Source organism: Thermaurantiacus sp., assembly GCF_053487655.1.
Map to the genome: position 1 here is coordinate 1 of NZ_JBRCLD010000049.1, position 48,271 is coordinate 48,271.

Sequence of the window (48,271 nt, forward strand, 5' to 3'; positions counted from 1 at the left end):
TCTCGGCAATGGCTACAGCGCTCCTGACTTCGAACAGGTGACCGACGTCGTCGATGTCTGGTTCGATTCCGGCTGCACCCACGCCTTTGTGACCGAACCCCGGCTCGGCGCCGAACAGGCCGACCTTTACCTTGAAGGCTCGGACCAGCATCGCGGCTGGTTCCAGTCGTCGCTCTTGGAAGCCTGCGGCACCCGTGGCCGCGCGCCCTACAAGGCCGTGCTCACGCACGGCATGACGCTCGATGAGCAGGGGCGGAAGATGTCGAAGTCGCTCGGCAACGTCATCGACCCCCTGAAGGTCATCGGCGAGAATGGCGCCGATGTGCTGAGGCTCTGGTGTGCAACCGTCGACTTCACCGAGGACACGCGCTTCGGCAAGACCGCGCTCCAGACCACTGCCGACAGCTACCGGAAATTCCGCAACACGCTGCGCTATCTCCTGGGCGCGCTGGCCGGTTTCACCGCGGCGGAGCGGGTGACGGTCCCTGACATGCCGCTGCTCGAACGCTGGGTGCATTCCCGCCTCGCTGCGCTCGATGCCGAGTTGCGTGAGCATGTCGAGGCCCATTCCTACAGCCGGATGGTGGCGACGCTCGCGCGCTTCGTGAACGAAGACCTCTCTGCCTTCGCCTTCGATGTGCGAAAAGACAGCCTCTATTGTGATCTGCCGGCAAGTCTGCGCCGCCGCGCCTGGCGCACGACGGTTGCGACGCTCTTCGACTGGCTCGTCACCTGGCTTGCGCCCGTTCTTGTCTTCACCAGCGAGGAAGCCTTCAGCCACCGTTACGGACCGGAGGCGGGCTCGGTGCACTTGCGCACCTATGCAGCCGTCGATCCGGCGTGGCGGGACGAGGCGCTTGAGGCCGACATGGAGCGGCTTCTTGCCCTGCGCGCCACAGCATTCGACACGCTCGAGGCGCTTCGCCGCAACAAGACGATCGGAAGCTTTCTCCAGGCCGAGCTCGACGTTGCCGTCGCCGACCCCGCAGACCTTGCAGCGCTTGCCGGGCTTGATCTTTCCGAGCATCTGCTCGTCGCCGATGTCCGCCTCCGCCAGGACGAAGGTCCGCGCTTTGCTGTCTCCGCCACGCGCACTTCACGTCTGCGCTGCGACCGCTGCTGGCGCCACCTGCGGGATGTCGATGCCAACTCGGGGCTCTGCGCGCGCTGCACTGGAGCCGTTCGATGACACCGGCTCGCGCCTATGCGCTTGCCGCGCTCGTGTTCGGGCTTGACCAGCTGACCAAGTGGTGGATCGTCCACGTCGTGCGGCTCGAGGAGCGGTTCACCATCCCGGTGCTCCCCATTTTCTCGCTCACCTGGGTCGAGAACCGGGGTGTCTCGATGGGCCTCTTGACTGCCGACACGGAAGTCGGCCGCTGGCTGCTCGTCGCGCTTACCGCCACCATTGCCGCTGTGGTCGCGCTCTGGATCCAGCGCGAGAAAAGACCATCCGAGCAGCTTGCATTGGCGCTGGTGCTTGGCGGGGCCCTTGGCAATATCGTCGATCGAGTCCGGCTCGGCTATGTCATCGACTTCGTCCAATTGCACATCGGCCGCTGGTCCTTCTATGTGTTCAACGTCGCCGATGCAGCGATCAGCGTTGGAGTCGTGCTGCTGCTGGCAGCGGCACTTTTTGAGCGCTCGGCCACGAGGAAGGAAAGCCCATGACGATACGCTCGCTTTTCCTCTTTGTTCTGCTCGCCGGCTGCAGTGGGGGAATTGCTGACCGCAAGCGGCCTGACGAATTCGCTGTCGGCCGTCAGGCACCGCTCGTCATTCCGCCGGAATTCTCGCTCGCCCCGCCAGCGCCGGGGGCGCCGCGCCCACTTGCAGCCGACAGCCAGCAGCAGGCGCTTGAAGCCCTGTTCGGGCCGGGCGTCACGCTTCCGCCCAAATCCGCAAGCGAGCTCAGCCTTCTTGAAGGTGCTCGCGCCACATCAGCCACCGACCCGATGATCCGCAACTATGCCGGCGAAATGCGGGGTCCGGCCAACCGGACGCTTGCAGTCGACAAGGGATCGTTCCTGCGCGAGCTCCTCGATGCGCCGTCCTTCACGCGCAATCCCGAGGTCGCTCGCGTGGTCATCCCGGGCGCCTAGGCGCGGCGCGCTTCGAGCTCCTCCCAAAGTCGCGCAGCAACACCTGCAAGCGTTTCGGCGACGGGACCAGTTGCAAGTGGCGTCCCTTGGTCCGAGGCAGCCGTTACTGCCGGATCCAGTGGAAGCGCGGCCACAAGCGGTGCGCCAAGAGCCGCTTCAAGCTTGGGCGCATCAGCCTTGCCGAAGGGATGGAGCAACTTTCCACCTGGCGCATCGATTCGCGCCATGTTGGCGATGGTGCCGAGAACCGGCACATCGAGCTGACGGAACAGCGCTGCGGCGCGACGCGCATCGGCAACGGCGAGCGCTTGCGGCGTGGTGACGAGCACCACGCCTGCGGGCCGCAGCTTCTGGGCGAGCGTGATCTGGATATCGCCGGTGCCCGGCGGCATGTCGACGATGAGCACGTCGAGTTGGCCCCAGTCCGCTCCAGGCCCCATCTGCACCATGGCACCGGATATCATCGGACCGCGCCAGGCAACCGCCCGGTCGGGGTCGGCCATCAGGCCCATGCCAAGAACCTTGAGGCCATGGGCCGCAACCGGGATCAGGCGCCGGTCGCTGGTGGCCGTGGCGCGAGTTCGGATTCCAAGCAGAATATGGGCCGAGGGCCCGTGAATGTCCGCGTCGAGAAGGCCAACTGCGAGGCCGCGCCGGCGCAGCGCCAGGGCGAGATTGGCAGCGACAGTCGATTTGCCGACCCCTCCCTTGCCAGATGCAACAGCAACGACATGGCGAACGCTGGCGAGTCCGTTGGCATCAGCAGTGGGCCCGCTCACGTGCCGTTCGGAGGTCTGGATGATCCGCACCCGCGCAACGCCGGGCACTTGGCGGAGGCGGGTGATGATCTCCGTTTCAAGGGCGCGGGCGGCCGCTGCCGGCAGACCGTCCACGGCGAGGACAGCGCTTGCCGTGCCGTCGTCGGCAAGCTTGATGCCGCTCACGCGGCCGGTATCGAGGATCGAACCGCTGCCGCGCGGGTCGGCGATGCCGGCGAGGGACAGGGCCAGCGGCTCGGTGGCGTGGCGACTTGTCATCTGGGCCTCGCAATCGCAGGAGCGCCCGCCTATATCCCGGCCACTGCGCGCGGCAAGGTCGGGCCTTGAAGGCCTGAAGTCCGCTCCGGCATTGGGAGTCGTGAATGCCCTTTGAGAACAACGAGGAAGGCGGCGACAAGGGCGCCGGGCGCAAGCGCAATCCGTGGGGGAGCGGCGGCGACGGGGGTGCGCGCACGCCTTGGGGCTCTCCTGGCGGGCGATCGGGCGCCGGGCCCCGCGGCGAGGACGGGCCGCCGCGTGGGAGCACCACGCCGGATTTCGATGACTTCATTCGCCGCAGCCAGGAACGGTTGCGCGAAATGGCCGGAGGCGGGCGTCCAGGCACAAGGTTTGGAGGTGGTGGCCGGAGTTCCCTTCCCAACTTGCCCTGGCTCTGGATTGCCGGAGGGCTCCTCCTGCTCGCAGTCGGCTCCACATCGGCCTATCGGATCAACGCCGGTGAGCGCGGGGTCGTCACCCGGCTCGGTCAGTATCACAAGACCAGCAGTCCGGGATTTCATCTGAAGCTGCCGGCGCCCATCGATCATGTCATCAAGGTCCAGTTCGAGAATATCCGCACCACCGAGATCGGATCGCCCCAGGGCACAGCCGAGAATCTCATGATCACTGGCGACCAAAACATCATCGACATTGCCTATGCCGTCAGGTGGCGGCTGTCCAATGCCGAGCAGTTTCTGTTCCAGCTCAAGGATCCGGACACGACCGTCCGGGACGTGACCGAAGCCGCGATGCGGGAGATGATCGGCCGCGCAACGCTCGATAATGCCATTGGCCCGGAACGCGCTGCGATTGCCGAGGAAGTGGCACAGCGCACCCAGGAGATTCTCGACAGCTATCGTTCGGGAATCCGCATCCAGGGTGTTGACATCCGTCAGGCCGACCCTCCGGCTGCGGTTGATGAGGCCTTCAAGGATGTGTCGGCGGCGCAGCAGGATGCGCAGCAGTTCCTGAACCAGGCCCGGGCCTATGCCCAGCAGGTGCAAGCCCAGGCGCAGGGGGCAACGGCGGCCTTTGACAAGGTGTATGAGGAATATCGCCTGGCACCGGAAGTGACGAGGAAGCGGATGTATCTGGAGACGATGGAACAGGTTCTCGGCAAGGTCGACAAGACGATCATCGAGGCGCCCGGAGTCCAGTCCTACCTGCCGCTTTCAGAGCTGCAGCGGCGGGCGCAGGCCAATCGGGCGGGAGCCAGCCAGTGAACCCGCTCCCCCGCGCTTTGATGCTCGGCGGCATCGCCGTACTTGCGCTGCTGTTCCTCCTTGCCAATTCGCTCGTCCGCGTGCCCGAGGACCGGCAGGCGATCGGCATCCAGCTCGGCCGACCCGTATGGACGGTCAATACCTATGAGCCTTTAGAGCGCTTCGGCCAGACCGGGGCCGGCTTGGTATTCAAGCTACCCTTCGTCCAGGAAGTGCGTTTCGTCGACAAGCGCATCCTGCCGCTCGACATTGCCCCCCAGACCGTGCTGTCAACTGACCAGCTGCGGCTGGTCGTAGACGCCTTCGCCCGCTTCCGCGTCGTCGATCCCGTCCGGATGTTCCAGACCGTCCAGACCGAGGAGCGGCTGGCTGACGAGCTCTCCCGCATCCTCACTTCGCGGCTGCGCAATGAGCTTGGCAAGCAGCGGTTTGACGTACTGCTTTCGCCTGAGCGCGGGCAAATGATGGAAACCATCCAGGCCGCAGTCAACCGTTCGGCTGCCGCCTATGGCGCGGAGATTGTCGATGTGCGGATCAAGCGGGCTGATCTTCCGCCCGGAACTCCGCTCGAGGCCGCCTATGAGCGCATGCGCACAGCGCGGCAGGAAGAGGCGCTCACCATCCGCGCTCAGGGGATGCGCGATGCCCAGATCATCCGCGCCGAGGCCGATGCCAATGCGGCGCGAACCTATGCCGAAAGCTTCGGCAAGGATCCGCAGTTCTACGCCTTCTACCGCGCCATGCAGGCCTATCGGTCGACCTTCAATGACGGCAATGCTGCCGTCGTGCTCTCGCCGGACAATGAGTTCCTGCGGGAGTTCACTGGCCGGCCAGGCAACCGCTAGGCATTCAGCATCCGGAAATCCGTTTCGGGAAAAGCCGTCAAGACGCAAGCAACGAAAGGATCGCCCCCATTCGAACTCCCGCTTCCGCAGTGCTTGCCACCGTCACGATGGTCACGGCATCGGTTGCGATGGCCCAGGCGCTCTTCCCTCCCCCTGCGGCAATCGTTGCGCCGGCCGAACCGCCCCAGGGTGCGCCGCGCAGCTTTGCGGACCTGACTGCCAGGCTCCAGCCTGCCGTCGTCAACATCTCGACAACGCAGCGAGTCGAAGTGGGCCGGGCCTTCCCCCGCTTTGGGCCCGGCACCAGCATCGAGGAATTGTTCCGCCGTTTCCAGGAACAGCAGGGCGACCAGGGCGAGCCCGTCACGCGCGAAGCAACCTCGCTTGGGTCTGGCTTCCTGATTTCGCCAGACGGCTATATCGTCACCAATAACCATGTGATTTCCGGGCGTGATGGGCGCAGCCCAGTCGACGCCATCACGGTCACCCTCTCTGACCGGCGCGAATTCAAGGCGCGAGTCATCGGCCGCGACCCGCTTTCCGACCTTGCGCTGCTGAAGGTGGATGGCCGCGATCTGCCCTATGTGCGGTTTGGCAATTCAAGAAGCTTGCGGGTGGGCGACTGGGTGCTCGCAATCGGCAATCCGTTCGGCCTTGGCGGCACAGTGACAGCCGGAATCGTCTCCGCACTCCATCGCAACATCTCGGGTGGCGGCGCCTATGACCGCTACATCCAGACGGATGCCTCGATCAACCAGGGCAATAGTGGCGGGCCCTTGTTCGACCTCTCCGGCAATGTCGTTGGCGTGAACACCGCCATCTTCTCGCCGACGGGTGGCAATGTCGGTGTCGGTTTTGCGATTCCCGCCGAGCTGGCGCAGCCAGTCATCGAGCAGCTCCGCACGGCCGGCCGGGTCCGCCGTGGCTATCTCGGAGTCCAGATCCAGCCGCTCTCCGCCCCCATTGCGGCCTCGCTCGGCCTTCCCAAGGATCGCGGCGAGATCGTGGCCGGAGTGGAGCCAACCGGCCCGGCCCAGAAGGCCGGAATTCGCCAGGGCGACGTGATCATCTCGGTTGCCGGGCAAGAGGTGACGCCCGACAATACCTTGTCCTTCATTGTCGCCAATACGCCCATCGGCACGCGCGTGCCAATCCAGCTTATCCGCAACGGCCAGCGCCAGACCGTCATCGCCACCATTGGCGAGCGGCCGAGCGAGGCCGTGCTCCAGGGCGGCGCGCCTGAGGAACCGGAGGATCGCAGCGGCCGGGGCGAGCCGGGCGCCGAAGCTGCGCGCCAGCAGCTCGGCCTCACGCTCCAGACGCTGACACCGGAGATCCGCCAGCAGCTTCGCTTGCCGGATACGGTCGAGGGCTTGGTGATCGCCCGGGTCAACCCGTCGTCCGACGCTGCCGAGCAGGGTCTCCAGCGCGGTGACATTGTGCTTTCCATCAACCAGCGGCCGGTGCGAACCCCACAGGAGGCCGCGGCCATTGTCGCCGAAGCGCGCAAGGCTGGGCGCGAGACCGTGCTGCTGCTGGTCCAGCGCGGAACCGGGCCCTCCCGTTTCGTCGGCGTGAAGATGCGCTAGAGGGCCCTCGATATCGTCTGGCAAGGGGGCGGCATGGCTGAGAGCATCTTCATCGGGAAAGGCGAGCAGAATCCCCAGGCGCTGCTCTTGAAGCGGGCCAACCGCCACGGCCTCGTCGCAGGCGCGACCGGGACCGGCAAGACCGTCACCCTCCAGGTGATGGCCGAAGGTTTCAGCCGCGCCGGCGTTCCCGTCTTCTTCCCGGACATGAAGGGCGATGTGGCGGGCATGGCGCTTCCCGGCTCGCCGCAAGCGAAGTCGCACGAGGCCTTCGCGCGGCGCGCAGCCGAGCTTGGCCTTCAGGACTATGCCTACGCCGACAATCCGGTCGTGCTGTGGGACCTGTTCGGCGAGCAGGGCCATCCAGTCCGCACCACGGTTTCCGAAATGGGGCCCTTGCTGCTGGCCCGCTTGATGGACCTCAACGAAACGCAGGAAGGCGTGCTCAACATCGCCTTCCGCTATGCCGACGAGAATGGCCTTCTCGTCCTCGACCTCAAAGACCTCCAACAGCTGCTCACCTTCTGCGCCGACAATGCCGACGAGCTTGCCAGCCGCTTCGGCAATGTCTCCCGCCAGACCGTCGGCGCCATCCAGCGCCAGCTTCTGACCCTCGAGTCGCAAGGTGGAGAGCATTTCTTCGGCGAGCCGGCGCTTTCCATTGCAGACATGATGGCAGTCGAGCCGGACGGGCGCGGGCGAATCAATGTGCTCGCAGCCGACCGCCTGATGCAGGCACCACGGCTCTATTCCACCTTCCTCCTGTGGCTGCTTTCAGAATTGTTCGAGGAGCTGCCAGAAGTGGGAGACCCCGACAAGCCGAAGCTCGTTTTCTTCTTCGACGAGGCCCATCTTCTTTTCAACGAGGCACCCAAGGCACTGCTGGAACGCGTCGAGCAGGTGGTACGGCTGATCCGCTCCAAGGGGGTGGGTGTCTATTTCTGTACCCAGAACCCGGTCGACATTCCCGACTCGGTTGCCGGCCAGCTTGGCAACCGGGTCCAGCACGCGTTGCGCGCCTTCACCCCCAAGGACCAGAAGGCAGTCAAGGCGGCGGCTGAGACCTTCCGGCCCAATCCAGCCGTCGATGTGCGGTCTGTCATTACGGAACTGAAGGTGGGCGAGGCGCTTGTGTCGCTGCTTGACGAGAAGGGCGCGCCAACTCCAGTTGAACGCACGCTGATACGCCCGCCCGTTGGCCGGGTTGGCCCGCTAAGCGAGGCCGAGCGCAAGGTTCTCCTTGCGTCCTCGTCTGTTGCTGGCCGTTATGAGGAGGTGGTGGACCGCGAGTCCGCCTACGAGCGGCTGGTCGCGCAAGCCGAGGCACGGGCGGCCGAGGCTGAAGCGGCGAAGGCGGCGAAGGAAGCCGAGCGTGAGGCGCGTGAACGGGCGCGCGCCGAGGCCGCAGCGGAGCGGGAATTTCGCCGCTCCCCCCAGGGCCGAGCCCAGGCCGAGCTGGTCCGGGTTGCAACCTCTGTTGGCCGCAGCATGGCAAACCAGGTCGGGCGAAGCTTGGTGCGGGGTCTGCTTGGTGGCCTGTTCCGCGGCCGGCGCTAGGAGGATGTCTCGCTTCCGTCGCGCTCGATCCGGACTCCGGCCCGCTTGAGCGCAGTCCGCGCTTCCCGCAGCCGTTCCGTCAGGCCGGCGTGGAGCGCAGGCGTGGCTGCGACGAGACCCAGGAGCTCGGGCTCGGGCTTGTTGAAGGCAAAGGGCATGCCCTCCCGGTCCGTGATCCGCCCGCCGGCCGCTTCGAGGATGAGGCTTGCAGCTGCCACATCCCACTCGTTCATCATGCGCGCGTCAATGAGGCCATCGGCTGCACCGCTTGCGACCATCGCGATTCGGAGTGCCATGCTGTTGGGCTTGGGCAGGGCCTCGGCGCTCCACGGCCGCTCCCACAGCCGGGCGGCAAGGAACTGCGGGTCCATGGGCAACCGCATGCCAGCTTCCTCCTGCCGCCCCGAAACCCGGATCGGCGCACCGTTCAGGGTCGCGCCGTCGCGGGTTGCCACATAGACGTCTCCAAGCGCTGGCGCAGCCAGCACTCCGAGCACCACCCTGCTGTCGATTGCGAGTGCGACCGAGACGGCCCAGCCATCGCGCCCGCGGGCGAAGTCGCGCGTGCCATCGATCGGATCCACAACCCAAAGCGCCCGTGCTTCAAGCCGATCGAGCGAGTCCGCCGTTTCTTCCGAAAGCCAGCCATAGCCTGGCCGTGCTCCGAGCAGCCGCTCCTTGAGCAGGCCATCCACTTCAAGATCGGCGGAAGTGACGGGATCGTTGCGGCCCTTCGCCCAGGTGTCGAACCCCCGAGTCGAAAGCCACAGCGCATGCTCGGCCGCATCGCGCGCAGCGCTCTCAGCAAGCACGAGATCTGCCATCAGGTCGAAGCAGAAGGTCTCAGGCACCGGCAACCATCATCTCATCGATCCTGACGGTCGGGCTGTTCGCGGCCCGGCGAAAGAGGAGGTCATCGGCCGGAACCAGGGCCTTGAACATGTCAAGCAAATTGCCGGCAACCGTCATTTCAGTGACGGGTTCCGCAATCGCGCCGTCGCGGATGGCAAAGCCCGCAGCCCCCCGGCTGTAGTCCCCAGTCAATCCGTTCACGCCCATCCCGATAAGCTCAGTCACGAGAAAGCCGAGGCGGATATCGGCCATGAGCTCTGCAACCGTGCAGGTGCCGGCTTCAAGCCAGAGGTTGCTGGTCGCAACCCCGGGCGCGCTGCCAACGCCCCGGCTGGCGTGGCCAGTCGGCGCCCGGCCAAGCTGGCGAGCCGAGGCCGAATCGCACAACGGCGCGCCGAGCACACCATCCTCAACGAGGAGCGTGCGGCGGGTCGGAAGCCCTTCGCCATCGAACGGCCGAGACCGCCGTCCGCGCGGCAGCAGCGGATCATCGACAACATGGATTCGAGGCCTGAACAGCCGCTCGCCTTCGCGTCCACGAAGGAAGCTCGTGCCCCGTGCCCAGGCTGGGCCCGACAATGCCGAAGCAAGGTGGCCAAGCAGGCTTGCAGCAACGCGCCGGTCGAACAGCACCGACATCCTCCCCGTCGGCAGCCGGACCGGATCGAGCCTGGCAACTGCGCGCGCGCCGGCGGACGCACCAATCGCCTGCGGATCGTCAAGGTCAGCAAGGTGCCGTGCCTCGCTCCAGTCCAGGTCCTGCTGCCGCGCCTGTTCCTTGCCGGCGATCGCTACGGCAGAGATCGAAAATGATGAGCTCTTCTGTACGCCAGCGAACCCATGGCTGGTGGCAAAGGCCAGGATCGCCTTGCCCACAGCAGCGGTCGCGCCTTCGCTGCTTGTCACTCCGGCAACGGCGAGTGCCGCACCCTCGGCCGCCTCCGCCATGGCGCGGAGCTGACCTGGATCCACGTCCTCGGCAAGCGGGTCGAAGAGGTCGAGCTCCGGCACGGGCGTTGGGGCGAGGAGATCAGCCGGGGCTAGCCCGGCGTAGGGATCTTCTGGCGCCACCCTTGCCATCGTGACCGCGCGCTCCGCGGCAGCAGCGAGTTGGCCGTGCGAAAGATCGGACGTCGAGACTTGGGCCGAGCGCCGACCCACGAAGACTCGAAGCCCAAGCTCGCCGGTTTCCGAACGCGTTGCATCCTCAAGCGCGCCCATGCGGATGGTAACCGACTGCGAGGCCTCGCCAATGAGGATGACATCGGCTTCCTCGGCGCCGGCAGCGCGGGCCGCGGCAAGCGCTGCCTCTGCTGTTGCCAGCGCCTGGTCCTTTGTCAGCATCAGTGGCCGAGTGTCGGGAAGGGGAGGGTGACAGCGAAGGCGGCCGCCAGCAGCGCACCGGTCTTCACATTGCTGCGAAAGGTGGCAAGCGCGGTCTCGACCTTTTCGGGCGCGAAGACGAGGGTTTGCCAGGCGAGGTGAAGCGCAGCCGGAATCAGGGCGAGGAGGACCAGCGGAGTCGGCCGCAGGAGCCAGAGCGCAACGCTGCACAAGAGGATGGTGGCCGCGTAGAACAGGCCAATGGCTGCCTTGAGGCGCGGTCCAAGCCGCCTGGCACTCGACTTGATTCCGGCGAGCGCATCGTCTTCCCGGTCTTGGGCCGCATAGATGCTGTCGTAGCCGAGCGTCCAGCATATGAGCCCAGCATAGGCAGCGCCAAGTGCGGCCACGGGCGCTGGGTCAGAGCCACAGGCCCAGCCGACGAGAAGGCCCCAATTGAAGGTGAGGCCAAGCCAGGCCTGTGGCCACCAGGTGATCCGCTTCATGAACGGGTAGGCTGCCACAAGACCGAGGGACGCCAGCGCAATTGCCTTTGCGCGCGCGGGGAGCTGCAGCAGAACCAGGAGCCCGACAAGGGAGAGGAGGATGAGGAACAGCCAGGCCGCGCGGACCGAGATTGCGCCGCTTGCAAGGGGCCGCGCTGCCGTTCGCGCGACACGGGCGTCAAGATCGCGATCGACGATATCGTTGTAGACGCATCCCGCCGCCCGCATGGCGATCGCGCCAAGGAGGAACCAGGGAAGAAGCGCTGCCGCCTGCCAGTCCCCGGCGAGCGCGAGCCCGATGGCGCAAGGCCAGAAGAGGAGCCAGATGCCTGCCGGCCGGTCGAACCGCGCCAGCCGGGCATAGAGTCCTGCGCGCTCGGGCAGCCAGTCCACCCAGGTCTTCATGGCATCGGGTGTCATGGGCTTTGCCTAGTGCGCCCCGCCACGCGGAGCAACGCGTCAGGGGGTCTTCAGAACAGCCGGCCAAGGATGAGATAGAGCGCCTGGCCACCTTCTGCAGCGCCTCCAGCGAAGGTGAGCGGGCCGAGCGGCGTGTCGGCAGACACGAACAGGCTTCCTGCCGGGCGCCAGCCAATCCGGCTCCAGCTGTTGAACGCACTTCCGACTTCGACGGATCCTCCAACATAGACGGGAAGATCGACAATCGGGCCCTTCTCGAACAGGCGATGGTAGACGAGCGCCCGGCCGAGGAGGGCATGGCGGCCGAGAAGCTCGTTGACGGCAAGGCCCGAGAGCCGGAACAGCCCCCCCAGGCGGAAATCGCCGAGGATGAGGTTGTCTCCGGCAAGGGTGGTGCCGAACTCGCCGCCGAGCGTGAGCGTGGTACTCCCCCGGCTCAGGGGAACGAATATCCGCCCGCCAAGGCGGGTGTAATCAAGCTGGCCGCCAAGCACCGTCAGATGATCCTCAAGCTGGGCTTCGGCGTAGAGCCCCCGGGTTGGATAATCGATGTCATCGAGCCTGTCGGCAGTGAACTGGATCCGCCAGCCCAAGTCCTCAAGCTTGCCGTCATCGCGCAATTCGATTGGTGGTGCATCGAGATCAAGACCGGAGCGGCTGAGCCCAAACCGCAGCTCACCCCAGCGTTCGACAAGGAGCCCACCCTCCGCCCGGAACCCGAGTTCGCCTGTGCGGACAGTGAGGACCGGAACTCCGGACCGGTAGAGCAGGGTATCGCGGCGCGACCAGAATGGCCCGATTTCAGCAAACACTTGCCCGAACTCGCGATAGAGCGTCGAGCTCATGAGCATGTTCTCGCCGACCCGCAGATCGGTCCGCCATTCGATATCCGTGCTGAGAAGATTGCGATCCGTATAGGCAAGACCGATTCCGAACTCGTTCTGCCGGTCGAAGTCGGTTGCAAAGGAAAGGCCGAACTGGAAGAAATTTTCCTGGCTTGGATCGCCTTTTGCGGTGATGACGATGCCCTCGCCAAGGCCCGGGACTGCGCGGACCTCGTAGCGCACCGACCGGAACGCTCCCAGACCGAACACATGGCGCAGGTCACGCGTCATCCGCTCCGGGTCATGGGTCTGGCCAGCACGGCTCGTCACCAGCTCTTGGATCTGCCGGTCTGGCACGCTTGACTGGTTTTCGAGTCTGACGAAGGTGAGAGTCGGCAGCTTTGCCGGAGCGCGGGCGGCCCTGGCTGCCAGATGCGCTTTCCATTCCGCCTCGCTCAGGCTCAGCGGACGCAATTGGTCAAGGACCGCCAGCGCCGCTGCCCGGCCGCGTGCAATCGCAGGCTCTGCCTTGGTGAAATCGGTCATCGCAATGCCGTCGATATCCGGCCGGATCAACACATCGCGCCTGGAGAGCGACTTGAGCTGGCGGTCAACAGCTGCCCGCCCGAGCAGGAGCTGGAGCTGGTCGAGCACATTGACGAAGGTGACAAGCTCCTCGCGCTTCAGAAGCGGGGAGCCGACATCGACCACGATCACAATGTCAACGCCCATGGCGCGGGCGACATCAACTGGCACATTGTCGACGATGCCGCCATCGACCAGCAGCAGCCCTTCCCGCTCGACAGGCGGCAGGCCCCCAGGCACCGCCATGCTGGCAAAGACGGCCGTTGCAATGTCCCCCCGGTCCAAGACCACGGCTTCGCCGTTGGTAATATCGGCAGCAACCGCCCGGAACGGAATCGGAAGATCGTCGAAGTTGCGCACGCCGCGCGCCGGCGCCAGCGTCTCAGCCAGGGTCAAGTAAAGATCCTGTCCGCGCAGCAGGCCCGGAGGCAGCACCAGGCCCCGGTCGTCAAAGGCAATCCGGAAGTTGACAAGGTTGTCGCGCTCGTCGCGCTTGCGCCGGAACGACAGCCGGTCACGGGGGATCCGGTCAACGAAAAGATTGGCCCAGTCGATCTCGCGGGCAACCTGCTCGAGCTCGGCGGCTGGCCGGCCGGAGGCATAGAGGCTGCCGACAACGGCCCCCATGCTGGTGCCGGCGATGGCATGCACCGGGATCCGGTTCTCCTCCAAGATTTCCAGGACCCCGATGTGGGCGAACCCCTTGGCCCCGCCACCGCCCAGCACAAGGCCAATCCTCGGCGCTTCTGCCGCATGCAGGAGAGACGCAGACAGGAAGGCAAAGCCCAAGAGCAGGCGCCCCCATGTGCGCACCAGGCTCAGGACGGGGAAGGAAGCCACCATGCCGCTGGCGACTGGTTCAATCCCGGCAGCCCGGCTCAGGCAGCGCGATCCAGCGGCACGATCTCGCCGGAAAGATAGAGGGCGCGCGCCTTGGAGCGACTGAGCTTGCCCGACGTGGTGCGGGGAAGGGTCTTCGGCGGAACCAGTTCGACAAGGCATGACATCCCGGTCAGCTGGCGGACCTTCTGCCGGATGGCCTGCTTCAGCCGATCCCGCTCGGCCGGATCCGTTGTCCGGCACTGGACCAGCACAACCGGCGCTTCCTCGCCGCTGGGCAGGGTAACAGCAAAGGCGGCAATGTCGCCGGCCTTGAACCCTTCAAGCTGCTCGATCGCCCATTCGATGTCCTGCGGCCAGTGGTTCTTGCCATTGAGGATGATCATGTCCTTGGCCCGGCCGACGATGAAGAGGTGGCCATCGATGAGATACCCCATGTCGCCGGTGTCGAGCCAGCCGTCGTCGGAAAGACAGGCGCGTGTTGCGTCCTCGTCGCGGAAGTAGCCAACCATCAGGCTCGGGCCCGCCACGAACACGCGTCCGATCTCTCGGTCAGGGAGCACGGCGCCGGATTCATCCCGGATCTCGACCTTGTGCCCGGCGATCGCCGGGCCGCAATCGACAATTGCCCGGTAGCGCGCTGGCCGGTCGGGGTCGGCCACGTCACTGCCAACCCCAGACAGCCGGCGCTCGTCGACAAGGTCGCAGACAATGCCCTGGCCTTCGTGGACAATGGTCACAGCAAGGGTCGCTTCTGCAAGACCATAGCTAGGCGTGAAGGCGGAGGCACGGAAGCCGGCTGCCGCAAACGCATCGACGAAGGCCTGGCAGATATCGGGGCGGATCATGTCGGCCCCGTTTCCAGCGACCCGCCAGCGGGAGAGATCGAATTTGCTTGCAACATCAGTCTGAGTCGAGATCCGCCGGGCGCAAATGTCATAGCCGAAGCTTGGCGAGTAGCTGATTGAAGTGCCCGGGTTCCGGCTGATGAGTGTCAGCCAGGAAAGCGGCCGGCGCGCGAAATCCTCGGTCGAAAGATAGTCGACTGACAATTGCCCGGCGAGCGGAGCAAGGAAACAGCCAACAAGCCCCATGTCATGATACCACGGCAGCCACGAAATGACCCGGTCGCCCGGGCGCATGCGGATGGCCGAGTCCTGGCCGCGCAAGTTGGCGAGCACAGCCCTGTGGGTGACGGCAACGCCGTGCGGAAAGCGTGTCGAGCCGCTGGAATATTGGAGATAGGCAACGGCATCTGGATCCGGGGTCGGCAACGCGGCTTCGCTTGCACGAAGCCTGGCGAAGCTCTCCCACGACATCGCCGGGCACAGCCCGTCTGCGGCTTCGGCGAAGAGGGCAAAGAGGCCATCTGGCCCGACCACAAGCGAAGGCGCAGCGCTTGCCATCTGCTGCCGCAACTGGTCGATGAAACTGTCCCGCCCTCCAAAGGAAGTCGGCATCGGCAGCGGCACTGGCAGGACGGCCGCATAGAGGGCCCCGAAGAAATGGGCCGCAAAATCGGGGCCGGTCTCGGCGAGAAGGGCAACGCGCGCGCCGGGTGCAAGGCCAAGACCCAGGAGCCTTGCCGCCACGGCAAGCGCGTCAGCGCGCATCTCCCGATAGGGATAGGCCCGCTTCAGGCTGGCGCGGGCATCATGGAAATTGAGCCCCGTCTGCCCAGTTGCAGCATAGTCGAGTGCTGCGCACAGGGTCGGGAAATCAGCGCGGTTCTCGGGAATCCCGCTCGCAAGCGGGGTTGGCCCGGGAATCTTCGCAATGTCGTTGGTCATGGACTCCATCGCCTCAAGCAAGCTTGACCGCCCTCTTGGAGCCGGCCTGGGGCCGAACTCCGAGGTCTGAACATGCGGTCGCCACCCTTGCGCTGCGTCATCGTTCAAAACGCGTCACGACTGTGGCAGCAAGGTGGCCATGACGCAATCACATTCCAGACGCCCCAGTTCCGGGCGTGCCAGCGCCCCGCTCGACCAGCCCGGGCTCGAGGCCCTGGCCCTGCGCTATGTCGAGCGCTTCCAGACCACGCGCGCAAGGCTCGTGCGCCATCTGGCCGCCAAGCTCCGCCAGCGCGGCTGGAAGGAGCCCGTGTTGCCTGATCTTGACGCGCTTGCCAACCGGCTTGCCGCATGCGGCTATATCAATGAGGATGCCTTTGCGGACGCCCGCACCCGGGGCATGAAGGCGCGCGGGCTTGGCATGCAGCGGATCCTCGACCAGCTTCGCGCTGACGGCGTGGCCCTGGAGGCTGAGCTGCATGATGCGGGGGAGGCCCTGCAGCTCGCCCGGAAGTTCGCCAAGCGCCGCCGCCTTGGGCCCTTCGGTCCACCTGTCACGGATCCGCGCGTCCGCGCTCGCCAGATGGCCGCCATGCTGCGCGCCGGGCATGCCGCGGAAGTGGCGCGGCGCGTCCTTCTCGGTTCCCCCGAGGACGCAGGGGACGAGCGCCCAGGAAACGCGGACAACGGCTGACTGCTCCTTCCCGCTGCTGAGGTGGCAGAAGCCGCGCCGGCAGCTGCAGCGCTCCTGCCAAGCTTTTCCGCCAACCGTCCGAAGGGGTTTGTGTCTGGCCGTCTGGACTGTGATTTGGCAGCAACCAGCGGCGACCTTGATGTGGGCCCAAGCCTTCCAGCAGCCGCCGGGCAGGGCCCGCCTGCGCATCCCGCAGCGCGATAGCCAGAAGGCAAGGGCGCCTCTCTAAGGGTGCCGGGCAGGCTCGCCGTGCGGGCGGCCGAAATCGGGGGCGTCGGTGTCCTGCCCGGCATCGATAATCGCGCGCCGGATTGCGCGGCTTGCCTCGAACCGGCGGTAGAGGGTCTCGCCATCACCCCAGCGGATAGCGCGTTGCAGGGCGGCAAGATCTTCCGAGAAGCGCGCCAGCATTTCGAGCACGGCATCGCGGTTCATGAGGAACACGTCGCGCCACATGACGGGGTCAGAGGCCGCGATGCGGGTGAAGTCGCGAAAGCCGCCAGCCGAATATTTGATCACCTCGCTCTGGGTCACATCTTCAAGGTCTGAGGCGGTGCCAACGATGGAATAGGCGATAAGATGTGGCAGATGGCTGGTGACGGCGAGCACCAGGTCATGGTGGCGGGCATCCATCGTCTCGACCTTAGAGCCAATCCGGGTCCAGAAGGCAGCAACTTTCGCCACCGCCTCCGGGTCACAGCCATCCGGCGGGGTGAGAATGCACCAGCGCCCGACAAACAGGCTGGCAAAACCTGCTTCCGGGCCGGATTTCTCCGTCCCGGCGACGGGATGCGCTGGCACGAAATGGACGCCAGCGGGAACAAGGTCGGAAAGCTGATCGATGACTGCCTGCTTCGACGAGCCGACGTCGGAAAGCGTCGCCCCCTTGGCGAGGGCAGGGCGGATGCTTGCACCGAGGGCGCGCATCGCCCCAAGCGGCACCGCGAGCACAACAAGGTCGGCACCGTGCGCTGCCTCGGCAGCCGTTTCGGCCATACGATCGACAAGTCCAAGCCTGTTCCCTGTGGCTCTGACCTCCGGGTCCTGATCGAACCCGGCAAGCGCTACGCCTGGCATGTTGTGCCTGACGGCTCGTGCGAGCGACGAGCCAATGAGACCAAGCCCAAGGATTGCGACCTGCGCGAACGGTTGCATCAGGCAGCAAGCCGGTTGAGACAGGCGATGAGGCGACTTGTGTCCTCGTGCGTGCCGACGCTGATCCGGAGCGCATGCGGAAGGCCTTGGCTCGGCAGATGGCGGACAAGGATTCCATTGGCTTCCAACCCTGCCTTGATGGCTGTCGCACTGAGCGGCCCGTGCTCCGGACAGGTCATCAGGACGAAATTGGCCGCGCTCGGCACCGCGCGAAGGCCATGATCCTGAAGCGCATCGATTGCCGCTGCGAGCCGGGCCCGTTCGTTCCGGTTGGCCTCGCGGCATCGGGCCACCCATTCCTGGTCGGCGATGGCAGCTTCGGCTGCAGCGAGTGCAACCGTCGCCGTTGGGAAAGGCGTGCGCACTCGGTTCAGCGCCTCGATAACCGCAGCCGGCCCAGTGCCCCAGCCGACGCGAAGGCCACCAAGCCCATAGATCTTCGAGAACGTCCGCGTGACGACGACATTGGGCGCATGGCGGGCCAGTTCGAGCGCGCCGTCGGGGTCAGGGTCGTCGAGATACTCGGCATAGGCTTGGTCGACCACGAGCAAAACATCGGGCCTGAGGCCGGCATGGAGCCGCGCCACTTCGGCGCGCGCAATCATGGTGCCAGTCGGGTTGTTGGGGTTGGCGAGATAGACAAGGCGGGTGTCAGCGCGAACGGTTGCAAGGATGGCATCGACATCGGCGACATAGTCTTGATCGGGTGCCGCAAGCGGCTCAGCACCCGCCCTTCGCGCTGCAATGGGGTAGACCATAAAGCCATGACGCACATGGACCACGCTGTCGCCGGCAGCGCAGTATATGAGTGGGAGGAGCTGGAGGATCTCGTCCGAGCCAGTGCCAACCACGATCCGCTCCGGGTCAAGGCCATGCAGGAAGGCAAGACGTTGCCGCAGCCGGGTTGCAGCACCGTCGGGATAGCGGTTGACGCCATGGGCATGCGCACGGATGACCTCGATCGCGACCGGCGAGGGCCCCCAGGGATTCTCATTTGCAGAGAGCTTGATCGGCTGAACACCGCTTGCAAGCTTCGCCTCGCCGGGCGTGTAGGGGGCAATGGCTCCGATCCAGGGGTTGGCGCGAGGCGAAGCAAGACCAGTCATCATGCCGCCTTTCCCTGCTAGGTCGTCGATATGCAAGCTTTGCGGGCTTGGGGCGCCCTGCTAGGCGCCAGCCCGTTCCCATGAACCAGCCCTTCCCGCACCGGACGCTGCGCCTTCCTGCCGACCTCCCGCTTGACAGCGGGCGCAAGCTGCTGCGCCCGGTGCTTGCCTATGAAACGCTGGGGACGCTCGCGCCTGACGGCCGCAACGCCATCCTCATCTTTCATGCGTTGACCGGCGACCAATATGTCGCGCGCGACCATCCGCTGACGGGCAGGCCGGGCTGGTGGACGCGGATGGTGGGCGAAGGCCGGCCCATTGATCCTCTGCGCCACTTTATCATCTGCGCCAATGTGATCGGCGGCTGCATGGGAAGCGAGGGGCCTGCGAGCATCAATCCCAAAACTGGCCGGCCCTGGGCCATTGATTTTCCCGTCATCACCATCGCCGACATGGTCCGGGCCCAAGTCGCACTCTTGGATGCCCTTGGGATCGGCCAGCTCCTTGCCGTGGTGGGAGGATCGATGGGAGGGATGCAGGCGCTCCAGTTCGCCTCCGCCAACCCAGGCCGGGCGCGTGCCGTCATTGCCATTGCCACTGCTGCGCGCCACAGCGCCCAGAACATCGCCTTCCACGAAGTCGGCCGGCAGGCGATCATGGCTGACCCTGACTGGTGCGGCGGGCGGTTTCTCGAACACGGGCGGGTGCCTGCTGCCGGTCTCGCTGTTGCCCGGATGGCCGCGCACATCACCTACCTCTCCGAGGCAGGGCTGACCGAGCGGTTCGGCCGCCGGCTCCAGGAGCGGGAGTCGGTCAGCTTCGGCTTTGATGCCGACTTCCAGGTCGAATCCTATCTCCGCCACCAGGGCATGAGCTTTGTGCGCCGGTTCGATGCCAACTCCTATCTCGTCATCACGCGGGCGATGGACTATTTCGATCTCGCCGAGCCGTATGGCGGGTCGCTGGCGGCGGCATTTCGGGGGGCTTCGGCCCGCTTTGCCCTCATCTCCTTCGACAGCGACTGGCTTTACCCAACAAGCGAGTCGAAACGGATTGTCCAGGCGCTGGTGGCAGCTGGCGCCCATGCCAGCTTCGTCGAGCTCTCAAGCCCCCATGGTCACGACAGCTTTCTCCTGGACTCCCCTGAACTCAATCGGCTGGTCGATGGCTTTCTGCGCGCGGTGGAAGCGGCATGACGGGCCTTCCCGTGCGGCTTGCGATTGTCGCCGATCTCATCCCGGAAGGCGCCTCCGTGCTCGATGTCGGCTGCTCTGACGGGCGGCTGCTGCGCCATCTGCGCGACCACAAGGGCGTCGATGGCCGCGGGATCGAGCTTGACCCGGCCCGAGTTTCGAGAGCGCTCGCCCATGGTCTTTCGGTTGTCCAAGGCGATGCCGACAGCGACCTTGCGGACTTTCCCAGCCAGTCGGTTGATTATGCGATCCTCTCCGAGACCCTGCAGGCCATGCGCAACCCGAGAAAGGTGCTCGACGAGCTGCTGCGGATCGGGCGCCGGGCAATCGTCTCCTTTCCCAACTTCGGCCACTGGCGGGTCAGGCTCGATCTGCTCTTCGGCGGGCGAATGCCGGTGACGCCCGGTCTTCCTGAAAGCTGGCACGAGACGGAAAACATCCACCTTTGCACAACGCGCGACTTTCGCGCGCTTGCGAAAGCGCGCGGTGCCGCCATCCTTTCAGAAACCCATCTCGCCGGGACGCGGCCGGTGAAGCTTCACCCAAACCTGCTCGCCGACCACGCCATCCTTCTGCTGGGGCCAGCCAGCAGCCCCTAGGTCAGGCCCTTTCCTGCGCGAGCCGCTCCATCACCTTCTGGTGCAGCCACAGGTTCATCTCCGCCGAGCCATCCAGTGCCCCTGTGTAGCCAAGATCCTGGGCCAGCTCCTTGCGCGCCTCGAGGGAGGAGTCCATGCCAACGAGCTTCATGAGGTCGACAATTGACGTCTTCCAGTTGTTGGGCTGCCCGCGCTTCTCGGCCATATAGGTCAAGACCTTCTCGACATCGATGGGCTCAGGCTCCGGCTCAGCGGGGGCAGCTGGGGCAAGATCTGCTGCTGCCGGCGGCGGAGGTGGCGGTGGCGGCGGCGCAATCTCCTTTGCTTCGGCGCTGCCGAAGATCGCATCCTTCAGTTTCGAGAAGATACCCATGCCTGTTCTCCCTTGTGCGGTGCCTTCATGCCCTAGCCAGGTGACCGCTCTGTTGCAAAGGGCCCTTACCACATTCCAGTTGCCGGAAACGATCAGCGGGAGGCGCATCCCACGCGCCAGCCGGGAGGCCGAACGCCAGGTGGCGATGAGTCCGCACCACCGAGCATTGTCATCAGGCAGCCCGCTCGAATCCGAGCGGCAGCCCGGCATCGGGCACGAAGCCGTAAAGCGGCTCGTCGGGCAGTGCTGCACGAAGGATGGCGCGGGCGCGCGCAAGGCCGTCCAAGTCGATGCCTGTCCTGAGACCCATGGCTTCCAGCATGAAGACAAGATCCTCGGTCACAATATTGCCCGAGGCGCCGGGTGCGAATGGGCAGCCGCCAAGGCCCCCCTGGCTCGAATCGAAGGTGGTCACGCCCACCTCGAGGCCAGCCACCACATTGGCAAGGCCAAGGCCGCGGGTGTTGTGGAGGTGAAGCCCCGTCATCCGCTCTGCGCCGATTGCGCCTTGCACGGCTGTCACCAGGCGACGCACCTGGGCTGGGTTGGCATAGCCAGACGTGTCAGAGAGGCCGACCTCGTCGCAGCCGAGCGCAACAAGCTTTTCGGCAAGTGCGACCACCTTCGACTGTGGCACCGCGCCTTCGAGCGTGCAGCCAAAGGCCGTCGAGACCGCGCCTTCGAACTGCGGCCGCTTGCCCTCTGGCAGTGCGGAGAGAAGGTCGACGATTCGTTGGACTTCCTCGAATACCTGGGCATGGGTGCGGCGGAGATTCTTGCGGCTGTGGGTTTCCGAGGCAGAGAGCGGCAGCGTCAGCTTGTCGGCCCCGGCGGCAAGCGCGGCTTCTGCGCCCTTCGCATTGGGGACGAGCACGGCGACATGGAGCCCGGGGTGCCGAGCCTTGACGCTGCGCACCACCTCGCCCGTGTCGGCGAGCTGTGGCAGCAGCTGGGCGGGCACAAAGCTTCCGACCTCGATCTCGCGCAATCCTGCCGCGACCAGCGCGTCGATCCAGGCGAGCTTGGCGGCAGTCGGCATGATGGGCGCGATCGACTGCAGCCCGTCGCGCGGGCCGACTTCGGAGACCAGCACGTCGATCCCGTCCATGATCCGCAAGGTGCGCCCCTTTCCAATAGCGGGTTGTCCGGACATATTGCGCGCAGAGGCTGCAGGGAGCAAGGATGGGCGGACCGCTCGAAGGAATCCGGGTCGTCGAATTCACCCACATGGTGATGGGGCCAGCGGCAGGGCAGATCCTTGCTGATCTCGGTGCCGAGGTCATCAAGGTCGAGCCGATCGGCGGCGATGCGACTCGCCGGCTGCTTGGCTCGGGTGCGGGCTATTTTCCGATGTATAACCGCGGCAAGCAGTCGATCTGCCTTGACTTGAAGCACCCCTCGGGCCTCGAGGTCGCGCGCCGGCTCGCATCCGTGTCTGACATCCTCATCGAGAACTATCGGCCTGGAGCAATCGAGCGGCTCGGCCTCGGCTGGGAAGCGCTGGCACCCATCAATCCGGGGCTCATCCATGTCTCGGAAAAGGGCTTTCTCGCTGGCCCCTATGAAGAGCGGACCGCGCTTGACGAAGTGGCGCAGATGATGGGAGGCTTGGCCTACATGACGGGGCCACCCGGCCGGCCGCTGCGCGCGGGCGCATCCGTCATTGATGTCACCGGCGGCATGTTCTCAGTCATCGCCGCGCTCGCAGCGCTTCATGAGCGCAACCGCACGGGCCGCGGCCGCAAGGTGACGGCGGCGCTCTTTGAGACGACGGCCTGGCTGGTCGGCCAGCACATGGCGCAGATGGCAGTGACTGGCGCGCCAGCCGCTCCCATGCCAGCGCGTATCTCCGCCTGGGCCATCTACGATGTTTTCGAGACCGCCGATGAGCCGCTGTTCGTGGGCGTGGTAACTGATGCCTTGTGGGAGAAATTCTGCGCCCTCTTTGGCTTGTCTGAACTCTGGGCGAGGGCCGAGTGGCGCACGAACAATGCCCGGGTGCGCGCGCGCGACGAGATCCTGCCGGTCGTGAGAGCGCGGCTGAAGCAGTTTACCCGCGCCGAGCTCGTCGCCCGGCTTGAAGGCTCAGGCCTTCCCTTCGCGCCCATCGGCCGGCCTGAGGAGCTGTTCGATGATCCCCATCTCCTCGCCTCTGGCGGGCTCCAGCCAGTGACCCTCGAGGATGGCACGCTCACTCTCCTGCCGTTGGTCCCAGTCACGCTCGATGAGGCTCGCCCGGCCTCCTCGGGCGCGCTGGCCCGGCCCGGGGAACACACCGATGCGATCCTCACCCGGCTGGGGCTCGAACCTTCCGCACTGCGGGCGATGGGCGCAGTTGCCTGACCGCATACCAAAGCTCGGTGGCGATGACGGATGCCACCCTTCTTCGGCCTCGCAGCTGGCGCATGGGGAGCGCTTGCACATCCCAGTGACCAGTTCCGGTCACCGGGATGCGGTCTCAATGGGTGCGCGACAAGCTGCGCATCGCCCGGTCGAGGCCTTCGAGCGTCAGCGGGAACATTCGGCCGCCCATCAATGCCTTCATCATCTGGATCGACTGGGAGTGCGCCCAGTATTGCTCAGGGATAGGATTGAGCCAGACCGAGGAATGGTAGACACTCGTCAGCCGCTCCATCCAGACGTGCCCCGCCTCCTCGTTCCAATGCTCGACCGAGCCGCCGGGATAGCTGATCTCGTAGGGGCTCATCGAGGCATCGCCGACGAACACCAGCTTATAGTCGTGCGGGTAGGTGTGCATGACGCCAAGAGTCGGGGTCCGCTCTGACCAGCGCCTGCGGTTGTCCTTCCACAGCGCCTCGTAGGGGCAGTTGTGGAAGTAGAAATATTCAAGATGCTTGAACTCCGCCCGGGCAGCCGAGAAAAGCTCCTCGCACAACTTCACATGGGGGTCCATGGAACCGCCGACATCGAGGAACAGCAAGAGCTTGACGGCATTGTGGCGCTCGGGCCGCATGACGATGTCGAGCCAGCCCTGCTTGGCGGTGCCGCGGATGGTGGCATCAAGGTCAAGCTCGTCGGCTGCACCCTCCCGGGCGAATTTGCGCAAGCGCCTGAGCGCGATCTTGATGTTGCGGGTGCCGAGCTCGACGCTTGAGTCCAGGTTCTTGAACTCGCGCCTGTCCCAAACCTTGATGGCGCGCTGGTGGCGGTTTTCCTCCTGGCCGATGCGCACGCCTTCCGGGTTGTAGCCATGGGCGCCGAAGGGTGAGGTGCCGCCAGTGCCAATCCACTTGCTCCCGCCCTGGTGGCGGTCCTTCTGCTCCTCGAGGCGCTTCTTGAGAGTCGCCATGATTTCGTCCCAGGAGCCGAGCGCCTTGATCTTTGCCATCTCCTCTTCGGTAAGGTGGAGTTCGGCGATCTTGCGCAGCCATTCCTCCGGAATCTCGACGACACCCGTGTCGATCACGGTCTCAAGCCCCTTGAACACCTTGCCGAACACTTGATCGAAGCGGTCAAGGAGCCCTTCGTCCTTCACATAGATGCTGCGGGCAAGATAGTAGAATTCTTCAACCCGCATATCGATGACACCGGCCTTGAGGGCCTCGAGCAGGAGGAGATGCTCCTTCAAGGACACCGGGATCCGCGCCGACCGGAGCTCGTCGAGAAAGGCGAGGAACATCAGGCCCGTCGCATGGAAGAGGCTGGCAGCTTCAATGCTGGCGCTGCGCTGGCGCAACTTGGCGCGCAGGTCGAGCCCAGGCTGATGGCAGGAAACCCTTGTGGCAAGCCTCGCATCCGCTTTTCTGTTGCGCTGCAAGCGCTGCTACGCTTGGCCTCTCTCACGCAGTCGCCTCCTCGCAACGCCCTGCCCACCATGCCCTGCCCACCATGCCCACCATGCCCTGCCCACGAACGCCTTCACACCCTGCGATCCCGGCGCCTTTCTCACCATCGCCTGTCACTTTCCAGCGCTCCCCTAGTATCCGGAGCCTTCTACCCAAGCAGCGCACGTGCGGGAAGCCGCAAGAGATGACGGGGAGGATGCATGTTCAGTTGGCCGGAGTTTGCAGGCAAGCGGGTACTGGTGACAGGCGGGAGCCAGGGAATCGGGCTGGCCTGTGCGCGGGCGTTTGCCGCGAGCGGCGCCGAGGTCACAATCACGGGCACGCGTCCCTCGGCCGCCGACTATGCCGAGGATCTTTCCCGCTTCACCTATCGAGAGGCCGATTTCGCCACGCCCGGAAGCGCCTCGGCGCTCATCGAGGCGACCGGCCCCTTGGACGTGCTCGTCAACAACGCTGGCACCGGGCGGGGCGATGAGTATTCGCCACACGGCTTCCGCGCGGTCCTCGAAGTCAATCTCGCAAGTGTCATGGACCTTTGCCTTGCTGCCCATGCCGGTCTCAAGGCGCGCGGTGGTGCCATCGTCAACATGGGCTCGCTCTCGAGCTTTCTCGCGCTTCGGGAGACTCCGGCCTACACAGCGTCAAAGGCCGGACTGCTCGGCCTTACCCGCGCCCTTGCCGACAAATGGGCGCCTGATGGAATTCGCGTGAACATGGTCGCCCCCGGCTTCATCCGCACCCGCATGACCGAAATGCAGAGAAGCGATGCGGACTATGAGAAGCGGCTCTTGAAGGCCGTGCCGCAGCGGCGCTGGGGCGAGCCTGAAGAAGTGGCACAATGTGTCCTTTTCCTCGCCAGCCCACGTGCTCCCTATGTCACTGGCCAGTCGATTGCGATCGATGGCGGCCTGATGCTGCGCTAGCGCGAAGGCGGTGCCTCAGGGTTGGGCTCTGGCGCAATCGGGGGCGGCTTGGCAGCATCGGCCTTTGCGGCCTCGACATCGGCGATGGCGCGCGCAACCGACGGATAGGCCGCATCCGCTGCGTTTTCCCGCTCATCTGCGCCGCTGCTGCAGGCAAGCAGCAAAAGCAGCAGTGCAATGGCCCTCACAGCAAGCTGCCTTCCGGTTCCGGCTGAGGAACGGCCGCGTCGGGGTCCTCGTCCCAGTCTTCGTCCAGAATCGGCGGGTTGCCGTCCCACAGTTCCGCAAGACGCAGCTGGAGCCAGGCTGAGCGGATGGTCGCATAGTCGTCGGCCGCGCCGCGACGGATCTGCTCGCCGCGCTCGATGAGCTCGGCACGTTCATCCACCAGCCGTACCAGGATCTGCATGGTCGACTGCGTGCTGGTGAGGATGGCACCGGCCCCATGGCCCACCGGGTCGATCGCAAACTCGGTCAAAAGCCCAATTCCGTCACGCAGGGTTGAAGGGCCAAAGAGCGGAAGCATCAGGAATGGACCCGACGGGATTCCCCAGACAGCGAGAGTCTGGCCGAAGTCATGGCGCTGCTGGTCAAACCCCATCCGGCTTGCCTCGTCGATCGTTCCAACGCCTCCCAGCACGCTGTTGATGAGAAACCGGTCGAGCGCCCGGAACGCGCTGCGCGGCTTGCCTTGGGCAATGGCATTGACGCCGTGCAAGGGTTCGCCGAGATGGTTGTAGAAATTGTTGATGGCACGCCGCATCGGCGCCGGCACGACAGCACGATAGGCCGCCGCCGGAGGCCGGATGACAAGCCGGTCCACCTCATTGTTGAAGGCATGGATTTTGCGATTGAGCGGTTCCAGCCGGTCTTCGCTGGCGCGCTCGAGGCTTGCACCCCGCAGAAACCGTTCCTCAGCCGTCATGGCACAGCCAGGCAGAAACAGGGCAAGGAGAAGGCAGATACGAAGCTGCACCCGCACGCCCTAGGAAAGGCAGCGCACCACCTCAAGCACTTCCATTGGCCTCGCCGTTGACCAGACTTAAAGGATTCTTTAAATGCCATTGTCCATGGAGCAGCTGCTCGCCCAGTTTGCCGCCTTGTCCGATCCGTCCCGCCTGCGGATCCTGCTGCTGGTGCGTGATGTTGATCTCGCCATGGGCGAGCTTGCCGAAGTGCTGCGCCAGAGCCAGCCGCGGGTGTCCCGCCATGTCCGGATCCTGGCCGAGGCGGGGCTGGTCCGGCGGCAGAAGGAAGGAGCCTATGCGTTCGTGAGCCGGGCCCGCACGCCCGCAGCGGAGGCGGCGCATGTGATGATCGACTCCATTCTTGGCGACAGTGATCCGATTGCGCCTGAGCGTGCCCACCTCGCAGACGTGCGGGCAGCGCGGCAGAAGGCGCTCGACCGCTGGTTCGCTGACCATGCCGCCGAGTGGGATCTGATGCGCAACCTGGAAGCGCCGGCCGAGGCCGTCGAAGCCGCTCTCCTTGAAGTGGCGAACAGCCGCGGCGTTGGCCGGTTGCTCGATGTCGGCACGGGAACGGGAAGGATCCTCGAGCTGCTTGGACCCCACGCCAAGGCTGCAGCGGGCATCGACCGCTCGCCCGAGATGCTCCGGATCGCCCGGACCCGGCTTGATGCGGCCGGCCTTTCGGGAGTTGAGATCCGCCAGGCTGACATGGTGGCGCTGCCCTTTGCGGATGCTGCGTTCGATACCGTCGTCATCCACCAGGTGCTCCACTTCAGCGAGGATCCCGCAGCTGCGCTTCGCGAGGCTGCACGCGTGCTCGCGCAAGGCGGGCAGCTTCTCGTTGCCGACTACGCGCCTCATGACGAGGAGGAGCTGAGGGCCCGCTATCGCCACGCTCGCCTGGGGTTCAGCTGCGAAGTGCTGAGCGCCCAGCTGGAAGCGGCCGGCCTTGTTGTCGAGGCAATCCGGCAGATCGATGGACCCCGGCTCGCCGTCCTTCTCTGGCACGGTGTGAAGCCATGACCATCCCCTTCCCGCATGCGCGGCCGCCGGGCCGGCTCGACCTCCCCGCCAGCGACATCGACATCAGTTTCGAGTTCTTTCCGCCTAAGACTCCCGCCATGGCCGAGACGCTCTGGGCCTCCATCGCCGAGCTCGCGCCACTTGCCCCGCGTTTTGTCTCAGTGACTTACGGTGCCGGCGGCTCGACCCGCGAGCGCACCCATGCAACCATCTTGCGCATCCAGGCCGAGACCCAGGTGCCGGTTGCAGCCCATTTGACTTGCGTCAACGCCAGCCGCGACGAGATCGACGCGATTGCCCGCCGCTATTGGGATGAGGGCGTGCGCCACATTGTGGCATTGAGGGGCGATCCGCCGCCGGCAGCGGATGGCAGCAAGCCGCGCTTTATTCCGCGCCCCGACGGCTACAATGACGCCGCCGAACTGGTAGCCGGCCTTGCCCGCATCGCCCCCTTCGAGCTTTCGGTTGGCGCCTATCCCGAAACCCATCCGGAAGCTTTGAGTGCCGAGGCCGATCTCGCCCATCTGAAGCGCAAGTTTGACGCTGGGGCGACGCGCGCCATCACCCAGTTCTTCTTCGAGCCTGAAACTTTCCTCCGCTTCCGCGATCGGGCAGCAGCTGCCGGCATATCGGGCGAGATTGTGCCAGGGATCCTGCCTGTTAGCACCTATGCTGCGACGGTCCGCATGGCCGAGATGACGGGCACCAGCATCCCCGCCTGGCTTCCGGAGCTGTTCGAGGACCTCGAGGACCGGCCGGATGCGCGCGCGCTAGTCGCGGCGACGGTCGCTGCCGAGCAGGTGCGCCGGCTCATTGTCGAGGGCGTGCGGCACTTCCATTTCTACACCCTGAACCGCGCCGGCCTCAGCTACGCCATCTGCCATCTTCTGGGAAAGCGCTCCCGATGACCGCCCTTGCCCCGAGCGACGCCGAAGCCGCCTTCCGCGCCGCGCTTGCCGAACGGATCCTTGTGAAGGACGGGCCCTATGGCACTGCCATCCAGGCGCTCGGGCTTGCCGAGGCCGACTATCGCGGCAACCTTGCCGTCACCCACGACCAGAAGGGCAATAACGACATCCTGAACCTGACCCGCCCCCATGCGATTGCTGCGATCGCCCGCGCCTATGCCGAGGCTGGCGCCGACCTCCTGGCAACCAACAGCTTCAATGCCAACGCCATTTCCCAGGCCGACTATGGCACGGCGCATCTTGTGGCGGACATCAATCGCGCAGCTGCCGAGATCGTCCGCGCTGTCGCCGACGAAGCCGCCGCGCGCGACGGCCGGCGCAGGTTCGTCGCAGGCGCCCTTGGGCCCACCAACAAGACACTGTCGCTCTCGCCGCGGGTCGAGGACCCGGGCTTCCGCGAAGTCGATTTCGATGGTGTCAAGGCGGTCTACCGCGAGCAGGTCGATGCCCTGCTCGAAGGCGGTGCTGACTTCATCCTGATCGAGACCGTGTTTGACACCCTCAACGCCAAGGCTGCCGCCATGGCGGCCATGGAAGCCGAGGACGCGCGCGGGCAGCGCGTGCCGCTGCTCTTGTCCATGACCTTGACCGATCTTGCCGGGCGCAACCTCTCGGGCCAGACGGTCGAGGCCTTCTGGGTCTCGCTTGCCCACGCACGGCCGCTCGCCGTTGGGCTCAACTGTTCGTTCGGCGCCACCGAGCTCAGCGCGCATGTCGCCAATATGGCCCGAATCGCCGAGGCCCCCTTGCTCGTCTACCCAAACGCCGGCCTGCCCAATGCCTTTGGCGGCTATGACGAAGCGCCTGCGACCACGGCTGCCCTCGTCCGCCAATGGGCAGAGGCCGGACTAGTCAACATCATCGGTGGCTGTTGCGGCACCACGCCCGCCCATATCGCTGCCATTCGCGCTGCCGTTGCGGGACTGCCTCCGCGGCGGATCCCAGAGCCTGTGCCAGCGCTGCGGCTATCGGGCCTTGAGGCCTTCGCATTCGCATGACTCCGCCCGCGACTGCTGCCCGCGCGCTCCCGGCGCCGCCGCCTGCCACGGCGTCGGCGCGCTTCATCAACATTGGCGAGCGCACCAATGTCACTGGCTCGGCCCGGTTCCGCAAGCTGATCGTTGCTGGCGACTATGCGGCCGCGCTCGAAGTCGCGCGCGAGCAGGTTGAAAACGGCGCCCAGGTCATCGACGTCAATATGGACGAGGGCCTGCTCGACAGCGAGGCGGCCATGGTCACCTTCCTGCGTCTGCTCGCTGCCGAGCCTGACATCGCGCGCGTGCCCGTCATGATCGATTCGTCCAAATGGTCGGTCATCGAGGCCGGTCTCAAGTGCGTAGCCGGCAAGGCCATCGTCAACTCGATCAGCCTGAAGGAAGGGGAAGGCCCGTTCCTCGCCCAGGCACGCGCCTGCCGCCGCTATGGTGCGGCCGTTGTCGTGATGGCCTTCGACGAGGTCGGCCAGGCCGACACAGCTGACCGCAAGGTCGAAATCTGCGCCCGCGCCTACGATCTCCTCCTTGCCGAGGGCTGGCAGGCAAGCGACATCATCTTCGATCCCAACATCTTCGCAGTCGCAACCGGCATTCCTGAGCACGATCGCTACGCCCTCGACTTCATCGAGGCCTGCACGCGAATCAAAGCGCGCTGCCCGGGTGCCCGGATCTCGGGCGGGCTGTCCAACCTGTCCTTTGCCTTCCGCGGCAATGAGACGGTGCGGCGCGCCATGCACAGCGTGTTCCTCGCCCATGCCATTCCGGCCGGTCTCGACATGGCGATCGTCAACGCCGGCCAGCTTGACGTCTATGACGCCCTCGACCCTGAGCTGCGCGAGGCCTGCGAGGACGTGATCCTGATGCGCCGGGCCGATGCGACCGAGCGGCTGATCGCGCTTGCCGGGCGGTTCAGCAACCGTGCCGAAGCCACCAGCAAGGCCAGCGATGCCTGGCGGGACCTGCCGGTCAACGAGCGCCTTGCCCATGCCCTCGTCCACGGCATCGACGCCTATGTCGTCGCCGACACCGAGGAAGCCCGCCAGACCGCCGCCCGCCCCATCGACGTGATCGAGGGCCCGCTCATGGCCGGCATGAACATCGTCGGCGACTTGTTTGCCTCGGGCCGCATGTTCTTGCCCCAGGTCGTCAAGTCTGCCCGAGTCATGAAGAAGGCCGTCGCCCATCTCGTGCCCTATATCGAGGCGGAGAAGGAGGAGGGTGCAGCCCCCAAGGCCCGGATTGTCATGGCAACTGTCAAGGGCGACGTGCACGACATCGGCAAGAACATCGTGGGCGTCGTCCTCCAGTGCAACAATTTCGACGTGGTCGATCTCGGCGTCATGGTGCCGTGGCCGAAGATTCTTGAGACCGCGCGCGCAACCGGGGCCGACATGATTGGGCTCTCGGGCCTGATTACGCCTTCGCTCGACGAGATGGTGACGGTTGCAACCGAAATGGAGCGCGCCGGGATGACCCTGCCGCTTCTCATCGGCGGTGCAACAACATCCAAGGTCCACACGGCGCTGCGGATTGCGCCCGCCTATTCCGGCCCGGTCATCCATGTCCTCGACGCTTCGCGCGCGGTCGGGGTCTGCTCGACACTTGTGTCCGAGACCCTGCGCGATCGCTATGTCGCGGAAGTCGCCAATGACTATGCAGCGATAAGGAACCAGCGCACCGGCGGCCAGTCCGAGCTTGCAACGCTCACCGAGGCGCGCGCCAATGCGCTCACCATTGATTTCGCTGCCGAGCCCCCAATTGTGCCAGCACGCACAGGTCGCTGGACCTTCGAGGACTGGCCGCTGGCCGAACTCGTCCCCTTCATTGACTGGACTCCCTTCTTCCGCGCCTGGGAGCTGCATGGCACCTTCCCCGCCATTCTCGACGACCCAGTGGTGGGCGAGGCCGCGCGCAACCTCTGGCGTGATGCGCAAGCCATGCTGGCACGGATTGTCGAGGAGAAATGGCTCGTGGCCAAGGGCGTCGCGGCGATCTGGCCGGCCCGGCGCGATGGCGATGACATCCTCGTCTTTGCCGACGAACGCCGCGCGACGCCCTGTGCGCGTCTTCCTTTCCTCCGCCAGCAGGTCAGGAAGCGTGAGGGCCGCACCAATGATTGCCTGGCGGATCTTGTCTCCTCTGATGCCGACTGGATCGGAGGCTTTGCCGTGACCGCCGGCCACGGGATCGAAGAAAAGCTCGCCGAATTCCACGCTGCCCACGACGACTATTCCGACATTCTCTTGAAGGCACTTGCCGACCGGTTTGCCGAAGCCTTCGCCGAGGCGCTGCATTTCCATGTGCGCACCGATCTCTGGGGCTATGAGCCAAAGGCGGAGCCTGACTTTCCGGCCCTCATCCGCGAACTGTATCAGGGCATCCGTCCGGCTCCCGGCTACCCCGCCTGCCCAGATCATAGCCTGAAGCCGCTGCTGTTCGACCTGCTCGATGCCACCGCTGCCACTGGAATCACCTTGACGGAGAGCTTTGCCATGCTGCCGACGGCTGCGGTCTCTGGCTTCTACTTCGCGCACCCGCGCGCTCGCTATTTCGGGGTGGCGCGCGTGGGCGAGGACCAGCTTCTCGACTATGCCACCCGGCGCGGGGTCAGCCTCGACCAGGCCCGCCAGTGGCTGCAGCCCAACCTTGACTAAGGGTGCTGGCGAGCGAATCGTCAGTCGGCAACCCGGCGGTTCCAGGCCCAGAAGGGCGGGGGCAGGGGTCGGCCGGAAGCATAGGCCTCCACAAGGTCGAGCACAGCGCGGGTGACCGTCGGCAGGTCCAGCGCGCGGGCCTCGTCGAGCCCAAACCAGCGGATCTCGTGCAACTCATGGCTGTCGGCGGGCGCAAGGCTTGCGAGCCTGTCCGCCTCCGCGAGGAAGAAGCGGGTATCAAACCGCCGCGTCCGCCCTGGCGGCGTGATGGCGCGGGCGAGATAGGCAAGGCCCGAAAGATCGGGCAGGAAACCGGATGTAACAAAGTGGGACCAGCTCTTGGGGGCGCGGCGCCCGATCTCCCCGCGCTGACCGAGGATGAGCCCGGTTTCCTCGAAAGTCTCGCGAACGGCGGCAAGGGCAAGTGCGCGCGCCAGCCGCGCAAGCGAGGCCAGCGGCCGGCAGGGTGTGCGCACCACTTCGGCTGCCACTTCGGGGCGGAGCTCGGATGCCGCCTGCATGTGCCAGTCGCCGCGGTCGAGCCTGCCGCCTGGGAACACCCACTTGTCGGGCATGAAAGCGTGGCCGCTGGCACGCCGGCCCATCAGAATCTGGAGCCGGCCTTCGTCCTGGCGCAGAAGGACGAGCGTGGCAGCATCGCGCGGGCGTACGGCTTTTGCCATCTCGAACCTCCTTCGCAGCGGGGTGCTGCCAACCTCGCCATCCTGCAAGGGGCAAGGCCCAGGCGCCCGGATTGCCCGGCCCGGCGCCAGCCCCTATGGCGCAGCCGATGGCCGTCCATTTCCATGAAGCTGATCTGCCCTTCAATGCCCTGGCGGCGGGGCCTGTCGCCGTCGATACCGAGACGCTTGGCCTCAACCCGCTGCGCGATCGGCTGTGCCTTGTCCAAATCGCCGATGGTCGAGGCGACGAGCATATCGTCCGAATTACGCGTCCCGAAGCCGCCCCCAATCTGAAGGCGGTGCTCGCCGATCCTGAGCGGCTCAAGATCTTCCACTTCGCGCGCTTCGATCTTGCGGCCATCGAACACTGGCTCGGCGTGATGGCAGCGCCCGCCTGGTGCACGAAGACAGCAAGCCGCTTGACTCGCACCTACACTGACCGACATGGCTTGCGCGATCTCGTGCGCGAACTCCTCGGGGTGGAAATCTCCAAGGCCCAGCAGTCCTCGGACTGGGGGGCTGACGAGCTCAGTGACGCGCAGAAAGACTATGCCGCCTCAGACGTCCGCTATCTGCACCGGCTGAAAGACATTCTCGAGCAGCGGCTGGAGCGCGAAGGGCGCACCGCGCTTGCCAAGGCCTGCTTTGACTTCCTGCCCTGGCGAGCCCGCCTTGACCTTGCCGGCTGGCCCGATGTTGACATTTTCGCCCATGTCTGAAGCTGCAGCCGAATCAGCGGAGGCCATCGCCTTCCGGATGGCGCGCCGGCGGGCAGCGGCACCTGGCGGAAGCCGCGACCGCCTGGTCAAGGTGGCCAAGATCGGTTTTCCCCTTGCTGCCTTCCTGCTCTTCGCAGCTCTGGTGCTGGTTCCGCTCAATGAAGTGCGCGAACTCTCGTTCCTGTTGTCGAAAGATTCCGCAGCCGAGGCAGGCGAGCGGCTACGCGTGATGCAGGCGAGCTATCGCGGGACCACGACGGCTGGCGAGGCCTTCGAGATTTCGGCAGCAAGCGCAGTCCAGAAATCGAGCGATGTGCCAGTGGTGCGCCTTCGGGGTCTTGCTGCGCGGATTGAACGGGCTGACGGGCCAGCAACAGTCACGGCGCCCGGTGGCCTCTATTATCTCGAGACCGGGCGCATCGAAGTTGGCGGACCGATCAAGGTCCGCAGTGCTGCTGGCTATCGTGTCGACGGAGAAAGGCTCATCATCGATCTGGAAGCGAACCAGGTCCACTCCGGACTTCCGGTCTCGGGCGAGCTGCAGATGGGACGGTTCGAGGCTGGCGGGTTCGAGGCCGACCTCCCGGGCAAGCGGGTCGTGCTCACCAACGGTGCGCGTATGCGCCTCTACCCTGACCGGATGAGGATGTCGGCATGAGGAAGCTTGCGCTCGTCGTCGGCCTGGCGCTTGGCCTGCAGGCGATGCCCGCAGCCCCCCAGAGCCTCGCGGCCTCGGCACTGAGGGGCCATGACAATCGTGCCCCGATCGATGTTGACGCCGACCGGATCGAAGTCATCGACACGACAAGCCAGGCGATCTTCAGCGGCAATGTCCGCGTGCGCCAAGGCAGCCTTGCCATCGAGGCGGCACGGATCCGGGTCGCCTATGACCGCACCGGGGGCGGTGACCCCATCATCCGCCGACTCGATGCCGAGGGCGATGTCAAGATGCGCTCGCCGTCCGAGCAGGCGCGCGCGCGGTTTGCCATTTACGATGTCGAGAACCGGATCCTGACCTTGATTGGAGGTGTGGAACTGGCCCGAGGGGTGGAGCGCCTGGCCGGCAACCGGCTCACCATCGACCTCGACAGCGGCCGCTCAACGCTCGATGGGCGGACTTCGGCCTCAGGCCCAGGGGGTCGAGTGACCGGCCGGTTCAAAGTGCCGCAGCAAGGCAAGCTCAGATAAGGTCGCGCGCCGCAAGAAAGGCGCGGATGGCAGCCACGGCTTCGGCTCGCCGGTCGGGCTGGAAGGCATAATAATGTGTGGCACCCCGGATGGTCACGCGCATCTTGTCGGTCGCACCCACGGCTGCAAACAGCCGCTCGGCATGGCTTGGAGTGCAGGCATCATCGGCCGAATTGTCGAGAACAAGGGTGGGGACAGTGCAGAACGGCCCGCAGGCAAGGCCATCCGCCCGGGAGGTGTCGAGGCCCCACTGCGACAGCCAGGACCGCAGTGTCGAGAAGCGGGCAAGCCCGCCTGGGGCGTCGTTGATCTCGCACGGGTCGCCCAGATAGCAGCGCCCAGGCGTCCGGTCATTGGGGTCGAGCGTGGGGTCGAGCCAGCGCGGATCGGCCATGGTGCCGTGGACGATGAAGGCCTGCTCGGCATTGGGGCCATAGCGGTTCCGCAGCAGGTCAAGCCGGTCGCGCACCCAGGCCGTAATCCGCCGATTGCGTTCGACCTGCCGGGCGCGGAAGGCCTCGACCCATTGGGGAGGGTAGGGCGGCTGCGCTGGCGGCGGATCCGCATAGAGGTTCCATGCCGGGTCGCGCGCCAGCGGGTCCGCCTCGTCGGTCACAGACGGGTCAAGCCATTCGGTCAGGGTCTGAGCTCGGCTGACATGGGCGGCAAGCAGCAACATCGCATCCGCTGGCACCAGTTCCGGCACATCAATGGGGTCGCCCGCTGGCGTGTCGGTGACGAAGGGAGCAACAGCCTGGCGCTGGTAGAAGAGCGACAGCGACCCCCCGCCCGACCAGCCGGCGAGAACGATCCGCCGGTAGCCAAGCGCCGTGCGCGCATGCCGCACCCAATGGCCGAGGTCGACAAGCAGCTTCTCCATGAGGAGTGCCGAATCATTGTTGGGGTAGCGCGAGACAGCACAGAGGCAATGGATCCCGTCTTCGGCCAGACCCATGGGCAGGGGCAGATAGTGCATGATCCCCATCGGGTGCATGAAGATGAGCAGGGTCTCGGAAGCAGTTTCGGGCTTCAGGAGATGCCCCTGCAGCGCCACGAGGCCGCCGATCCCGCCATAGCTCTCCTTGACTGTCACCTTCTCATCGAAGACGAGGTGAAGGGGCAGGCGCGCATAGCTCATGTCGCAGCCCGAAGTTCTGCCTTTTGCTCCCGCGTCCGCGCGGTCCATTCGGCCAGCACATCGCGCGCGCTTGCTGCCTCGGCTTCGAGGATCGAGTCATGGTCTGCGGTGCGCGCCGTAATCTCAACCTGGAGGCCATTGGGGTCCCACATGTAGATGGAGCGCACGAAATGATGGTCGATGGGGCCAAAGCAAGGCACGCCAGCGGCATCGAGCTTCGCCTTCCAGGCGCGAAGCGCCTCCTCCGATTCGGCTTCGAAAGCGATGTGGCGGTCAAACCCGTGGGCGGGGCGGAAATGCGCATCGGTTGCGCTGTCAGGCGCATCGAAGAAGGCGATGAAATTGCCGTCCGGAAGCGCGAAGAAGATGTGGACATAGGGGTGGGGCTTGCCCGTCCCCGGCTCCTCCTCGAAGGCGAGCGCAGCCTTGAGCGGCAGCCCCAGCACATCCTCGTAGAAAGCGCGGGTCTCCTCGGCGTCGCGGCACCGAAAGGCACTGTGATGGATCCCTTGAAGCATTGGCTCTCCCATGGCTCAGGCAGCGATCGCCGCCCCGATATAGTCGAGATCGCGTCCCCCGCCGATCGAAAATCCCCGCGTGGGAGACCAGCCGAGCCCCTCCATCCGCGCGACGCGGAATCCGGCTGCTCCGAGTGCGCGCTCCATCTCGTGGGGCCGCAGAAATTTGCGCCAGTCGTGGCCGCCTTTGGGGATGTCGCCCGTCACATATTCGGCGCCGAACTTGACGAGGGCAAGGCTTGCAAGCGTCCGGTTGGGCGTGGAGAAGACGAGGAGCCCTCCGTGCCGCAGCAGCGTGCGAAGGGCAGCGAGGAAGACGCCCACCTCTGCCACATGCTCGACAACCTCGAAGCAGACGGCAAGGTCGAACTGGCCAGGCGCCTCTCTGGCAAGCTCGGTCACCTCGCCGGTAATGTAGCGGATATCGAGCCCGGCAGCTGCTGCATGGGCTTCTGCTACCGCGATTGATTGGACAGCTGCATCAACCCCCGTCGTCGCCGCCCCCATCCGGGCGAGCGCTTCGGTCGCAAGGCCGCCGCCGCAGCCGGCATCGAGCGCAGCGAGGCCAGCAAGTGGACGCCGCGCGCGCGCATCGGCGCCGAGATGCGCGATTGCCGCCTCCCGCACGAAGCCCATGCGCACGGGGTTGATAGCGTGGAGCAGCCGATTGGGGCCGTCCGGGTCCCACCATTGCCCGGCAAGCTTCTCGAAAAGCGCGACATTCCCGGGATCCGCGGTGCCAGTTGCAGGCGCCGGCTCGCTCCGGCGGCTCACCGGACCGGCTGGGTCTTCGACGGCATGCCCGTCCGCCCACCCGGTGCCGGTGGCGTCGGATCGGCAGGAAGCACCCGCCATCCATCGGGACCGAGCGCTTCCAGGGGCGCAAAGCGGCGCTTGTAGTCCATGCTCGGCGAGCCCTTCACCCAGTAGCCGAGATAGACATAGTCCATGCCGACGGCGGCTGCACGCAGGACATGGTCGATGATCATGTAAGTGCCAAGTCCAGCCCGTTCGGGATGCTCGGGGTCGAAGAAGCTGTAGACCATGGAGAGGCCATCGGTCTGCTTGTCCGTTAGGCAGGCGCCAACCAGCCGGCCCGGCCGGCCATTGCGGGTCGGCTCCCGATACTCAACGACGACGGTATCAACGGGAGACGTCTCGATCATGTCGGCAAAGTCGTAGGCGTCCATGCTCGCCATCCCGCCATCGGGATGGCGGATGGAAAGATAGCGCTTCAACAGCGCGAACTGCTCTTCTGTTGCCCAAGGATCACAGGCTGCGACCTCGAGGTCAGCATTGCGGCGGATGAGCCGGCGCTGCGAGGCAGAGGGGCGGAAGGCCGATGCCACAATGCGAACCGAAACGCAGGCCGAACAGCCCTCGCAGCTCGGCCGGTAGACCACATTTTGGCTGCGGCGGAAACCGATTCGGCCAAGGCTCTCTGACATGCGCGCGGCATCGCTGCCGCGCAGCTCGGCAAACACCTTCCGCTCGACCTTGCCCGGAAGATAGGGGCAGGGTGCCCGTGCGGTGATAAAAAAGCGGGGAAAGCGCGTCGGCTGGTCAGTCATTGGCTGCAACTCACAACCATGCCGTGCACCGCCGGCAGTCGCCGTTTGCCAGCCGCCGCAATCCTGCCAGCCGCCTTCACCCTTGCCTGTGCCGAAGGCGCCACTTCTGCCCGAGTCACTTCTGCCCGTCCTCCCGCAGATGCACGCGCGCAACGCGCCCAAATCAAACTTTGCACACAGGTGGGGGCAGGCGCAACGCCCTCGCGCCCGCTGCGACCTCTCGCAACGGGGAGGCGCCGACCCCTCGCACCCATCGCCAAGGGACGGCCGAACTGGCCCAATCCTAGCAGCAGCGCGCCAGCATTGGTGCGCCGATCGGTCCAATATGGCAGCAGAGGCGTGCACGGCTGCAGCCGGTTTGCATCAGGCAAGCTCGATCCGGCTGACGTCAAAGCCGGAGCCCTGGAGCGCTTCAATCAGGCGCTCCAGATGCTCAGGCCCGCGAGTCTCGCACTCGATCTCCGTAATAAGGCCCTTTGCCGGCAGGGTGGTGAAGATCCGGTGATGGGACACTTCGAGGATGTTGACCTGCTGTTGGTCGAAGATCCGCGCCACTGCATAGAGCTGGCCTGGCCGGTCCTTCAGCCGAATCCGAAGACGCGCCAGCCGTCCCGAGCGGGCGAGATCTCTGAGCAGCACATTGGCCAACAACCGCGTGTCGATATTGCCGCCACAAAGGATGAGCCCTACGGTGCGGCCGCGAAACCGGCGCGGATTGGCAATCAGGGCCGCAAGCCCGGCAGCCCCTGCCCCCTCGACCACCGTTTTCTCGATTGCAAGCAAAAGTGCGACTGCGCGTTCGAGATCGCGTTCGCCAACGAGGAGGATATCGGAGACCAGGGCCCGCACGATGGGCACGGTCAGTGCCCCCGGCGCCTTGACGGCAATCCCCTCAGCAAGCGTGTCCCCATCTGCGACCACCGGCTCGCCGGCAAGCGTTGCCTTCATGGACGGGTAGAGCTCGGCCTGCACGCCGAGCACCTCGATGCGCGGGTCCACCTGGCGGGCAACGATTGCTGTCCCGGAAATGAGGCCGCCGCCGCCGACCGGCACGATCAGCGTGTCGATGTCGGGCGCATCCGCGAGCATCTCCAGCGCCGCTGTGCCCTGGCCAGCGATGATCTTCGGGTCATCATAAGGGTGAACGAAGACAAGGCGGCGCTTCTCCGCGAGCATCCGCGCATGGTCGAAACTCTCCTCGAGCTTCTCGCCATGGAGCACGACCAGGGCATCATGGCTCTCGGTCTGCTGCACCTTGATGAGCGGGGTGTGACGCGGCATCACGATGGTCGCCGGAATTCCCAGCCGCCGCGCATGATAGGCGAGCCCCTGGGCATGGTTTCCTGCCGACATGGCAATGACTCCCCGCTCCCGCTCGTCTGCGCTGAGGGCCAGCAGCCGGTTCAACGCCCCCCGCTCCTTGTAGGCGGCAGTGAACTGGAGATTTTCGAACTTGAGCCACACCTTGGCTCCGGTCAGCTCGGAAAGCGTGCGGGAATGGAGCGTGGGCGTGCGGATAATCTGGCCAGCGATCGCCTTTGCTGCCGCCTCGACATCGGCAAAGGTCACCGGAAGCTCGGCAAAGGGAGCAGCAGAGAGGGTCGCCATGGCACCGGCGCGGCTAGCGCATGCCTGGCTTTCGCGCAAAGGGAAAGGCGGACCCCCTTGCCTGCTTGCCCACACCACGGCAGGCCTCCTGCGATGTCTCGCCTTCTTGCTGCTCTTTTTGCCCCGCTCCTCCTCATTGCTTTCCCGGCCGGCGCACGCACGCTCATCGTCAATGCCAATATCCTGAGCCTTGATGCCGACGGCCGAGTTGAGCGCTATGCCATGCTCTTGGCAGGCGATGACGGCCGCATCGAGGCCATGGTCCCGCTGGGCGGCCGCGAACCTCCACTCAAGCCAGGGGACTACCGCCTGGACGCCCGCGGTGCCACCATCCTTCCGGGCTTCATTGACTCCCACCTCCATCTGATGGGGCTGGGGCTGCGCCTTATCGCGCTTGACCTTGCGCCCGCGCGCTCGCTCGACGAGGCCCTCGATAGGGTCCGGCGCCATGCCGCAAGGCTTCCGGCTGGCGCTTGGGTGACTGGCGGCGGTTGGAACCAGGTCCGCTGGGGCGCCGGCTTCCCAACGGCAGCCGATCTTGACCGCGCGGTTGCCGACCGGCCCGCAGCGCTCCAGCGCACCGACGGCCATGCACTCTGGGTCAACAGCGCGGTGCTGAAGGCTGCTGGTATCACCCGCGCCACCCGGGATCCGCCAGGCGGCCGGATCTTGCGCGACTCTGCCGGCAACCCGACCGGAATCCTGGTTGACGCGGCGATGGACCTGGTGCGGCCACCACCTCCGGGCGCGCTCGAGCGCGACAAGGCGCTTGCCACTGCCCTTGCCCATCTTGCCGAGCTTGGAGTGACAAGCGTCCATGACATGGGAGTCACGCCAGCAGACTGGAACCTCTTCCGCGCCTTCGGCGATGCTGGAAGGCTCACGGTCCGCATAACCGGCTATGCTGCTGGAATGGAGGCAGCCGACGATATTGCGCCGCTTGGGCCCACGCCCTGGCTCTATGACGGGCGCCTCAGGCTGCAGGGGGTCAAGCTCTATGCGGATGGCGCACTCGGCTCGCGCGGCGCCTGGCTCAAGGCGCCCTATGCCGATGAGCCGGGCAACCGCGGCCTGCGCCTGCTCGACCACGCAAGGCTGCGCAACTTGATGAGCCGCGCCAATTTCGCCGGCTACCAGCTTGCCGTCCACGCCATTGGTGACGCTGCCAACGCCGAGGTGCTCAACGCCTACGCCGAGATCGCGCCCGCCTACGGCTCCGGTCTTCGGAACCGGATCGAGCATGCCCAGGTGCTCGATCCAGCCGACATCCCCCGCTTCCGGGCGCTCGGTGTGACCGCCTCGATGCAACCGATCCACGCCACTTCTGACCGCACCATGGCCGAGGCCCGGCTCGGACTGGACCGCCTCGCTGGTGCCTATGCCTGGAGGAGCCTGCTCGCCTCGGGCGCGCTTCTGGCCTTCGGTTCGGATGCGCCAGTCGAGCCCGCCAACCCCTTCCTTGGCCTCCATGCCGCCACCACGCGCGCGGGCTGGCGCACCGAGGAAGCACTTTCGCTCGAAGCCGCGCTCGCTGGCTTCACTGTCTGGGCAGCGAGAGCCGGACTTGCCGACGGCAGGGCAGGGCGGCTGGTGCCGGGTGCCTTTGCCGACTTCATCTTGCTTGACGAGGACCCGTTCCAGGTTCCGCTCGACCGCCTCAAGGACTTGAACGTCCGCGAGACCTGGGTTGCTGGCGTGCGCGTGTTCCAGCGCGGCGCTGGCGCTGCTACGCCGTGGCAGCCGTAAGGCGCGCCGCGCCGGCCCGGTCGAGTGAAAGGCGCGACAGTCCCTTGGGAAGCCCCGCGGCCAGTGTCTCGACAATGCGCTCTGCCACCACTTCGGGTGGCTTGAGCTTTGCCTGGTCCTCGCCGGGATAGGCCTCTCGCCGCATGCGGGTTGCCGTCCCGCCCGGGTCGACCACCAGCACGCGAAGCCCAAGCGCGGTCATCTCGTCCGCATAGGTGCCAAGAAGCACTTCAAGTGCAGCCTTGGAGGCAGCATAGGGCCCCCAATAGGCCCGGCCGCCGGCAGCCACGCTTGAGGTCAGGCCCACCACGGTGCCGCGCGCCCGCCGCAGCAGCGGATCAAAGGCACGCAGGAGCCGCCACTGCGCGGTCACGTTGAGCGCGATGACGTCCTCAAACGCGCGCGGGGCAACATGTCCAAGCGGTGCAAGCGTGCCCAGCATTGCCGCGTTGAGGACAAGAAGGGAAAGCCGGTCCCAGCGCGCGGCAACGGCTGCTCCCAGCCGGTCAATATCGTCGAAGACGGCAAGGTCGAGCGGCGCAATCGTCGCTGTCCCTCCTGCTGCGTGGATCTTGTCCTCGGTTGCAACCAGGCGCTTCTCGTCGCGCCCGGTCAGAAGCAGGTGATAGCCGGCAGAAGAGAGCGCGATTGCAAGTGCAGCGCCGATCCCTCGGCTGGCACCCGTCACCAGCGCCAGCGGCTTCATGGGCGCAGCGTCCGTCACTTTGCAGCTGCCATCAGCGCAAGCTGGCCAGCATCGTCTTGGGCTTCCTGGTCGGTCAGACGGGTCGGGTAGGCGCCAGTGAAGCAGGCGTCGCAATGGCTCGGGGCAATGCCATTGCGGCAGGGCTCACCAAGCGCCCGGTAGAGGCCATCGATCGACAGGAAGGCGAGGCTGTCAGCGCCGATGAACGCGCGCATCGCCTCAAGATCCATCTGCGCTGCCAGAAGCTTGGAGCGGACTGGGGTGTCCACGCCATAAAAGCAGCTGTGGGTGGTGGGCGGCGAGGCAACTCTGAGATGGACTTCCCGCGCGCCGGCATCGCGCAACATTTGCACGATCTTGACCGAGGTGGTCCCGCGCACCACCGAATCGTCGATGAGCACCAGCCGTTTGCCGTTGATGAGCGCGCGGTTGGCATTGTGCTTGAGCTTGACGCCCAAGTGCCTGACGGCCTCGCCGGGCTGGATGAAGGTGCGCCCGACATAATGGCTGCGGATGATCCCGAGTTCGAAGGGAATCTGCGCTGCCTGGGCATAGCCGATCGCCGCTGGTGTTCCCGAATCGGGCACTGGCACCACCATGTCGGCCTCAACCCCGGCCTCGCGAGCAAGCTCGGCCCCGATGCGTTTCCTGACCTCGTAGATCGAAAGCCCGTCCGACTGCGAATCTGGCCGTGAGAAATAGACATGCTCGAAGATGCAGGGCCGCGGCCGCTGCGGCGGAAAAGGGTTGAGCGAGCGGATCCCAAGTGAGTCGACAATCACAAGTTCGCCCGGCTCCACGTCACGCAGATAGGTCGCCCCAACCACATCGAGCGCAACCGTCTCGGAGGCAAAGATGACGGCCTCGCCCATCAGGCCCATCACCAGTGGGCGGAAGCCGAGCGGGTCCCGCGTGGCGATCAGCCCCTCGCGCGTGAGGCACACTAAGGACCAGGCCCCCTCCAGCGCCTTCAGCGCATCGATGAAGCGGTCGAGCAGCGTCGGCTGCGGCGAGGTCGCAACAAGATGGATGATGACCTCGGTGTCGCTCGTTGACTGGAAGATGGCCCCGCGGCGGATCAGCGCCTCCCGCAAGGCCATCGCGTTGGAGAGATTGCCATTGTGCGAGACGGCGAATCCGCCCACGGCCAGCTCGGCGAACAGCGGCTGGACATTGCGCAGCGCCGAGGCCCCGGTCGTTGCGTAGCGGTTGTGGCCGATGGCGACGCGCCCCTTGAGCTCGCCCATCACGTCCGGGCGGTCGAAATTGCCAGCCACATGCCCCATCGCCCGATGGGCGTGGAATTCGCTGCCATCGAAGCTGACAATGCCGGCGGCTTCCTGCCCGCGGTGCTGGAGCGCATGGAGCCCAAGAGCGACTGCTGCTGCCGCCTGGTCCACGCCAAAGACGCCAAAGACGCCGCATTCCTCGTGGAATCGGTCGTCATCGCCCAGCGGGTCGTCGCGCCCACCCGCACAAGGTTGAAGGCCTGCCATTGCCATGTCCACTGCGCTCCCCCGCCCCATAGAAGCTTCGCCTCGCCTTGTCGCTAGGCAAACCGTCATCGAGGCGGCAAAAGGCACCCATGTCTGAGCCCTTCCTGCCGAAGTTCAACTCCGCCGGCCTTGTGACTGCTGTCGTCACGGATGCGTCAACCGGCACCCTCCTGATGGTTGCTTACATGAACGCCGAGGCGATCGCGCTGACGCAGGCAACGGGCGAGGCCCATTTCTGGTCCCGATCCCGCCAGCGGCTGTGGAAAAAGGGCGAGACTTCGGGCCATGTCCTCGAGGTGGTCGAGATCCGGGTCGATTGCGATCAGGATTCGCTCTGGCTGCGCGCCCGGCCGCGCGGCCCTGCCTGCCACACGGGGGCTTCTAGCTGCTTCTTCCGCCGCCTCGGGCCGGAGGGAACGCTGCACCGGCTGGCAATCTAAATTTCTGCTCCAAACAGCCGTCAAAACCGGTGGTGATGGTCTCCCCCCGGCCAGCACCGCGCCCAGGGTCGTGAACCCGCTGCTCCAGCCAGGCCAAGCTCCTCCTGAGGCCGGCTGGAGCAGCAAAGCGCGGTTCGCGAGCAAAAGGGGCTCCGCGCTTGTGCTGCGCGAAGCCCCCCACCAAAAGTGCGGAAATCGCCGTCGCTCAGGCCGCTGCGATCTTGCGGCGACGGACGGCAAAGCCCACCAGCCCGAAGCCAGCAATCAGCATTGCCCAAGTGCCAGGCTCAGGGATGACGCCCTGCTTCAGCAGGAAGGGGTTGTTCGCCTCAAAATTGGCGCGCAGGCCATAGGAGAACCTGGCGGTCGCAAGGTCGGGAATATCACAGAGAATGAAGTTGAGATAATCCCGGTCTCCCAGTTCATCGACAATAAGACCGCTGCACTTGTCAGACGTGCGCGGGATGCCGCTTCCCTGGGCGAAGCTCAGACCGTCAAAATTATTGGACGGGATGAATGCCCCTGGACTTCCGAAGCCCAGTTCATGGGAAAAGCTCGGCCAATTTTTGCCCGTGAGGTTGACCATGAACTTGTCCACAACGTAATTTTTGCCCGGCTCCAAGCCATCCAGCTTGAGATAGACGAATCTGTCGGTTGTGGGACCCCAGGTCTCGACAATCTCGATCACATTTCCTCTGAGGTTCCAGCTAAAAGACAGCAGATTCCCAGCCTCTTGGGTGACAGTAACAGCAACGGCAGGTGCTGAGAGAAAACTGGCAAAAGCGAGGACACTCGCCGCCAGCGGCGTTGAGATGCGCATGGATTCCTCCTCTAGACTTGGGCAACCTTCTGCCCGCTCTTGGCTATGCAAGTTTCATGCCAAGTCCCTGACGCAGAGGATGGCGAGGAAACGGAACCGGTTAACAACCAGTAACCATCGCCCGAATGTTCCAGAGTGTAAAATTTTCCGACAGGCTGAAATATTTCTGTCATGAAACTCGGGCTGCGGCCCGACCCACTTGACGTTAACGTCAACTGGTGGCAGCAGGTGCGCAATGGCTCTGCGGCAGCGCTACAGCATCGGCGATTTGGTCAAGGAATTCGGCGTGACTGCGCGCACCCTTCGCTTCTACGAGGATCAGGGCCTGCTGCAGCCGGAACGCCGGGGCGTTTGCCGCTCCTATTCGCGCGCTGACCGCGCCCGTCTTGCCTGGATCCTTCGGGGCCGAGCCGTCGGCTTTTCGCTAGCGGAAATCCGCGAACTTCTCGATCTTTATGCGCCCGGCCCGGCGCGACGCCCCCAGCTCCAGGCCGCACTCCGCAAATGCCAGGAAAAACTGCAGGAACTGAACAGCAAGCGTCACGCCATTGACCATATCGCAAGCGAACTGGAACAGTTTATCGCCACGCTTCAAACCCAGCTCAACGTCATGGAGTAAGCCATGCCTGCCACCTTCAAGGCGCCGCTCAAGGATACCCGCTTCGTTCTGCGTCATGTCTGTGGTCTCGATCGCTACCGGAACCTTCCAGGCTTCGCCGAGGCCACGCCCGATCTCGTGAATGCGATCCTTGAAGAAGGGGCGAAATTCGTGGAACAGGTGCTCGCGCCCCTGAACCAGGTCGGTGATCGCGAGGGCTGCACCCGGCACCCGGATGGCAGCGTCACCACGCCGACCGGTTTTCGGGACGCCTATCGCCAGTTTGTCGAAGGGGGCTGGGGCACGCTCATGGCGCCCAAGGAATATGGCGGCCAGGGCCTGCCTCATGTCATTGGCTCCGCTTTCGAGGAATATCTCTCCGCAGCCAACATGGCCTTTGCCATGTATCCCGGGCTCACCCAGGGCGCGGTCTCGGCGCTCCTCGTCGCTGGCTCAGAAGCGCAGAAAGCGCTCTATGTCCCGCCCATGGTCGAAGGCCGCTGGACTGGCACCATGAACTTGACTGAGCCTCACGCTGGCACCGATCTTGGTCTCATCCGCACTCGTGCCGAGCCGCAGGAGGACGGCAGCTGGAAAATTTCCGGCACCAAGATCTTCATCTCGTCTGGCGAGCATGATTTGTCCGAGAACATCATCCACCTTGTCCTCGCCAAAACTCCAGGCGCGCCTGACTCCGTCAAGGGAATCTCGCTCTTCCTCGTGCCCAAATATCTGGTGAACCCGGATGGATCGCTTGGAGCCCGCAATGCCCTCTCCTGCGGGGCGATCGAGCACAAGATGGGGATCCACGGCAATTCCACCTGTGTCATGAACTATGACGGCGCCACCGGCTTCCTCGTGGGGGAAGAGATGAAGGGCTTGCGCGCCATGTTCGTCATGATGAACGTGGCCCGCTTGGGCGTTGGCGTGCAGGGCCTGGGGCAAGCTGAAGTCGCCTACCAGAATGCGGCCGCCTATGCCAAGGAGCGCCTCCAGGGCCGCGCCCTCACCGGCGCAAAGAAGAGCGACGCCAAGGCAGACCCGATCCTCGTCCACCCTGACGTCCGCCGCATGCTGCTCGATGCCCGCGCCTTCATCGAGGGTGCGCGTGCGCTCTCTCTCTGGGCGGCGCTTCAGGCTGACCTTGCCCGCCATGCCGAAACTGCCGAGGCGCGCGAAGAGGCCGAGGATCTTCTCTCGCTCCTCACGCCAGTCATCAAGGCCTATCTGACGGACAAGGGCTATTTCCACGCAACCCAGGCCCAGCAGGTCTTTGGTGGCCACGGCTATATTGCCGAATGGGGCATGGAGCAGTTTGTCCGCGACGCCCGCATCGCCATGATCTACGAGGGCGCCAACGGCATCCAGGCGCTTGATCTCGTCGGCCGCAAGCTTGCCACCAACGGTGGCCGCAGCCTGCGCCGCTTCTTGGCGCTCGTCGAGGCCGAGATCGAGGAAGCAAAACGCCATGACGCGCTCGCGCCCTTCGCTGGCGATCTTGCGGCCGCAAAAGCCGACCTTGAGGGTGCTACCATGTGGCTGATGGAAAAGGCCTTCGCCAACCCTGACCATGCCGGTGCTGGTGCGACTGCCTATCTCGAACTGATGGCCCTTGTCGCCTTCGGGATGCTCTGGCTCCGGATGCTCCGCGCAGCCGACATGGCCGAGAGCGAGGACCCGGCCTTCCTCAACGCCAAGCGAATCGTCGGCCGCCACTTCTTCGAACGCCACTTGCCGGATGCGCCCGCCCTTGCCCGCAAGGTGAAGGCAGGCGCCGATACCATCATGGCCATGCCCGAAGCGGCATTCTGACAACAAGTGGAGCTTGCCTCCTGCGCCTACCCGGCGCAGCGCGAACAGGACGGAGGACCCGATGACGGAAGCTTATATCTATGATGCCGTGCGCACGCCCCGTGGCAAGGGCCGCAAGGACGGCGCGCTCCACGAGATCACGCCGATCCAGCTTGCAACCCAGGTGCTGGAAGCGGTGCGCGACAGGAACGGCCTTGATACGGCCCTTGTGGATGACGTCATCCTTGGCTGCGTTGCCCCCGTTGGTGAGCAGGGGGCCGATATTGCCCGGATTGCCGTGCTCAATGCCGGCTATGCCGAGACGACCGCCGGTGTGCAGGTCAACCGCTTCTGCGCAAGTGGTCTTGAGGCCTGCAATATCGCCGCCGCCAAGGTGATTGCCGGCGAAGCCGAGTTCGCCATCGGCGGCGGAGTTGAAAGCATGTCCCGCGTGCCCATGGGCTCGGATGGCGGCGCCTGGGCGATGGATCCGGCAGTTGCCTTCAAAACCTATTTTGCTCCCCAGGGGATTGGTGCAGACCTCATTGCCACCATCGACGGCTTCTCCCGCGATGATGTCGATGCCTATGCAGTCGAATCCCAGAAGCGTGCGGCAATCGCCTGGAAGGAAGGCCGGTTTGCGAAGTCGGTCGTCCCGGTCAAGGACGTCATCGGCGAAATCGTCCTCGACCATGACGAGCATATGCGGCCCTCAACCGACATGCAGTCCTTGGCAAGCCTTGCCCCCTCCTTTGCTGCCATCGGCGAGCAAATGCCGGGCTTTGATGAAATCGCCAAGATCCGCTACCCCGAAGTCGAACGCGTGAACCATGTCCATCATGCCGGCAATTCCTCCGGCATTGTCGATGGTGCGTCGGCGGTTCTCATCGGCTCAAAGGCGGCCGGCGAGAAGGCGGGGCTCAAGCCGCGCGCCCGCATCCGCGGCATGGCCTCCATCGGCTCCGAGCCGCTCATCATGCTGACAGGCCCCACCTATGTGACGCAGAAGCTTCTGAAGCGTCTCGGCATGCGGGTGGAGGATATTGATCTTTACGAACTCAACGAGGCGTTTGCGAGCGTGGTGCTGCGCATGATGAAGCATCTCGAGATCCCGCACGAGAAGATGAACGTGAACGGCGGCGCGATCGCCATGGGCCACCCGCTGGGTGCCACGGGGGGCATGATTCTGGGCACGGTTCTCGACGAGCTCGAGCGGCGCGACCTCAACACCGCGCTTGTGACCCTGTGTGTTGGCGCCGGCATGGGCACGGCTGCCGTCATTGAGCGCGTGTAGGC

The 48,271-nt window shown here is 65.4% G+C and carries 46 protein-coding genes; 24 read left to right on the top strand and 22 right to left on the bottom strand.

Annotation, left to right across the window (positions count from 1 at the left end; genetic code table 11):
- The 3 genes from ACWIQA_RS04715 to ACWIQA_RS04725 form a co-directional block, all read left to right on the top strand.
- The coding region (locus tag ACWIQA_RS04715) for a class I tRNA ligase family protein (RefSeq protein ID WP_448581913.1) at positions 1 to 1,189 on the top strand (1,189 nt) is incomplete at its 5' end.
- A complete protein-coding gene (gene lspA / locus ACWIQA_RS04720) occupies positions 1,186 to 1,671 on the top strand; it encodes a signal peptidase II (RefSeq protein WP_448581914.1) in 486 nt (161 codons plus the stop codon). The genes ACWIQA_RS04715 and lspA, both read left to right, overlap by 4 nt.
- A complete protein-coding gene (locus tag ACWIQA_RS04725; protein ID WP_448581915.1) occupies positions 1,668 to 2,102 on the top strand; it encodes a DUF3035 domain-containing protein in 435 nt (144 codons plus the stop codon). Before lspA ends, ACWIQA_RS04725 begins: the two co-directional genes overlap by 4 nt.
- Here ACWIQA_RS04725 and ACWIQA_RS04730 read toward each other — a convergent pair.
- Positions 2,099 to 3,139 (bottom strand): P-loop NTPase, encoded by a 1,041-nt coding sequence (locus ACWIQA_RS04730; protein WP_448581916.1) that lies wholly within the window; start codon positions 3,137 to 3,139, stop codon positions 2,099 to 2,101. The genes ACWIQA_RS04725 and ACWIQA_RS04730 overlap by 4 nt on opposite strands.
- Before the next feature lie 104 nt (positions 3,140 to 3,243).
- Between ACWIQA_RS04730 and hflK the strand changes: the two genes are divergently transcribed.
- The 4 genes from hflK (at position 3,244) to ACWIQA_RS04750 (ending at position 8,353) form a co-directional block, all read left to right on the top strand.
- On the top strand, positions 3,244 to 4,362 hold the full coding sequence (gene hflK, locus ACWIQA_RS04735; protein ID WP_448581917.1) for an FtsH protease activity modulator HflK: 1,119 nt from the start codon (positions 3,244 to 3,246) through the stop codon (positions 4,360 to 4,362).
- Between the two features lie 20 nt (positions 4,363 to 4,382).
- A complete protein-coding gene (gene hflC / locus ACWIQA_RS04740) occupies positions 4,383 to 5,207 on the top strand; it encodes a protease modulator HflC (protein ID WP_448581957.1) in 825 nt (274 codons plus the stop codon).
- A gap of 107 nt (positions 5,208 to 5,314) precedes the next feature.
- Positions 5,315 to 6,796, top strand: coding sequence for a Do family serine endopeptidase (locus tag ACWIQA_RS04745; RefSeq protein ID WP_448581918.1), 1,482 nt, complete (start codon positions 5,315 to 5,317; stop codon positions 6,794 to 6,796).
- A 33-nt stretch (positions 6,797 to 6,829) separates the two neighbouring features.
- Positions 6,830 to 8,353 (top strand): helicase HerA-like domain-containing protein, encoded by a 1,524-nt coding sequence (locus ACWIQA_RS04750; RefSeq protein ID WP_448581919.1) that lies wholly within the window; start codon positions 6,830 to 6,832, stop codon positions 8,351 to 8,353.
- Here the strand turns inward: ACWIQA_RS04750 and ACWIQA_RS04755 are convergent.
- From ACWIQA_RS04755 to ACWIQA_RS04775, 5 genes are read right to left on the bottom strand one after another with little or no spacing between them, the layout of a single operon-like run.
- Positions 8,350 to 9,204: an inositol monophosphatase family protein gene (locus ACWIQA_RS04755; RefSeq protein WP_448581920.1), complete on the bottom strand. Its 855-nt coding sequence runs from the start codon at positions 9,202 to 9,204 to the stop codon at positions 8,350 to 8,352. The two genes, ACWIQA_RS04750 and ACWIQA_RS04755, sit on opposite strands and share 4 nt — an antisense overlap.
- The gene (locus ACWIQA_RS04760; protein ID WP_448581921.1) at positions 9,197 to 10,549 is read right to left on the bottom strand and encodes a TldD/PmbA family protein; all 1,353 of its coding nucleotides are present in this window, start codon (positions 10,547 to 10,549) and stop codon (positions 9,197 to 9,199) included. The genes ACWIQA_RS04755 and ACWIQA_RS04760 overlap by 8 nt, the downstream gene beginning before the upstream one ends.
- Positions 10,549 to 11,454 (bottom strand): 4-hydroxybenzoate octaprenyltransferase, encoded by a 906-nt coding sequence (ubiA, locus tag ACWIQA_RS04765; RefSeq protein ID WP_448581922.1) that lies wholly within the window; start codon positions 11,452 to 11,454, stop codon positions 10,549 to 10,551. Before ubiA ends, ACWIQA_RS04760 begins: the two co-directional genes overlap by 1 nt.
- A 50-nt stretch (positions 11,455 to 11,504) precedes the next feature.
- On the bottom strand, positions 11,505 to 13,706 hold the full coding sequence (locus ACWIQA_RS04770) for a patatin-like phospholipase family protein (RefSeq protein WP_448581923.1): 2,202 nt from the start codon (positions 13,704 to 13,706) through the stop codon (positions 11,505 to 11,507).
- Between the two features lie 35 nt (positions 13,707 to 13,741).
- Positions 13,742 to 15,493, bottom strand: coding sequence for a fatty acyl-AMP ligase (locus ACWIQA_RS04775; RefSeq protein WP_448581924.1), 1,752 nt, complete (start codon positions 15,491 to 15,493; stop codon positions 13,742 to 13,744).
- A gap of 139 nt (positions 15,494 to 15,632) precedes the next feature.
- Between ACWIQA_RS04775 and ACWIQA_RS04780 the strand changes: the two genes are divergently transcribed.
- On the top strand, positions 15,633 to 16,187 hold the full coding sequence (locus tag ACWIQA_RS04780; protein WP_448581925.1) for a regulatory protein RecX: 555 nt from the start codon (positions 15,633 to 15,635) through the stop codon (positions 16,185 to 16,187).
- Between the two features lie 225 nt (positions 16,188 to 16,412).
- Here the strand turns inward: ACWIQA_RS04780 and ACWIQA_RS04785 are convergent, their stop codons facing one another.
- Together ACWIQA_RS04785 and hisC are read right to left on the bottom strand one after the other, a co-directional pair.
- The gene (locus tag ACWIQA_RS04785; RefSeq protein WP_448581926.1) at positions 16,413 to 17,342 is read right to left on the bottom strand and encodes a prephenate/arogenate dehydrogenase family protein; all 930 of its coding nucleotides are present in this window, start codon (positions 17,340 to 17,342) and stop codon (positions 16,413 to 16,415) included.
- The gene (gene hisC, locus ACWIQA_RS04790) at positions 17,342 to 18,451 is read right to left on the bottom strand and encodes a histidinol-phosphate transaminase (RefSeq protein ID WP_448581927.1); all 1,110 of its coding nucleotides are present in this window, start codon (positions 18,449 to 18,451) and stop codon (positions 17,342 to 17,344) included. Before hisC ends, ACWIQA_RS04785 begins: the two co-directional genes overlap by 1 nt.
- Positions 18,452 to 18,528: 77 nt before the next feature.
- On the opposite strand from hisC, the gene metX reads away from it, so the two are divergent.
- Positions 18,529 to 19,644 carry a homoserine O-acetyltransferase MetX gene (gene metX / locus ACWIQA_RS04795; protein WP_448581928.1) on the top strand — a complete coding sequence of 372 codons (1,116 nt, stop codon included), beginning with the start codon at positions 18,529 to 18,531 and terminating at the stop codon, positions 19,642 to 19,644.
- Positions 19,641 to 20,240, top strand: coding sequence for a methionine biosynthesis protein MetW (gene metW / locus ACWIQA_RS04800; protein WP_448581929.1), 600 nt, complete (start codon positions 19,641 to 19,643; stop codon positions 20,238 to 20,240). The genes metX and metW overlap by 4 nt, the downstream gene beginning before the upstream one ends.
- Before the next feature lies 1 nt (position 20,241).
- On the opposite strand, the gene ACWIQA_RS04805 is transcribed toward metW, so the two are convergent.
- Entirely contained in the window at positions 20,242 to 20,613 is a 372-nt protein-coding gene (locus tag ACWIQA_RS04805; protein ID WP_448581930.1) for a DUF3597 domain-containing protein, read from the bottom strand.
- Between the two features lie 172 nt (positions 20,614 to 20,785).
- Positions 20,786 to 21,721: a hydroxymethylglutaryl-CoA lyase gene (locus ACWIQA_RS04810; protein ID WP_448581958.1), complete on the bottom strand. Its 936-nt coding sequence runs from the start codon at positions 21,719 to 21,721 to the stop codon at positions 20,786 to 20,788.
- 74 nt (positions 21,722 to 21,795) lie between these two features.
- Between ACWIQA_RS04810 and ACWIQA_RS04815 the strand changes: the two genes are divergently transcribed.
- Positions 21,796 to 22,956, top strand: a complete 1,161-nt coding sequence (locus ACWIQA_RS04815) for a CaiB/BaiF CoA transferase family protein (RefSeq protein WP_448581931.1) — start codon at positions 21,796 to 21,798, stop codon at positions 22,954 to 22,956.
- 115 nt (positions 22,957 to 23,071) lie between these two features.
- Here the strand turns inward: ACWIQA_RS04815 and ACWIQA_RS04820 are convergent, their stop codons facing one another.
- Positions 23,072 to 24,253 (bottom strand): vWA domain-containing protein, encoded by a 1,182-nt coding sequence (locus ACWIQA_RS04820; protein ID WP_448581932.1) that lies wholly within the window; start codon positions 24,251 to 24,253, stop codon positions 23,072 to 23,074.
- Between the two features lie 366 nt (positions 24,254 to 24,619).
- On the opposite strand from ACWIQA_RS04820, the gene ACWIQA_RS04825 reads away from it, so the two are divergent.
- A complete protein-coding gene (locus ACWIQA_RS04825; protein ID WP_448581933.1) occupies positions 24,620 to 25,342 on the top strand; it encodes an SDR family NAD(P)-dependent oxidoreductase in 723 nt (240 codons plus the stop codon).
- Here ACWIQA_RS04825 and ACWIQA_RS04830 read toward each other — a convergent pair.
- Both ACWIQA_RS04830 and ACWIQA_RS04835 read right to left on the bottom strand, forming a co-directional pair.
- A complete protein-coding gene (locus ACWIQA_RS04830) occupies positions 25,339 to 25,530 on the bottom strand; it encodes a hypothetical protein (protein WP_448581934.1) in 192 nt (63 codons plus the stop codon). The two genes, ACWIQA_RS04825 and ACWIQA_RS04830, sit on opposite strands and share 4 nt — an antisense overlap.
- Entirely contained in the window at positions 25,527 to 26,318 is a 792-nt protein-coding gene (locus tag ACWIQA_RS04835) for an MlaA family lipoprotein (protein ID WP_448581935.1), read from the bottom strand. The genes ACWIQA_RS04830 and ACWIQA_RS04835 overlap by 4 nt, the downstream gene beginning before the upstream one ends.
- Positions 26,319 to 26,412: 94 nt before the next feature.
- Here ACWIQA_RS04835 and ACWIQA_RS04840 point away from each other — a divergent pair, with 94 nt between their 5' ends.
- From ACWIQA_RS04840 to metH, 4 genes are read left to right on the top strand one after another with little or no spacing between them, the layout of a single operon-like run.
- The gene (locus ACWIQA_RS04840; protein ID WP_448581936.1) at positions 26,413 to 27,336 is read left to right on the top strand and encodes an ArsR/SmtB family transcription factor; all 924 of its coding nucleotides are present in this window, start codon (positions 26,413 to 26,415) and stop codon (positions 27,334 to 27,336) included.
- On the top strand, positions 27,333 to 28,244 hold the full coding sequence (metF, locus tag ACWIQA_RS04845) for a methylenetetrahydrofolate reductase [NAD(P)H] (protein WP_448581937.1): 912 nt from the start codon (positions 27,333 to 27,335) through the stop codon (positions 28,242 to 28,244). The genes ACWIQA_RS04840 and metF overlap by 4 nt, the downstream gene beginning before the upstream one ends.
- Positions 28,241 to 29,302 (top strand): homocysteine S-methyltransferase family protein, encoded by a 1,062-nt coding sequence (locus ACWIQA_RS04850; protein ID WP_448581938.1) that lies wholly within the window; start codon positions 28,241 to 28,243, stop codon positions 29,300 to 29,302. The genes metF and ACWIQA_RS04850 overlap by 4 nt, the downstream gene beginning before the upstream one ends.
- The gene (gene metH / locus ACWIQA_RS04855) at positions 29,299 to 31,953 is read left to right on the top strand and encodes a methionine synthase (protein ID WP_448581939.1); all 2,655 of its coding nucleotides are present in this window, start codon (positions 29,299 to 29,301) and stop codon (positions 31,951 to 31,953) included. The genes ACWIQA_RS04850 and metH overlap by 4 nt, the downstream gene beginning before the upstream one ends.
- A 20-nt stretch (positions 31,954 to 31,973) precedes the next feature.
- Here metH and ACWIQA_RS04860 read toward each other — a convergent pair whose 3' ends face one another.
- The gene (locus ACWIQA_RS04860) at positions 31,974 to 32,636 is read right to left on the bottom strand and encodes an NUDIX hydrolase (RefSeq protein ID WP_448581940.1); all 663 of its coding nucleotides are present in this window, start codon (positions 32,634 to 32,636) and stop codon (positions 31,974 to 31,976) included.
- Positions 32,637 to 32,743: 107 nt separating this feature from the next.
- On the opposite strand from ACWIQA_RS04860, the gene ACWIQA_RS04865 reads away from it, so the two are divergent.
- From ACWIQA_RS04865 to ACWIQA_RS04875, 3 genes are read left to right on the top strand one after another with little or no spacing between them, the layout of a single operon-like run.
- A complete protein-coding gene (locus ACWIQA_RS04865) occupies positions 32,744 to 33,355 on the top strand; it encodes a ribonuclease D (RefSeq protein WP_448581941.1) in 612 nt (203 codons plus the stop codon).
- Positions 33,330 to 34,013, top strand: coding sequence for an LPS export ABC transporter periplasmic protein LptC (locus ACWIQA_RS04870; RefSeq protein ID WP_448581942.1), 684 nt, complete (start codon positions 33,330 to 33,332; stop codon positions 34,011 to 34,013). Before ACWIQA_RS04865 ends, ACWIQA_RS04870 begins: the two co-directional genes overlap by 26 nt.
- Complete coding sequence (locus ACWIQA_RS04875; RefSeq protein ID WP_448581943.1) at positions 34,010 to 34,543, top strand: LptA/OstA family protein; 534 nt, start codon at positions 34,010 to 34,012, stop codon at positions 34,541 to 34,543. The genes ACWIQA_RS04870 and ACWIQA_RS04875 overlap by 4 nt, the downstream gene beginning before the upstream one ends.
- Here the strand turns inward: ACWIQA_RS04875 and ACWIQA_RS04880 are convergent.
- The 5 genes from ACWIQA_RS04880 to ACWIQA_RS04900 form a co-directional block, all read right to left on the bottom strand.
- The gene (locus ACWIQA_RS04880) at positions 34,536 to 35,681 is read right to left on the bottom strand and encodes an alpha/beta hydrolase (protein ID WP_448581944.1); all 1,146 of its coding nucleotides are present in this window, start codon (positions 35,679 to 35,681) and stop codon (positions 34,536 to 34,538) included. The two genes, ACWIQA_RS04875 and ACWIQA_RS04880, sit on opposite strands and share 8 nt — an antisense overlap.
- A complete protein-coding gene (locus tag ACWIQA_RS04885) occupies positions 35,678 to 36,199 on the bottom strand; it encodes a VOC family protein (RefSeq protein WP_448581945.1) in 522 nt (173 codons plus the stop codon). The genes ACWIQA_RS04880 and ACWIQA_RS04885 overlap by 4 nt, the downstream gene beginning before the upstream one ends.
- A gap of 15 nt (positions 36,200 to 36,214) precedes the next feature.
- Entirely contained in the window at positions 36,215 to 36,973 is a 759-nt protein-coding gene (gene ubiG, locus ACWIQA_RS04890) for a bifunctional 2-polyprenyl-6-hydroxyphenol methylase/3-demethylubiquinol 3-O-methyltransferase UbiG (protein ID WP_448581946.1), read from the bottom strand.
- A complete protein-coding gene (locus ACWIQA_RS04895; RefSeq protein WP_448581947.1) occupies positions 36,970 to 37,770 on the bottom strand; it encodes an arginyltransferase in 801 nt (266 codons plus the stop codon). Before ACWIQA_RS04895 ends, ubiG begins: the two co-directional genes overlap by 4 nt.
- Positions 37,771 to 38,133: 363 nt before the next feature.
- Positions 38,134 to 39,378, bottom strand: a complete 1,245-nt coding sequence (locus ACWIQA_RS04900; RefSeq protein WP_448581948.1) for a threonine ammonia-lyase — start codon at positions 39,376 to 39,378, stop codon at positions 38,134 to 38,136.
- Between the two features lie 93 nt (positions 39,379 to 39,471).
- Here ACWIQA_RS04900 and ACWIQA_RS04905 point away from each other — a divergent pair, with 93 nt between their 5' ends.
- Complete coding sequence (locus ACWIQA_RS04905; protein ID WP_448581949.1) at positions 39,472 to 41,124, top strand: amidohydrolase; 1,653 nt, start codon at positions 39,472 to 39,474, stop codon at positions 41,122 to 41,124.
- Here the strand turns inward: ACWIQA_RS04905 and ACWIQA_RS04910 are convergent.
- A complete protein-coding gene (locus ACWIQA_RS04910; RefSeq protein WP_448581950.1) occupies positions 41,105 to 41,848 on the bottom strand; it encodes an SDR family NAD(P)-dependent oxidoreductase in 744 nt (247 codons plus the stop codon). The genes ACWIQA_RS04905 and ACWIQA_RS04910 overlap by 20 nt on opposite strands.
- The gene (gene purF / locus ACWIQA_RS04915; protein WP_448581951.1) at positions 41,845 to 43,326 is read right to left on the bottom strand and encodes an amidophosphoribosyltransferase; all 1,482 of its coding nucleotides are present in this window, start codon (positions 43,324 to 43,326) and stop codon (positions 41,845 to 41,847) included. The genes ACWIQA_RS04910 and purF overlap by 4 nt, the downstream gene beginning before the upstream one ends.
- An 89-nt stretch (positions 43,327 to 43,415) precedes the next feature.
- Here purF and hisI point away from each other — a divergent pair, with 89 nt between their 5' ends.
- Complete coding sequence (gene hisI, locus ACWIQA_RS04920; RefSeq protein ID WP_448581952.1) at positions 43,416 to 43,766, top strand: phosphoribosyl-AMP cyclohydrolase; 351 nt, start codon at positions 43,416 to 43,418, stop codon at positions 43,764 to 43,766.
- Between the two features lie 205 nt (positions 43,767 to 43,971).
- Here hisI and ACWIQA_RS04925 read toward each other — a convergent pair whose 3' ends face one another.
- Complete coding sequence (locus ACWIQA_RS04925) at positions 43,972 to 44,586, bottom strand: PEPxxWA-CTERM sorting domain-containing protein (protein ID WP_448581953.1); 615 nt, start codon at positions 44,584 to 44,586, stop codon at positions 43,972 to 43,974.
- A gap of 235 nt (positions 44,587 to 44,821) precedes the next feature.
- Between ACWIQA_RS04925 and ACWIQA_RS04930 the strand changes: the two genes are divergently transcribed.
- The 3 genes from ACWIQA_RS04930 (at position 44,822) to ACWIQA_RS04940 (ending at position 48,269) form a co-directional block, all read left to right on the top strand.
- Positions 44,822 to 45,205 carry a MerR family transcriptional regulator gene (locus tag ACWIQA_RS04930; RefSeq protein WP_448581954.1) on the top strand — a complete coding sequence of 128 codons (384 nt, stop codon included), beginning with the start codon at positions 44,822 to 44,824 and terminating at the stop codon, positions 45,203 to 45,205.
- A gap of 3 nt (positions 45,206 to 45,208) precedes the next feature.
- Positions 45,209 to 46,996 (top strand): acyl-CoA dehydrogenase C-terminal domain-containing protein, encoded by a 1,788-nt coding sequence (locus tag ACWIQA_RS04935; RefSeq protein ID WP_448581955.1) that lies wholly within the window; start codon positions 45,209 to 45,211, stop codon positions 46,994 to 46,996.
- 61 nt (positions 46,997 to 47,057) lie between these two features.
- Entirely contained in the window at positions 47,058 to 48,269 is a 1,212-nt protein-coding gene (locus ACWIQA_RS04940; protein ID WP_448581956.1) for an acetyl-CoA C-acetyltransferase, read from the top strand.
- The last annotated feature ends 2 nt before the right edge of the window (positions 48,270 to 48,271 follow it).

Bases quoted from the DNA above. Each gene is read 5' to 3' on its own strand.
- metW (WP_448581929.1), top strand. From the start codon at position 19,641: ATGACGGGCCTTCCCGTGCGGCTTGCGATTGTCGCCGATCTCATCCCG.
- ACWIQA_RS04775 (WP_448581924.1), bottom strand. From the start codon at position 15,493: ATGACCAACGACATTGCGAAGATTCCCGGGCCAACCCCGCTTGCGAGC.
- ACWIQA_RS04785 (WP_448581926.1), bottom strand. From the start codon at position 17,342: ATGCAACCGTTCGCGCAGGTCGCAATCCTTGGGCTTGGTCTCATTGGC.
- ACWIQA_RS04725 (WP_448581915.1), top strand. From the start codon at position 1,668: ATGACGATACGCTCGCTTTTCCTCTTTGTTCTGCTCGCCGGCTGCAGT.
- ACWIQA_RS04840 (WP_448581936.1), top strand. From the start codon at position 26,413: ATGGAGCAGCTGCTCGCCCAGTTTGCCGCCTTGTCCGATCCGTCCCGC.
- ACWIQA_RS04770 (WP_448581923.1), bottom strand. From the start codon at position 13,706: ATGGTGGCTTCCTTCCCCGTCCTGAGCCTGGTGCGCACATGGGGGCGC.
- hisC (WP_448581927.1), bottom strand. From the start codon at position 18,451: ATGATGACTGGTCTTGCTTCGCCTCGCGCCAACCCCTGGATCGGAGCC.
- ACWIQA_RS04750 (WP_448581919.1), top strand. From the start codon at position 6,830: ATGGCTGAGAGCATCTTCATCGGGAAAGGCGAGCAGAATCCCCAGGCG.
- metX (WP_448581928.1), top strand. From the start codon at position 18,529: ATGAACCAGCCCTTCCCGCACCGGACGCTGCGCCTTCCTGCCGACCTC.
- ACWIQA_RS04860 (WP_448581940.1), bottom strand. From the start codon at position 32,636: ATGGCAAAAGCCGTACGCCCGCGCGATGCTGCCACGCTCGTCCTTCTG.
- ACWIQA_RS04885 (WP_448581945.1), bottom strand. From the start codon at position 36,199: ATGCTTCAAGGGATCCATCACAGTGCCTTTCGGTGCCGCGACGCCGAG.
- ACWIQA_RS04880 (WP_448581944.1), bottom strand. From the start codon at position 35,681: ATGAGCTATGCGCGCCTGCCCCTTCACCTCGTCTTCGATGAGAAGGTG.
- ACWIQA_RS04905 (WP_448581949.1), top strand. From the start codon at position 39,472: ATGTCTCGCCTTCTTGCTGCTCTTTTTGCCCCGCTCCTCCTCATTGCT.
- ACWIQA_RS04930 (WP_448581954.1), top strand. From the start codon at position 44,822: ATGGCTCTGCGGCAGCGCTACAGCATCGGCGATTTGGTCAAGGAATTC.
- ACWIQA_RS04925 (WP_448581953.1), bottom strand. From the start codon at position 44,586: ATGCGCATCTCAACGCCGCTGGCGGCGAGTGTCCTCGCTTTTGCCAGT.
- ubiA (WP_448581922.1), bottom strand. From the start codon at position 11,454: ATGACACCCGATGCCATGAAGACCTGGGTGGACTGGCTGCCCGAGCGC.
- ACWIQA_RS04815 (WP_448581931.1), top strand. From the start codon at position 21,796: ATGGGCGGACCGCTCGAAGGAATCCGGGTCGTCGAATTCACCCACATG.
- ACWIQA_RS04760 (WP_448581921.1), bottom strand. From the start codon at position 10,549: ATGCTGACAAAGGACCAGGCGCTGGCAACAGCAGAGGCAGCGCTTGCC.
- ACWIQA_RS04805 (WP_448581930.1), bottom strand. From the start codon at position 20,613: ATGGGTATCTTCTCGAAACTGAAGGATGCGATCTTCGGCAGCGCCGAA.
- metH (WP_448581939.1), top strand. From the start codon at position 29,299: ATGACTCCGCCCGCGACTGCTGCCCGCGCGCTCCCGGCGCCGCCGCCT.
- ACWIQA_RS04745 (WP_448581918.1), top strand. From the start codon at position 5,315: ATGGTCACGGCATCGGTTGCGATGGCCCAGGCGCTCTTCCCTCCCCCT.
- hflC (WP_448581957.1), top strand. From the start codon at position 4,383: ATGCTCGGCGGCATCGCCGTACTTGCGCTGCTGTTCCTCCTTGCCAAT.
- ACWIQA_RS04865 (WP_448581941.1), top strand. From the start codon at position 32,744: ATGGCCGTCCATTTCCATGAAGCTGATCTGCCCTTCAATGCCCTGGCG.
- ACWIQA_RS04810 (WP_448581958.1), bottom strand. From the start codon at position 21,721: ATGGACGGGATCGACGTGCTGGTCTCCGAAGTCGGCCCGCGCGACGGG.
- ACWIQA_RS04825 (WP_448581933.1), top strand. From the start codon at position 24,620: ATGTTCAGTTGGCCGGAGTTTGCAGGCAAGCGGGTACTGGTGACAGGC.
- ACWIQA_RS04820 (WP_448581932.1), bottom strand. From the start codon at position 24,253: ATGTTCCTCGCCTTTCTCGACGAGCTCCGGTCGGCGCGGATCCCGGTG.
- ACWIQA_RS04935 (WP_448581955.1), top strand. From the start codon at position 45,209: ATGCCTGCCACCTTCAAGGCGCCGCTCAAGGATACCCGCTTCGTTCTG.
- ACWIQA_RS04940 (WP_448581956.1), top strand. From the start codon at position 47,058: ATGACGGAAGCTTATATCTATGATGCCGTGCGCACGCCCCGTGGCAAG.
- ACWIQA_RS04895 (WP_448581947.1), bottom strand. From the start codon at position 37,770: ATGACTGACCAGCCGACGCGCTTTCCCCGCTTTTTTATCACCGCACGG.
- metF (WP_448581937.1), top strand. From the start codon at position 27,333: ATGACCATCCCCTTCCCGCATGCGCGGCCGCCGGGCCGGCTCGACCTC.
- ACWIQA_RS04730 (WP_448581916.1), bottom strand. From the start codon at position 3,139: ATGACAAGTCGCCACGCCACCGAGCCGCTGGCCCTGTCCCTCGCCGGC.
- ACWIQA_RS04875 (WP_448581943.1), top strand. From the start codon at position 34,010: ATGAGGAAGCTTGCGCTCGTCGTCGGCCTGGCGCTTGGCCTGCAGGCG.
- purF (WP_448581951.1), bottom strand. From the start codon at position 43,326: ATGGCAGGCCTTCAACCTTGTGCGGGTGGGCGCGACGACCCGCTGGGC.
- ACWIQA_RS04780 (WP_448581925.1), top strand. From the start codon at position 15,633: ATGACGCAATCACATTCCAGACGCCCCAGTTCCGGGCGTGCCAGCGCC.
- hflK (WP_448581917.1), top strand. From the start codon at position 3,244: ATGCCCTTTGAGAACAACGAGGAAGGCGGCGACAAGGGCGCCGGGCGC.
- ACWIQA_RS04870 (WP_448581942.1), top strand. From the start codon at position 33,330: ATGTTGACATTTTCGCCCATGTCTGAAGCTGCAGCCGAATCAGCGGAG.
- ACWIQA_RS04850 (WP_448581938.1), top strand. From the start codon at position 28,241: ATGACCGCCCTTGCCCCGAGCGACGCCGAAGCCGCCTTCCGCGCCGCG.
- lspA (WP_448581914.1), top strand. From the start codon at position 1,186: ATGACACCGGCTCGCGCCTATGCGCTTGCCGCGCTCGTGTTCGGGCTT.
- hisI (WP_448581952.1), top strand. From the start codon at position 43,416: ATGTCTGAGCCCTTCCTGCCGAAGTTCAACTCCGCCGGCCTTGTGACT.
- ACWIQA_RS04900 (WP_448581948.1), bottom strand. From the start codon at position 39,378: ATGGCGACCCTCTCTGCTGCTCCCTTTGCCGAGCTTCCGGTGACCTTT.